Source organism: Clostridium sp. AM42-4, from assembly GCF_003480105.1.
In the GTDB taxonomy this organism is placed as follows: Bacteria; Bacillota; Clostridia; order Lachnospirales; family Lachnospiraceae; genus Brotaphodocola.
Genome location: NZ_QUIK01000013.1, coordinates 1 through 57,671, shown reverse-complemented (window position 1 = coordinate 57,671; position 57,671 = coordinate 1). Strand labels below are relative to the sequence as shown.

General features: G+C 48.3%; 54 protein-coding genes, 4 tRNA genes and 1 riboswitch. Of the genes, 10 read left to right on the top strand and 48 right to left on the bottom strand.

All coding sequences use genetic code 11. The annotated features are described in order from the left end of the window. Positions 1-42 precede the first annotated feature (42 nt). From DW922_RS11445 to DW922_RS17485, 6 genes are all read right to left on the bottom strand, one after another. Entirely contained in the window at positions 43-321 is a 279-nt protein-coding gene (locus DW922_RS11445; RefSeq protein ID WP_118726615.1) for a hypothetical protein, read from the bottom strand. A 115-nt stretch (positions 322-436) separates the two neighbouring features. Next, positions 437-811, bottom strand: a complete 375-nt coding sequence (locus tag DW922_RS11440; protein WP_118726614.1) for an RNase H family protein — start codon at positions 809-811, stop codon at positions 437-439. Between the two features lie 228 nt (positions 812-1,039). Continuing rightward, positions 1,040-1,318 (bottom strand): hypothetical protein, encoded by a 279-nt coding sequence (locus DW922_RS11435; protein ID WP_147353378.1) that lies wholly within the window; start codon positions 1,316-1,318, stop codon positions 1,040-1,042. 10 nt (positions 1,319-1,328) lie between these two features. Continuing rightward, positions 1,329-1,559 (bottom strand): DNA-binding protein, encoded by a 231-nt coding sequence (locus DW922_RS11430; RefSeq protein WP_118726613.1) that lies wholly within the window; start codon positions 1,557-1,559, stop codon positions 1,329-1,331. Further along, entirely contained in the window at positions 1,546-1,809 is a 264-nt protein-coding gene (locus DW922_RS11425; protein ID WP_118726612.1) for a hypothetical protein, read from the bottom strand. The genes DW922_RS11430 and DW922_RS11425 overlap by 14 nt, the downstream gene beginning before the upstream one ends. Beyond that, positions 1,809-1,973 (bottom strand): hypothetical protein, encoded by a 165-nt coding sequence (locus DW922_RS17485; protein WP_154106748.1) that lies wholly within the window; start codon positions 1,971-1,973, stop codon positions 1,809-1,811. The genes DW922_RS11425 and DW922_RS17485 overlap by 1 nt, the downstream gene beginning before the upstream one ends. Positions 1,974-2,138: 165 nt before the next feature. Here DW922_RS17485 and DW922_RS11420 point away from each other — a divergent pair, with 165 nt between their 5' ends. The 3 genes from DW922_RS11420 to DW922_RS11410 all read left to right on the top strand — a co-directional run bounded on the left by DW922_RS11420 (position 2,139) and on the right by DW922_RS11410 (position 5,177). Continuing rightward, entirely contained in the window at positions 2,139-2,585 is a 447-nt protein-coding gene (locus tag DW922_RS11420; RefSeq protein ID WP_118726611.1) for a helix-turn-helix transcriptional regulator, read from the top strand. Between the two features lie 245 nt (positions 2,586-2,830). After that, on the top strand, positions 2,831-3,658 hold the full coding sequence (locus tag DW922_RS11415; RefSeq protein ID WP_118726610.1) for a hypothetical protein: 828 nt from the start codon (positions 2,831-2,833) through the stop codon (positions 3,656-3,658). Between the two features lie 175 nt (positions 3,659-3,833). After that, the gene (locus DW922_RS11410) at positions 3,834-5,177 is read left to right on the top strand and encodes a tyrosine-type recombinase/integrase (protein ID WP_118542978.1); all 1,344 of its coding nucleotides are present in this window, start codon (positions 3,834-3,836) and stop codon (positions 5,175-5,177) included. Between the two features lie 134 nt (positions 5,178-5,311). Here the strand turns inward: DW922_RS11410 and DW922_RS11405 are convergent. From DW922_RS11405 to DW922_RS11345, 13 genes are all read right to left on the bottom strand, one after another. Further along, positions 5,312-5,384: transfer RNA gene (locus DW922_RS11405), tRNA-Thr, on the bottom strand. A gap of 39 nt (positions 5,385-5,423) precedes the next feature. Then, positions 5,424-5,495: transfer RNA gene (locus DW922_RS11400), tRNA-Glu, on the bottom strand. A gap of 27 nt (positions 5,496-5,522) precedes the next feature. After that, a tRNA-Pro gene (locus DW922_RS11395) sits at positions 5,523-5,596 on the bottom strand. A 77-nt stretch (positions 5,597-5,673) separates the two neighbouring features. Next, positions 5,674-7,680 carry a bifunctional diguanylate cyclase/phosphodiesterase gene (locus tag DW922_RS11390; protein WP_118726609.1) on the bottom strand — a complete coding sequence of 669 codons (2,007 nt, stop codon included), beginning with the start codon at positions 7,678-7,680 and terminating at the stop codon, positions 5,674-5,676. A 67-nt stretch (positions 7,681-7,747) separates the two neighbouring features. Further along, positions 7,748-9,235, bottom strand: coding sequence for an AAA family ATPase (locus DW922_RS11385; RefSeq protein WP_118726608.1), 1,488 nt, complete (start codon positions 9,233-9,235; stop codon positions 7,748-7,750). Between the two features lie 118 nt (positions 9,236-9,353). After that, positions 9,354-10,214 (bottom strand): DMT family transporter, encoded by an 861-nt coding sequence (locus tag DW922_RS11380; protein WP_195715054.1) that lies wholly within the window; start codon positions 10,212-10,214, stop codon positions 9,354-9,356. A gap of 2 nt (positions 10,215-10,216) precedes the next feature. Then, on the bottom strand, positions 10,217-10,759 hold the full coding sequence (locus tag DW922_RS11375; protein WP_118726606.1) for a DUF3877 family protein: 543 nt from the start codon (positions 10,757-10,759) through the stop codon (positions 10,217-10,219). Between the two features lie 121 nt (positions 10,760-10,880). Then, positions 10,881-11,291 (bottom strand): ACT domain-containing protein, encoded by a 411-nt coding sequence (locus tag DW922_RS11370; RefSeq protein ID WP_118708816.1) that lies wholly within the window; start codon positions 11,289-11,291, stop codon positions 10,881-10,883. Between the two features lie 153 nt (positions 11,292-11,444). After that, positions 11,445-11,912 carry a 6,7-dimethyl-8-ribityllumazine synthase gene (ribE, locus tag DW922_RS11365; protein ID WP_118542984.1) on the bottom strand — a complete coding sequence of 156 codons (468 nt, stop codon included), beginning with the start codon at positions 11,910-11,912 and terminating at the stop codon, positions 11,445-11,447. A gap of 61 nt (positions 11,913-11,973) precedes the next feature. Beyond that, complete coding sequence (locus tag DW922_RS11360) at positions 11,974-13,176, bottom strand: bifunctional 3,4-dihydroxy-2-butanone-4-phosphate synthase/GTP cyclohydrolase II (RefSeq protein WP_118726605.1); 1,203 nt, start codon at positions 13,174-13,176, stop codon at positions 11,974-11,976. Between the two features lie 27 nt (positions 13,177-13,203). Further along, positions 13,204-13,887: a riboflavin synthase gene (locus tag DW922_RS11355; protein WP_118726604.1), complete on the bottom strand. Its 684-nt coding sequence runs from the start codon at positions 13,885-13,887 to the stop codon at positions 13,204-13,206. Continuing rightward, positions 13,868-14,971 carry a bifunctional diaminohydroxyphosphoribosylaminopyrimidine deaminase/5-amino-6-(5-phosphoribosylamino)uracil reductase RibD gene (gene ribD, locus DW922_RS11350; RefSeq protein WP_118726649.1) on the bottom strand — a complete coding sequence of 368 codons (1,104 nt, stop codon included), beginning with the start codon at positions 14,969-14,971 and terminating at the stop codon, positions 13,868-13,870. Before ribD ends, DW922_RS11355 begins: the two co-directional genes overlap by 20 nt. Before the next feature lie 372 nt (positions 14,972-15,343). Then, positions 15,344-15,458, bottom strand: a riboswitch (FMN riboswitch). A 95-nt stretch (positions 15,459-15,553) separates the two neighbouring features. After that, positions 15,554-16,951: a DNA/RNA helicase domain-containing protein gene (locus DW922_RS11345; protein WP_118726603.1), complete on the bottom strand. Its 1,398-nt coding sequence runs from the start codon at positions 16,949-16,951 to the stop codon at positions 15,554-15,556. A gap of 265 nt (positions 16,952-17,216) precedes the next feature. On the opposite strand from DW922_RS11345, the gene DW922_RS11340 reads away from it, so the two are divergent. Next, complete coding sequence (locus tag DW922_RS11340; RefSeq protein ID WP_118726602.1) at positions 17,217-19,340, top strand: M28 family peptidase; 2,124 nt, start codon at positions 17,217-17,219, stop codon at positions 19,338-19,340. A gap of 88 nt (positions 19,341-19,428) precedes the next feature. After that, positions 19,429-20,064, top strand: a complete 636-nt coding sequence (locus DW922_RS11335; protein WP_118542989.1) for an N-acetyltransferase — start codon at positions 19,429-19,431, stop codon at positions 20,062-20,064. A gap of 68 nt (positions 20,065-20,132) precedes the next feature. Here DW922_RS11335 and DW922_RS11330 read toward each other — a convergent pair whose 3' ends face one another. From DW922_RS11330 to DW922_RS11310, 5 genes are all read right to left on the bottom strand, one after another. Continuing rightward, the gene (locus DW922_RS11330) at positions 20,133-20,852 is read right to left on the bottom strand and encodes a biosynthetic peptidoglycan transglycosylase (protein ID WP_347560310.1); all 720 of its coding nucleotides are present in this window, start codon (positions 20,850-20,852) and stop codon (positions 20,133-20,135) included. 200 nt (positions 20,853-21,052) lie between these two features. After that, positions 21,053-21,619, bottom strand: a complete 567-nt coding sequence (locus DW922_RS11325) for a chromate transporter (protein WP_118726601.1) — start codon at positions 21,617-21,619, stop codon at positions 21,053-21,055. Continuing rightward, on the bottom strand, positions 21,616-22,182 hold the full coding sequence (locus tag DW922_RS11320) for a chromate transporter (RefSeq protein WP_118726600.1): 567 nt from the start codon (positions 22,180-22,182) through the stop codon (positions 21,616-21,618). Before DW922_RS11320 ends, DW922_RS11325 begins: the two co-directional genes overlap by 4 nt. Before the next feature lie 14 nt (positions 22,183-22,196). Continuing rightward, positions 22,197-23,951 carry an ABC transporter ATP-binding protein gene (locus tag DW922_RS11315; protein ID WP_243032192.1) on the bottom strand — a complete coding sequence of 585 codons (1,755 nt, stop codon included), beginning with the start codon at positions 23,949-23,951 and terminating at the stop codon, positions 22,197-22,199. 1 nt (position 23,952) lies between these two features. Continuing rightward, a complete protein-coding gene (locus DW922_RS11310) occupies positions 23,953-25,704 on the bottom strand; it encodes an ABC transporter ATP-binding protein (protein WP_118726599.1) in 1,752 nt (583 codons plus the stop codon). Positions 25,705-25,962: 258 nt separating this feature from the next. On the opposite strand from DW922_RS11310, the gene DW922_RS11305 reads away from it, so the two are divergent. Further along, positions 25,963-26,787: a YihY/virulence factor BrkB family protein gene (locus DW922_RS11305; protein WP_118719713.1), complete on the top strand. Its 825-nt coding sequence runs from the start codon at positions 25,963-25,965 to the stop codon at positions 26,785-26,787. Positions 26,788-27,078: 291 nt separating this feature from the next. After that, complete coding sequence (locus tag DW922_RS11300) at positions 27,079-27,954, top strand: LysR family transcriptional regulator (RefSeq protein ID WP_118719712.1); 876 nt, start codon at positions 27,079-27,081, stop codon at positions 27,952-27,954. On the opposite strand, the gene DW922_RS11295 is transcribed toward DW922_RS11300, so the two are convergent. The 16 genes from DW922_RS11295 to DW922_RS11220 all read right to left on the bottom strand — a co-directional run bounded on the left by DW922_RS11295 (position 27,938) and on the right by DW922_RS11220 (position 48,526). Continuing rightward, positions 27,938-30,322, bottom strand: a complete 2,385-nt coding sequence (locus tag DW922_RS11295) for an ATP-dependent DNA helicase (RefSeq protein ID WP_118726598.1) — start codon at positions 30,320-30,322, stop codon at positions 27,938-27,940. The two genes, DW922_RS11300 and DW922_RS11295, sit on opposite strands and share 17 nt — an antisense overlap. An 85-nt stretch (positions 30,323-30,407) precedes the next feature. Beyond that, positions 30,408-30,478: transfer RNA gene (locus tag DW922_RS11290), tRNA-Trp, on the bottom strand. A 277-nt stretch (positions 30,479-30,755) separates the two neighbouring features. Then, positions 30,756-32,123, bottom strand: a complete 1,368-nt coding sequence (gene radA, locus DW922_RS11285) for a DNA repair protein RadA (RefSeq protein ID WP_118726597.1) — start codon at positions 32,121-32,123, stop codon at positions 30,756-30,758. 28 nt (positions 32,124-32,151) lie between these two features. Continuing rightward, on the bottom strand, positions 32,152-32,565 hold the full coding sequence (locus DW922_RS11280; RefSeq protein WP_118719708.1) for an endosialidase: 414 nt from the start codon (positions 32,563-32,565) through the stop codon (positions 32,152-32,154). Positions 32,566-32,788: 223 nt separating this feature from the next. Continuing rightward, positions 32,789-35,257 carry an ATP-dependent Clp protease ATP-binding subunit gene (locus DW922_RS11275; protein ID WP_118726596.1) on the bottom strand — a complete coding sequence of 823 codons (2,469 nt, stop codon included), beginning with the start codon at positions 35,255-35,257 and terminating at the stop codon, positions 32,789-32,791. A 34-nt stretch (positions 35,258-35,291) separates the two neighbouring features. Continuing rightward, positions 35,292-36,326, bottom strand: coding sequence for an ATP--guanido phosphotransferase (locus DW922_RS11270; RefSeq protein ID WP_118726595.1), 1,035 nt, complete (start codon positions 36,324-36,326; stop codon positions 35,292-35,294). Beyond that, positions 36,323-36,943 carry a UvrB/UvrC motif-containing protein gene (locus tag DW922_RS11265; RefSeq protein WP_118726594.1) on the bottom strand — a complete coding sequence of 207 codons (621 nt, stop codon included), beginning with the start codon at positions 36,941-36,943 and terminating at the stop codon, positions 36,323-36,325. The genes DW922_RS11270 and DW922_RS11265 overlap by 4 nt, the downstream gene beginning before the upstream one ends. A gap of 55 nt (positions 36,944-36,998) precedes the next feature. Beyond that, positions 36,999-37,382, bottom strand: a complete 384-nt coding sequence (locus DW922_RS11260; RefSeq protein WP_118719704.1) for a GntR family transcriptional regulator — start codon at positions 37,380-37,382, stop codon at positions 36,999-37,001. A gap of 194 nt (positions 37,383-37,576) precedes the next feature. Then, entirely contained in the window at positions 37,577-39,205 is a 1,629-nt protein-coding gene (locus tag DW922_RS11255; protein ID WP_118726593.1) for a cadherin-like beta sandwich domain-containing protein, read from the bottom strand. Between the two features lie 85 nt (positions 39,206-39,290). Then, entirely contained in the window at positions 39,291-41,546 is a 2,256-nt protein-coding gene (locus tag DW922_RS11250) for a cadherin-like beta sandwich domain-containing protein (protein ID WP_118726592.1), read from the bottom strand. Between the two features lie 248 nt (positions 41,547-41,794). After that, a complete protein-coding gene (locus DW922_RS11245) occupies positions 41,795-43,207 on the bottom strand; it encodes an oxaloacetate decarboxylase subunit alpha (RefSeq protein ID WP_118719694.1) in 1,413 nt (470 codons plus the stop codon). A gap of 67 nt (positions 43,208-43,274) precedes the next feature. Further along, a complete protein-coding gene (locus DW922_RS11240; protein ID WP_118543006.1) occupies positions 43,275-44,423 on the bottom strand; it encodes a sodium ion-translocating decarboxylase subunit beta in 1,149 nt (382 codons plus the stop codon). Positions 44,424-44,462: 39 nt separating this feature from the next. Further along, complete coding sequence (locus DW922_RS11235) at positions 44,463-44,828, bottom strand: biotin/lipoyl-containing protein (protein WP_118543007.1); 366 nt, start codon at positions 44,826-44,828, stop codon at positions 44,463-44,465. 21 nt (positions 44,829-44,849) lie between these two features. After that, positions 44,850-45,626 (bottom strand): OadG family protein, encoded by a 777-nt coding sequence (locus DW922_RS11230; protein ID WP_118719692.1) that lies wholly within the window; start codon positions 45,624-45,626, stop codon positions 44,850-44,852. 17 nt (positions 45,627-45,643) lie between these two features. Continuing rightward, entirely contained in the window at positions 45,644-47,092 is a 1,449-nt protein-coding gene (locus tag DW922_RS11225; protein WP_118726591.1) for a carboxyl transferase domain-containing protein, read from the bottom strand. A 162-nt stretch (positions 47,093-47,254) separates the two neighbouring features. Further along, on the bottom strand, positions 47,255-48,526 hold the full coding sequence (locus DW922_RS11220) for a D-alanyl-D-alanine carboxypeptidase (RefSeq protein ID WP_243032191.1): 1,272 nt from the start codon (positions 48,524-48,526) through the stop codon (positions 47,255-47,257). Positions 48,527-48,644: 118 nt separating this feature from the next. Between DW922_RS11220 and DW922_RS11215 the strand changes: the two genes are divergently transcribed. From DW922_RS11215 to DW922_RS11205, 3 genes are all read left to right on the top strand, one after another. Then, entirely contained in the window at positions 48,645-48,908 is a 264-nt protein-coding gene (locus DW922_RS11215; RefSeq protein WP_118726590.1) for a hypothetical protein, read from the top strand. Positions 48,909-48,912: 4 nt separating this feature from the next. Further along, positions 48,913-49,845, top strand: coding sequence for an RluA family pseudouridine synthase (locus DW922_RS11210; protein ID WP_118726589.1), 933 nt, complete (start codon positions 48,913-48,915; stop codon positions 49,843-49,845). A 123-nt stretch (positions 49,846-49,968) separates the two neighbouring features. Then, complete coding sequence (locus DW922_RS11205; protein ID WP_195715053.1) at positions 49,969-51,405, top strand: DUF1576 domain-containing protein; 1,437 nt, start codon at positions 49,969-49,971, stop codon at positions 51,403-51,405. 189 nt (positions 51,406-51,594) lie between these two features. Here the strand turns inward: DW922_RS11205 and DW922_RS11200 are convergent, their stop codons facing one another. The 8 genes from DW922_RS11200 to DW922_RS11160 all read right to left on the bottom strand — a co-directional run. Beyond that, complete coding sequence (locus tag DW922_RS11200) at positions 51,595-53,031, bottom strand: RsmF rRNA methyltransferase first C-terminal domain-containing protein (protein ID WP_118726587.1); 1,437 nt, start codon at positions 53,029-53,031, stop codon at positions 51,595-51,597. 180 nt (positions 53,032-53,211) lie between these two features. Beyond that, positions 53,212-53,613: a DUF6465 family protein gene (locus DW922_RS11195; RefSeq protein ID WP_118719681.1), complete on the bottom strand. Its 402-nt coding sequence runs from the start codon at positions 53,611-53,613 to the stop codon at positions 53,212-53,214. 147 nt (positions 53,614-53,760) lie between these two features. Beyond that, positions 53,761-54,069: an AzlD domain-containing protein gene (locus DW922_RS11190; RefSeq protein ID WP_118726586.1), complete on the bottom strand. Its 309-nt coding sequence runs from the start codon at positions 54,067-54,069 to the stop codon at positions 53,761-53,763. Beyond that, positions 54,059-54,790, bottom strand: coding sequence for an AzlC family ABC transporter permease (locus DW922_RS11185; protein WP_118726585.1), 732 nt, complete (start codon positions 54,788-54,790; stop codon positions 54,059-54,061). The genes DW922_RS11190 and DW922_RS11185 overlap by 11 nt, the downstream gene beginning before the upstream one ends. Next, a complete protein-coding gene (locus DW922_RS11180; protein ID WP_118726584.1) occupies positions 54,790-55,881 on the bottom strand; it encodes a M20/M25/M40 family metallo-hydrolase in 1,092 nt (363 codons plus the stop codon). Before DW922_RS11180 ends, DW922_RS11185 begins: the two co-directional genes overlap by 1 nt. Positions 55,882-55,907: 26 nt before the next feature. Then, positions 55,908-56,720, bottom strand: a complete 813-nt coding sequence (locus DW922_RS11175) for a M55 family metallopeptidase (RefSeq protein WP_118726583.1) — start codon at positions 56,718-56,720, stop codon at positions 55,908-55,910. Between the two features lie 123 nt (positions 56,721-56,843). Beyond that, positions 56,844-57,161: a hypothetical protein gene (locus tag DW922_RS18085; protein ID WP_118726582.1), complete on the bottom strand. Its 318-nt coding sequence runs from the start codon at positions 57,159-57,161 to the stop codon at positions 56,844-56,846. A 226-nt stretch (positions 57,162-57,387) separates the two neighbouring features. Continuing rightward, positions 57,388-57,671, bottom strand: a 284-nt coding sequence (locus DW922_RS11160) for an ATP-binding protein (protein ID WP_147353377.1), incomplete at its 5' end; no start/stop codon positions are given.

The following is a 57,671-nucleotide window of genomic DNA, read 5'->3' as shown; positions in this document are numbered from 1 at the left end:
CCGCATACAAATACATCTATGTAATGCCTAATGGCGCATTACCTATAAATAATTCCTGCCAAATATTTTCATAAAATCTTCTCTGGTGTGGGTCTTCTCAAATGCCTGCTGCCCGGTCCGGTGCATGATCTCCATGATTTCTTTATTTCCATGGACCCCCTGTTTCTGGTCCCGGTGGCAGCGCGGACAAAGCCATACCTTCAAACCATATTTCTCGGACCACTTTCTATTCGCACCACCGAAAATATGATGCTGTTCTAGATTCTGCAGACTCGGGCAGAGGAAACACTCTTTATCCTTCTGTAAAACGCTTTTTGCCATGTCAGCCCTCCCACGCCACGCTCCTCTACTATTCTCAGCGCCATTGCCATTCCGTCCATACGGAATCTATGGGCTTTCTGATCGGCCATCCCATTCGACCGTTTCATATTCATTTTCACTGTTTTCCCTCCATCTTTATAAATCTTTTCGAATGACCAGCTAAAAGTTCTTGCACCTCCTGCCACTGATCGGCATTCTGCACACGCCGCCCCTTTGCATTGGTCCAACCGCTTTTCTCCCAATTATTGATCCAACCCTGTTTAAATGGCTCTATGATCTTATCCATTTTTGTGTATACATCAATCATACAGGGACGGGTCATACGTTTCAGGCATTCAATCAGGGCCTGCAGCGTGTTGCTCTTCACACTGCCCTCCCGTTTCCCGAATACCTGGCGCTCATATTCTTTTCCATTTTTATCCTTAAACCGCAGGCAGCCCCAGTACTGTTCCCGGTTCCCATGGATTTCTATTCTCACACTACTTTTCATGTTGCACCTCGCTTGATGCTGTGATATACTTACATCAGTCTTGATAAATAAGAAGACACACCTCTTAAATCCGATGTTCTGGTCGCTATGAACATCGGATTTTTTTATGGAGTAACGGGATCCCGTGCTTCTCTTCGTATGTTCTGATTTTCTGACAGTCGCACTTCTCTCCCGGATCCAGAATTGCTCCGCAGTGCTCACACACTGTGTAGTATCTTCTTTTCTTTGTCATTCTCTCACTTCCTCCAGTATGCTATAAACAAATACCCATAACAGCATCGACAACAAGGTTTCCATTTTTAAATCTAAATACCCTCTCCAACAAAAGCCCAGGCACACGATAAACAGCCAGAAGCCAAAGGTTACAGCCGTAGCTATCAGCCGGTTACTCAGCCTTTTCTTGCCCACCTTAAGCGCAAGCGACACTTCGGGCATATGTACTCCGCCTTGTACTCGCACAAGGTAGAGACGTTCCACTTTAAGCCGCACATTTTGCACTTTATCCACTCTCCTTTCATCATACGATCATCCTACGGATTTTTACCCGTTTCTCCGGTTTTGGTTCCGGTTTCTCTTCCACTCCTGAAAAGTATTCAATCAGTTTATCCAGGTTAACCAGATATTTATTTCCACAGACAACATGAGGGATCTTATTTTCCAGGACCATAGTTCTGATGTAGGTCTTGGTCACCTTCGTGTCCGGATCCTGCTGTTTAAACAGCTCAGCGCATTGATCAATCGTTCTCATTCTCGGTACCAAGTTTTCTCACCCTCTCTTCCATAGCCAACTCATACTCTCTATCCTTGATTGATTTATTCATCTGATCAGCTTCGTAGTCTTCCAGCAGTCCCAAATACTGCAGCACATCAATCTGGCCGCGATACTCATTGCATACGCTCAGGCAACTGCAGCGCGGAATGTTTTTGTTCAGCAGCTTAATCAAAACCTCCGCTCTCTCTCTTTCCACCAGAACCATCTCAATACCATTTCTTTTCATTATGATTCTCCTTTCTTCATGCTTCCTGCTGCCACGCCCTGCGCAAAATAGTAAGACGCCATTACCACGTCACCACGTTGTTCCTCTGGCAGACTTGTCAGGTATCTCATCAGTTTCTCTGCATCCTTCACTCGGATGTCTTTTCCTACGGTTCTGTTCTCCATAAGCCCTCTCCTTTCTCATTGAATACGCTGTTTTTGTTGGTATATTGCAATTATATGTTGGTTAATGGCTTTTGTCAATATGTTTCTTGTTATTTGCCAACATTTTTGTTGACATGCAACATTTTGATGCTTATAATAAAGGCTGAAAGGAAGGAGGTGACGACCATGCACGAACGATTAAAATCACTAAGGAAGCAGCTACGTCTTACCCAGCAGGAATTTGCAGATAAACTCGGTATTTCTCGTGGCAATATTGCAGCATACGAAGTTGCAAAAAACGCTCCTAGTGATGCAGTCATTTTACTGATTTGCAGATATTTTAATGTAAGCGAAGAATGGCTTCGAAATGGTGTTGGGGATATGTTCGTTCCTGAACCCGGAACGGAGTTAGATGCACTAAAAGAACGATACAGCCTTTCGCAGGCAGAATGTTCTCTGATTGACTTTTTCGTGAATATGAATGAAAAAGATCGGAATACGGTATTAGACTTTGTTGTACACGCTGCGGATGCCATCCGCGAAAATGATCTATTCTTCGGTGTTCCGGAAAACCCGGAAGAACTGGAGACAAAATATCCACCAGTAAGAACCATAAAAAAAGACGTCGGATAATATATGCACCCCGCCGTCGATCAGTTTAAGAGTAAATAGATTTGAGTATGTCCTCGAAAATTGAGATTTATGTATAGTGTTCTGACAGATCTATAATACAAAGCATAGATTCTGTTTGATCCATAGTAGATGTACTCCTTTCTCATTGGCCTCTTCGGCTGGGTGCTATGTTATTATAACGTATTATTCAATCAATTTTTTGTGGTAATTATTGGTAACACCGCATGAGAGGTGCACTCTATACTATGAAGAGAAATAATAAATACTCGTTTGCTGTTTTTATTTTCATTTTCATGCAGGTTATCGGTTTTTTCTGTCAAAAATATTATTTTTTAGAACAAGAATCCGAAATATCATCCAGCTCCTATTCTAACGGTTATGATGATGCCCTTAAAAAGTCCGGTCTCAATGCCTTAATTGAAGACGCAGAACGGCGCGGATATAATAATGCCCGATTATCCATTGAAAATTCAGGATATGATGCTGGATATCAAGACGGATATGATGCTGGGCATGATGATTTTGTTCTCGAATTAGGTGAAAACGATGGTTATGATTTAGGTTATGACAATGGCTATTCCGATGGCTACGATGATGGTCGAGAAAATGTAAGCGCAATGAATTGGATCAGTAGAATTATTGATCTGCTAATCGCAGTATTGCTTCCGGGTATAATATGTGTTGGAATACTGTATATTATCTGCGAATGCATTATTGAATTTGTTTTAGGTAGATGCTTACTTATACATAAAAGTAAGTCACCAACCTCCGATAGTGAAGCACTGGGATCCATTAATAAAAAAATTCCTTTGTGGGGCTATTGCTGTATTATTTTAATCATTATTATCCTTTTGTTTCCACTTTATGACCAATTTAACAATTACCGGCATTCAGAAACAGCAGACTCGCAACAAGAATTATACCGTACATCAGATTCCGTTTACGCTTGGGTTTCCTCCAACGGGAAGCATTATCACTCTGTATCAACATGCTCTGGAATGAAATCCCCCATTAAAATCAGCATCGAAGAAGCTAAGCGCAAAGGTTATACAGCTTGTCAAAAATGTTATTAAATTCGAAAACAAAAGCCGCCCGATGTTGGCGCACCGAACGGCTTTTTACATAGATAATCTCTTACCGGGTGTACCCAGGAAAGATATAATACCTACGAGCAATAGAATTATATCATTCCTGGTGCACCTGTGCAAGAGGTGTATTTTTTGTACCCATTTTTAAGGAGGGATGATTATGGCATCCATAGAGAAACGTGGAAACACTTATAAGATCACGGTGTCCTGCGGTTATGACTCATACGGCAAGAAGATCCGGGAAACCGATACTTTTGTTCCTGATCCGAAGTGGTCCGAAGACCGCGCCCAGAAAGAAGCCGAAAAATATGCCGTACGATTTGAGGACCGGATCCGGGCCGGAGGCAGCACATCCGGAGATAAAACAACCTTCGAAAAGTTCTCCCGGATATTTCTGGCAGACATGAAAGAATCTAAGGATCTGGCAGAGTCCACGCTTGCTGATTACGAGCAGCGTCTCAGAGATCGCATTATCCCGGCTATAGGGCAGATGAAGCTGACGCAGATTACCAATCATGTTGTCAAGGAATTTTTGAAGGAACTTCGAAAAGATAATTCCCGGCTGGATGGTAAAAAAGGTGCTTTGTCTGAAGGTACTGTGACCAAATACCGCGCAGCCATCAGCACGATTTTGTCCTACGCGGTCGAGGAAGGCTATCTTTCTATCAACCCACTGATCTATGCCGGGAAGCAGCGTGGCCGCGGCAGGGTCAAGCGGGAATACAAAACCAAGCAGCTCACGATTGATCAGGCGAAACGTTTTTTGTGGATTCTGGATCATCCTGTTACTATCCGGCGTAAGGCGCATTCAGTGAAACGCGCAGGAAAAACAGTGCAGATCAAAGAATATGATCAGCTGTGGTCCCTGGATTTGAAATGGCAGCTGTTTTTCTACATCGCGCTTTTCACTGGCGCCAGGCGTGGAGAAATTGTTTCGCTTCTGTGGAGTGATATTGATTTTTCGAAGAATACGATTCACTTTTCCAAATCCACGGCCGTTGTAAAAGGGGAGATCATACACAAAGAAACCAAAACCTACGCAACCAGACAGTGTTCTGTTCCGGACATTGTAATCAGTGCTGCCAAAAGGCTGATGAATGAACAGAAACAGATCTGCCTTCAGCTTGGTGACTACTGGAAAGGTTCCCGCGGCAAGCAGTTCCGGGATAATTTTGTTTTCATCCGCGACGATGGCGCTCAGATGCATGTGGACAGTCCGCGGACGGAGTTTAAGCGAGTGATCCGAATTTACAACAGCAATGTCGCAAAGGACGAAACCGAAATGATACCAGATAACTTAACGCTGCATGATCTCCGGCACACCACCGCTTCCATCTTGATCAACAAAAAACTGGACCCAAGGTCTGTATCCGGTGTCCTGGGACACGCCAATACCAGCACAACATTAAACATCTACGCATATTTCTTTCACCAGAGCAGCACAGAAGCTGCGGATATCATGAGTAGTGCTCTCTTGTCTGAGCCTGTGGCAAACCACGCATAATAGTAATTTTGGGGACTACTTTTTCGATAGTCCCCAAATAGTCCCCAAACACCATATTTTTATAGTTTTTCAGTTCTTAAAACATAACCCACAAAACGCCGAAAACCCTTGATTTCTCAAGGGTTTTCTTCATAAGCTCCTGGCCGGACTCGAACCGGCGACCCACGCATTACGAATGCGTTGCGCTACCAACTGCGCTACAGAAGCGTCCTAACAAAAATGCTTTGGACAAAAATCCAAAGCATATGACCTCATCGGGAATCGAACCCGAGTTTACGCCGTGAGAGGGCGTCGTCTTAACCGCTTGACCATGAGGCCATTCCTTCAGGTAAAACCTGAAGTGAGTCGAGGCGACAAGATTCGAACTTGCGACCTCTGCGTCCCGAACGCAGCGCTCTACCAAACTGAGCCACGCCTCGCTACGTTCAGTAGTATAATATAAATTGTGTTAATTGTCAACAACAATTTGAATCTTTTTTTATTTTATGATTTAAATTTATAATTCCTGGTCCAGCATCGCTTCAAACTCATCCTGCGACATTGGCTTTGCGTAATAAAAGCCCTGAAAATAATCGCAGCCGTTCTTTTTCAAAAACTCCGTCTGCTCCTTCGTTTCCACACCTTCTGCGATCACCTTCATATCGAGACTATGCGCCAGGTCGATCAGCGCAATGAGGATGTTGTCCGTTTTCTTGCTGGTGCCAACTTTCTGTACAAATCCCATATCCAGCTTAATGATATCGAATTCATAGTCGCGCACGGTGCTGAATGAAGAAATTCCGCTTCCAAAATCGTCGATCAGGATCTTCGCTCCCTTTTTCTGCAACCCGGTCAAAAATTTACTTCCGCTTTCGGTAATATCTGCATAAGCAGACTCTGTGAGTTCATAATGGAACATACTGACCGGAATTTTCTTGTCATTTACATTTTCCCAGATGCGTCCCATGATGTCTTTGTCCATCAGGTCCATACGGGAAAGGTTTACCGCAACCGGAAGGACCTTTTTTCCCTCCTGTTTTCGTTTCCGGATCATTTCCCTTACCGTTCTGTTTACAAATGTATCCAGCTTGGTAATATGGCCGCTGTTTTCCAGCACTGGGATGAACCGCCCCGGAAGGACCGGATTTTTCTTATCCGGGATCCAACGGACCAGAGCCTCCGCAGAAACGATTTCTTCGGTTTTCGCATCATAGACCGGCTGATAATAGACACAGAACTCATTCTTTTCAATGGCCTGTTCCAGATTGATCATCACACGGCTATTATCATCGTATTCCATTTTCATGCTTTCATCGTAAATGGCATACGGCTGCACATACTGGTTAGAAATATAATTCTTTGCCAGCTTTGCCCGGTCGCACATATCCGATACGCTTAACGTACACTGTTTCGGGACATAATAAATGCCGCAACGCCCATGGAGTTCAATGTCTGTCTTTCCGTCATGATAAGAATAATGCAAAAGCTGGTTCATCTGATCTAACTTTAAGTTAGCGGTATCCACGAACGCCACAAAACGGTCTGCCTCCATACGAGCCGTTACGAGTGGTTTCAGGAAGCTTTTTTCCAGAGCATCCACGATTTTCTTTAAAATACGGTCTCCCTTCTCGTAACCAAACAGATCATTAATGGCTTTAAAGCGCTGGATATTAAAAAACAAAATTGCATACTGGGCATCGGACTGTTTTCGCAGGATTTCACCCACCTGCCGGAGAAATCCTGCACGGTTTGGAAGTCCTGTAAGCGGATCTGTTTCCAGTTCTTTTGTCATATCGTCCGCAACCAGCAACAGCATATTTTCAGATTTGTCAAACCAGTAATAAGTATAACGTTCCGTCAGCTTATCAGTTGTCTGCACGGCAAACGAATGCATTCCCTTCTCTTCCATTGTTTTTCTTAAAAATGTAAGATTGGTTTTGGAAAGGAAACGTTCCCTGTCATTTGGATGAATATGATGCCCGCAAACCAGCTCTGCTGCTTTTTTATATGGGATATTTTTACGTTTCTTTATGTCGATGTCTTCCAAATGGCAACTGCGGAAATTTATGATTTCCCGGTCCAGGCTGAGCAGGCTGAGCAGCTTATAATCTTTCTGGTAAAGCACTTCGTTGGTAACATTATCCAGATATTCCTGTGTGATATCTTCGATAAACATTTGGGCTTCCACATGGCCGGTGACCGTGTTTTCAAATAGATAAATAGTCACCTTATCTACCAGCATCATATCTCTATTTACAAGATGACACCGGTATACCAGAAACCGTTTTCCATGTTTATATTCACGTAAAAGTGAGGAAACACTGAATTCTTTTTTCATGGTTTCCAATACTTTCGGCGTGGATGCATATACAAAAACATGACGTTCCATCCATGCTTCCATGGTTTCTTTCGTGTCATTTTCCTGTCGTCTTCCCTGGCGCATAACTGCAAGAATGATTCCATCTGTTATGTCAATGTGCAGTGCTTTTCTTAATCGCTCTGTTTGTTCTGTCTGTAAAACCACAATCACACCTCATTCAAATAAATACTCGTAATGATTTTCGTATCGTCAGCGTTATCGGCACTGCTTTTTATGCTTCAAGCAGCTTCATGACCATCTCACGGTCAAATGTCACTTCTGCAACATGATTCACTTCGATCTGGTATAATGCATTTGCCGCAATATGCTCTGCTGCCTGCTCCAGATCACGGATCCCGCTGGTCCCAGCAAAGAATTCTACCACCGCATCCAGGCCATCCGATGCCACATTGCACTCTCCGTCTTTTAATCCCATACGTTTTAATACCTTCGGCAGTGCAAATCTGGAAAAGATGATTTTCTTTTCCTCTGCCGTATAATCCGGGATATCGATCACCGCAAAACGTGACATGAGCGGCGCGCTGATCTGGGATTTATCGTTGGCTGTTGCAATCGGATAAACACCGACGGTTGGAATCATACATTCCATGTAGTTGTCAGTAAAACCAAGATTATCGAGCAGTGTCAGCAGTACATCGGCCGGATTTCCGTTTCCTTTTCCGGAAGCTGCCTTATCCAGCTCATTGATGATAAATACCAGGTTGGACTCCCCTGCCATGGAAAAGGCATCCATGATAATGCCCGGCTTTGCGTTCGCGTAGATACGGGAGCTGCCGGTCAGCTGCTCCGGATCGTTGATGGAGCTCATATCCAGGGTGGTCCATGGAAGCTTTAAGATACGGGCTACTGCGTAGGCAATCTGGGACTTTCCGGTTCCGGCAGGTCCTACTAATAAAAGTCCATAGGCAGGAAGAGTGTGCGTACGGTTGATCTGGATAATGGTCTCAATGATACGCTGTTTTACGCGTTCCATTCCGTACAATTCTTCATCCAGGATCCGGCGTGCTTCCTTCGGATCGATCGATTCAAAGTAATTGCTCTTCCACTGGACATTCATCATAATAGAAAGTGCGCGCTGCGCATGGCGGCGTTCCTCCGGGGATACCTCATGGGAACGCGCTACTGCCAGGTTTCTCCGCGCCCAGAGACGGATGTTGTCTGGAAGGGTTCTTCCAGCACAATTCATGAAATCCGTGATACTCTGAATGCTGGTCAGTTTCATGTCGTCGCCAGCTTCTTCCAGGCTTTCATCGACTACGTTCTCGCCCGGCGCATTGCTCGCAAACAGCCGCTCGATCATAAACTGTAAAAAGCCGTCTTCTGCCGAAAGCTTGGTGCCGCCGCCAAACGCCGTCTCCCGGATTTTGTAAACAGCATACCCTTCCGGACGGTTTTCGCCTGACAGACGGACGCTGATATGATTTTCCCCAAGCCATTTTAACAAGCTGACAAAGCGGGCATCAATTTTTAAAATATCAGCGCTTACCGTGCCATCCTTCTCCTGAAATTCGAAGGTGGTACGTTTTACCGGATTCGTAAACATTCCGCAGGAATGATGCTGCCATTTCCGTTTTTTGTTATCGAGGACAAGGATCGGTTTTTCCGGAGATGCCTCCAGCTCACTCGACTGAAATGTGGTATACGTGCACTCGCCCGGATTCTTTGCGTCCGGAGCATCGCTGAAATCAAATACTGGCATACGGTTTTCCCCTTTTATCTCAAGTATCGTCTAATATCATATGATCTGATGTCAATCACAATATTCTGAATCACCATATTCTGAATCACCATATTCAATGTAACATATTTCTTTTCTGTCAACAAGTCTTTCGATTATTATAAAGAAACATAACTACAGCCATCACACAGATCGTCAGATAGCCGATCACACTCAAGAAATCCGGCATCTGGCTGAACAAAAGAAATCCTAACAGGGCAGAAAAGATGATCTGTGAATAATCGTACACCGAAATCTCGCGCGCCGGAGCATTGCAGTAAGCCGCAGTAATGCTGAACTGACCACCGGATGCCGCAAGTCCTGCAAGCAGAAGAAATCCAAGCTGGGACGCACTCATCGGATGGTAATGCAAAAGCAGGTACGGCAAAGAAACCAGGCAGGAAAAACCGGAAAAGAAAAAGACGATAAAAGGTCCTTTTTCTCCCCGCTCTCCCAAAAGCCGTACAAAGGTATACGCAACACCTGCAAACAGACCGCCGCAAAGTCCGATCAGTGACGGTACCAGTGCCATGTTGGCAAAGGTCGGTTTTAAAATGAACAAGCTTCCGATAAAAGCACCGACTACGCAAAATGCCTGTGTTGGCTTTACTTTTTCGCCAAGGATCAGAAAGCTGAATACAATGGCGAAAAACGGCGACATCTTATTTAACATGGAAGCATCTGCCAAAACTAGGTGGTCGACCGCATAAAAGTTGCAGAAAATTCCCAGCGTTCCAAACGTAGAACGCAGGATCAGATACCCGAGATTTTTCTTTGCATCAGTCAGCCAGATCTTATTTTTGATCAGAAGGATCACGGCAAAGAAAAATGCGATCAGATTTCGGAAAAAACTCTTCTGCACAGACGGGATATCTCCGGCGAGACGTACAAACACACTCATCAGGGCAAAGCAGAATGAGGACAATACAATATAAAGGATTGCTTTATGTTTCCGGTTCATGCTCAAGCCTCCTCAAAACCAAAATCCGCATAATCTTCCGGCAGGAAACGGTGATAAATGATGTGGCAGCCTTCATCCTTAAAGCAATAATAATAAGAATCTTTTGCGCCTTCTGCGAACCGGATTAAAAGATCAAATTCATCACCCTTTACCGGCTTCACAATAACCGGCCATGGCTGTTTTTCAAACAATGCTTTGATTTCTTCCATGGTACAGTCATGGCGTCCGACCAGTTCGACCAGCTCTTTGATAAATTCGTTTGGAAGCGTGTTTTCCTTCACATATACAACGCCTTCCTCCGGAATCAGGAAGCAAAAGCGTTCCTTCTTTGCAGAAACCGTGATCTTTCCCAGGTGTGGTTCTGCCTCCCTGCAAAAGTCAGAAAGCAGCGTGAGCATTTCCTGCTCCCCGCATGATTTTCCAGTCAGGTGCATAAGGGAGCTCAGCGGATAGTACAGACGGATACACTCCTTCCGGTAACCAAGCTTGGCCTGTTCCTCTTTGACCAGATCGATGATATTTTGTTCCAGTTTTTCAAATTGCATTTGTTGTTAGTCTCCTTATTACATTCCATTTTCCTTGCTGTAGTCTTCATTTTCCATATACAGCAAAAATAGGGATGCCGGCCTTTTTTGCCTGAACATCCCTCATTTTTTGATCACTTTTTTAAACTTCGGTCATCTGAAAGCCCTTTGCGGCCAGACATTTTTCTACGAACTCACAATCGTCTGTGTGAAGAACCATGACCGGCTTTCCAGACTGACGGTTGAAAGACAGGTACTGGTAATTGACATTGATATTGCTCTCTAAGAATGCTGCCAGAACCCGGTTTAAGCTTCCCACCTCATCCTCTACTTCGATGCCGAGTACATTGGTGAGACGGCATAAGTAACCGGCCTCAGTCAGGATTTTCTGTGCCTTTTCCGGATCAGTAACCACCATGCGGATGATTCCGTATTCCGCACTGTCATTTGTGACAGAACCAAGAATATTGATGTCGGCCTCCGTCAAAATGCCAGTCACTACCTTAAGTGCCCCCTTTTTATTTTCTGCGTATACAGATACCTGCTTTAACATGCTCTATTTCCTCACTTTCCATTTTCCAACGATTTATCTATTTACATACAGATTTTTAGTTTTCTTCTTTTATTTTAAACGAAAAATAAGATTCGTCAACATGTTATTCTTTTAGAGTGCAAAAGTTTTCAGTATTTTATCGGTGCTTTTTATCTATGCTTCCAATGCACGGATCAGATTCACCATCTCGATGGCACCGGTCGCGCACTCATACCCTTTATTTCCTGCCTTACTGCCTGCACGCTCGATTGCCTGCTCAATGTTATCGGTGGTCAACACACCAAACATCACCGGAATGTCACTGTTTAAAGAGACATTTGCAATCCCCTTGGAGACTTCACTGCATACATAATCATAGTGGCTTGTGCTTCCACGGATCACGGCACCCACACAGATTACCGCATCATACTTTTTACTTTTCGCCATCTTCGACGCGATCAGGGGGATTTCAAAGGCACCTGGCACCCACGCGATATCGATATCTTCCTCTTTGACATCGTGGCGTTTTAAACCATCCAGTGCCCCGCCAACCAGCTTTGACGTAATAAATTCATTAAATCTTGCTGCCACAATTCCTACACGGATTCCTTTTGCTACTACATTTCCTTCCAGTACTCTCATATGTTTGTCCTCTTTCTTCATAATATATTATAAAATGATATTGCAACAGATTTTTTACCCTCTAATACCGCAGCAGATGCCCCATACGCTGCTGCTTGGTCCGCAGGTAAAACAGATCGTATTTCGTCGCGCTCATCTGGATCGGCACACGCTCTTTGATGGTCATGCCAAACTCCGAAAGCTGGTATACTTTATCCGGATTGTTGGTGAGCAGGCGCATGCTCTTTACTCCAAGATCCCGCAGGATCTGTGCACCGATGTAATATTCCCGCTCATCCCCGGCAAAACCAAGTGCCAGATTAGCCTCCAGGGTATCCATGCCCTTTTCCTGCAGTTCATAGGCCTTCAGCTTGTTGATCAGACCGATGCCGCGTCCTTCCTGCCGCATGTAAAGGAGAATACCACGTCCTTCTTTTTCAATCTGGGTCATGGCTGCCGCAAACTGCTGGCCACAGTCACAGCGCAGGGAACCAAACGTATCGCCGGTCAGACATTCCGAATGAATCCGGCAAAGGACATCTTCCCCATCTCCAATCTCACCTTTTACCAGTGCGACATGATGTTCGCCATTTAATCGGTTTACATAGCCGTAAGCCACAAATTCTCCGTATTTGGTCGGCATTTTCGTCACAGTCACCCGGTCAATCAGTTGATCCTGGGATTTCCGGTAATTTTTCAGGTCCTGGATCGTGATGAATTTTAAGTCCCATGTTTTTGCCAGTTCCTGCAGTTCGCTGGTGCGCATCATGGTTCCGTCCTCTCGCATGATCTCACAGCAAAGCCCGCATTCCTTTAATCCGGCCAGGCGGCACAGATCCACGGTAGCTTCCGTGTGTCCTTCCCGTTCCAGAACACCATTCTTTTTTGCCAGCAGCGGGAACATGTGTCCCGGTCTGCGAAAGTCCTCCGGCTTTGCATCCTCTGCCACACAGCGCATGGCCGTGACGGAGCGCTCCGCTGCGGAAATTCCGGTCGTCGTATCGACACAATCAATCGAAACCGTAAACGCTGTCTCATGGTTGTCTGTATTATTGGTCACCATCTGAGGAATCTGCAGTTTCTTTACATATTCCTCGGACATCGGCATGCAGATCAGTCCTTTTCCATGGGTTGCCATGAAATTGATATTTTCCGTCGTGGCAAACTCTGCCGCACAGATGAAATCTCCCTCATTTTCCCGGTCCGGATCATCGGTCACCAGAATGATATGTCCTTTGCGAAGTTCTTCTAACGCTTCTTCTACGGTATTGTATTGAAATGCCATAATTTTTCCCTCCTGCCTTGCGTTTTATTAAAATCCATATTGGGTCAGAAATTCTTTTGTAATTTTGCTTTCTGTCTGTTTTTGTCTGGAATCTGGTTGTTCTGGACATTTGCACTCTGTCATTCCCCCACCCAGCAGCCGCTCCACGTATTTCCCGATGATATCATTCTCCAGGTTCACTTTATCTCCTTCTTTCCGCTCTCCCAAAGTTGTCACGGCATTGGTGTGCGGTATCGTGGAAACGGAAAAAGATTTCTCCGTCACCGATGCCACAGTCAGGCTGATCCCATCGATCGTAACGGATCCCTTTTCCACAATATAGCGAAGAATTGCCGGGCTGGCTTCCACAGTATACCAAATTGCATTATCATCCCGCGAAATCTTCCGGATCGTTCCGGTTCCATCCACATGGCCACTTACGATATGACCGCCAAACCGCCCTCCTGCTGCCATTGCCCGCTCCAGGTTCACGTGCATGCCCGGTTTTGCACCTTTTAAGGAAGAACGGTTTAATGTTTCATGCATTACGTCTGCCGTAAACCCGGAAGTGTCCAGATTCGTTACCGTCAGGCAAATCCCATTGACTGCAATGCTGTCGCCCACTTTGGTACCGGCAAGCACCTGTTTTGCCTGAATGGTCAGCGCCGCCGAATGTGCACCCCAGGTAATCCGTTTTAACATTCCAATCTCTTCAACGATCCCCGTAAACATCCTGCACCTCGCTTTCCACTAGGAAATCCTCGCCCAGCTTTCGGATTTCTCTGACCTTCAGCCGGACCGCTTCCGAAGGATCTGCCACACCAGGCCCCTCCACCGGCGTTTTGGCTTTTGCACCGCCAAACAGCTTCGGTGCAAGATAAGCATGTACTTCTTTGACAATCCCGCTTTTTAACGCGGACCAGTTTAAGGTACCGCCTCCCTCCAGCAAAATACTGTCGATCTGTTTTTCGCCAAGCAGCTTCATCAGGTCCTTGAGATTCACATGCCCCTCTTCCTCTGAAACCGGCAAAATCTGGCAGCCCGCCTGTTCATAGGGAAGATATCGTTTTTTGTCCGTCTCGCAGACAGCCAGAATTGTAGGAATTTCCCTCGCGGTCTTTACGATTCTGGATTCCATCGGAGTTTTTAAGTGTGTATCACAGATGATCCGGACCGGATTTCTTCCTCCCGGCATGCGGCAGTTCAGCAATGGATCATCTGCCAGTACGGTATTGACACCCACCATGATGCCACGATAACGGCTGCGCTCCCGCTGCACCCAGGCCCTTGCCTCCTCACCGGTAACCCATTTGGATACCCCGGTGTATGCCGCAATTTTCCCATCCATGGTCATGGCATATTTCAAAACCACATAGGGAGTTTTTCTGCGGATGTAATGGAAAAATACCGGATTTAGAGCATCGCATTCCTCTTTCAGCACATGGGTTTCTACCAGAATGCCGCGTTCCCGCAAATACTGGATTCCCTTTCCGGCAACCAGTGGATTCGGATCATCCGATCCCACAAAAACCCGCTTGATCCCCGCCTGCACAATTGCCTCTACGCAGGGAGGCTGTTTTCCATAGTGGCAGCATGGCTCTAACGTGACATAGAGGTCTGCCCCCTCCGTCGGCTCCATACAGGCACGGAGCGCATTGCGCTCTGCATGAAGTTCCCCATACCGCGCATGGTATCCTTCCCCGATGATTCTCCCGTCTTTTACCACCACGGCACCTACCATCGGATTCGGACTGGTCCAGCCTTCGCCTTTTTTCGCCAGTTCCACTGCCCGGCGCATATAATCCTGTTTTGTCAAAGACTCCTTCCTCCATTTCCTGTTCGCATAAGTATCAAGCAGAAGGATGGTTAACGTCAGATGCACCACAGATACTTCTGAGTTATGCAATACAGAAAAAAGCAGATCCAAAGAATCAATATTCTTCAGAATTTGCTTTTCTTTTTGTACTGTTTTTCCGTTATTTTTGAATTTTCCGTATCCTGTAGACCATTTTCCAAATCATGAAAAAGAACTTTCTTTGTTCCTGCTCACGAAATCACGAAAAATGCGATCTGCATGTTCCATTTGTTTCATAAAACACAATTCCTATGAAATAAAAGAAGCTCTGGAATTTTCATTCCAGAGCGGTTATCACAAATACGGTATTTTCAAAAATATAAGAAATACACGATCATTCTTCTTTCATCCAGACTATACTGTCGGCTTCGGAATTGCACCGAATCATGCCTTGCGGCTCGTGGGCTTTACCACCGGTGGGGACTCGCACCCCGCCCTGAAGACTTTATGCTTTTTACAAGGGGTATTATGGCACATTTCTATAGGAAAGTCAAGATATGGTTTAAAATTGGTGTAATCCTGTGTGAATCCAGATTCATGAAACTATAACAGGTCCAAAAGCACATCATACAACGGAACATTATTTTTTACAATCAGCATCAGTTTTTCTTTTGCACCGTTCAGCTGATGAAACAGCTTCCGCACAGTATGATTTTCAGAACGCAAATATTGATTTTTATCATAGAAATACTGCTCATCCAGCATCACCGCCAGACAATCCGGTGTTTTTCCTGTTACCATATGTTCTGACAAAAGCTGATATCCCTGTTCTTTTGCATCCTGAATCAAATTTTCTGCTTCCTGGTTATCGTTGGCATAAAACACAATAACATTTGGAAAATGTCTGGTAACTTTCCGTTCTGGAAGATGCATCATATTTTGAATAAAAGTTGAAAGTTCCGCATTGGTCCGTATCCGGTTTGTCAGGCGAAACATCCAAACCTCAGCAAGATTTTCCAACTCCTGTTTTATGCTTTGATCCGCTTCTTCCGGTGAAACCGGGCTCTCATCGTCACTGGAAAAAACAACCGGACGTCTTCCAGCCAGGTTTACAATCCTATGTAATACATCCTGACTCAGTAAATGTGCTTCATCAACCAGAACGGCACTGTACTCATCTAATTTTGTTTCTTCTGTAATTTGCGAATCCGAAATCCAGATAATACGCAGCAGGCGTTCATGAAGTTTTTTCCATTCCTGCCCGGAAGTTCCACAGTGAATCATGCATACCTTTTGCCGGGCAGAAAGTTTCATGGCAATGTCATACAAAAGCAAGGTTTTTCCTGTTCCGGGAAGCCCCAAAAACCAGTAATACCCACTTCGTTCTGTCCTGATTCTTCTTAGAATCTGCCGTTCGATATCTTTCTGCTGCGCTGTCAGAAAATATTCCTTTCTCAGGAAACGTTCCGGCTGTGTCAGCGGCGAGATCAGATACCATTCCGCCTGGAACAATGTTTCCAGATTTCCAGTGTAATCTGGGCTTTTCTCCTGCAATTCCTCGCACAACTGTTTCCAGTCTGTGTCGGCAATGTGGTCATGATTCGTCAGACGCACCAACCGGTTCTGACTACTGATGTAAGTGTAAGACTTGATCGGTTTTCCAAGTACAGACAAATAATAGCAGTTCTGTATCAGCTGCCTGCGTATGGCATCTTCGGAAACCGCACCGCTTTTCAGTTCAATGTTTACGATCTGGTTTTCTTTCACCTGGAGCAGGTCAAATTCCTTTCCAAGCCGTGGAATCTGAAAGGAGTAGAAAAAGCGCAGACGGTATACATGCTCCATATGAGCTTCCAGCTGATCTACCAGGGCTTTCATGCTATTCAGTTCCCATGTACGAAACTTCAGTGGCTTTTCTCGTTCAGATAAATGATACTCCAGTTTGGTAAGATTGGTCAGCTTCTGTTCTCTTGTCAGTGCATAAATTGATATTGACTTCATTGTTTCCTTACTCTCTCCGCTATATTCTTCCAGTTTTGATTCATCTGCGCTTTGCCTCTGGCTTTACTGCCCCAATAGCCAGAATGCCTTTCATAGCTTCATCATACCACACAAACAAATCCCGAACAATCTGCCATTCTAATTTGATCTGATTCTTTTTTCTCCATTTTCCTTTTCTCCTCCGCTATTCAGTGCTATAATGAAACGGCAAAGCAGTCACGTGACTTCGTCACGGAATCGACTGCACAAACGGAGGTTAACCCACATGAATTTACAACAATCAATCCTAGAAAACCTTGATATAAATTACTCTTATCAGCTGGCGAAGCGCATGGAACAGTTCCGCTCCAACCCGGTGCTTGGTTACCGGCCGGCCGGTTCCAAGGCAGAATTCGAGACCGGCGAGATGCTGAAACAGGAAATGGTAGCCATCGGCCTTTCCAACGTCACAAAAGATGCCGTAAAGGTAGACGGCTGGGAATTTAAAAAGGCGCTGCTTTCTTACACCGATGAAAACGGAACACGTCATGAGATTCAGCTCGGTGCTTACCAGACCACCTTTGTGACCGATGGCCCGAAGGACTTTTCCCTGATGTATCTTGGAAAAGGAACTGCTGCCGACTACGAAGGCAAAGACGTTACCGGGAAGCTGGTTCTGGTCGACATCAACCAGCGAGACGAATGGTGGATCAATTATCCGGTCTATCAGGCTCATTTAAAAGGTGCTGCTGCGCTGATTGCTGTACAGAGCGGCGGCTATGGCGAGATTGACGATGAGGCGCTGAATGCGCAGGATATCGCCGGACCGGAAAATGCACCTGCGTTTTCTATCTCCAGAAAAGATGCAGACCCGTTAAAGAGTCTGCTCCTTGCAAAAGAAGCTGCTTCTAACACACACATAGATGCGGATGCCCCTGCAGGCGATACCGCGCTTACTTCCGAGATTACCGTAACCCTGGATGCAGACAGCCGCGTAACCCGTGACTGCACTACTTACAATATCGTGGGATCGATTCCGGGAAAGCATGCAGACCGCATGATCCTGTTATCTGCCCACTATGACTCTTACTTCAGTGGTTTCCAGGACGATAACACCGCGGTTGCGCTGATGTTTGGAATCGCGAAAGCACTTTTAAAAAGCGGCATGAAGCCAAACAACACCATTGTGATCTGTGCGATGGCTGCGGAGGAATGGGGGGTTGTAGACTCCAACTTCGACTGGTCGACCGGCGCTTACGAGCAGGTGTTTACCGCGCATCCGGAGTGGGTTGGAAAGGTCATCGCTGATTTAAACTTCGAGCTTCCGGCGCTTGCACACGGCACCCGTGCCCGCATCCGCAGCTGCTACGAATATACACGCTTTTTGGAGGAGTATCTTTCCGAGCTTCCAGACCTGACCCAGGCATACCCGGAGGAGACCCGCATTACTTCCCCGATTGAGACCTGGTCGGATGATTTTTCCATGGCGATTGCCGGAATCCCATCCATGGTCAATGATTTTACCGGCGGCAGCTTTATGGAAACCCATTATCATTCCCAGTTCGACAATGACGCATTTTATGACGAGCAGGTCTACCGGCTTCACCACGAGCTGTTTGCCCTTCTTGTGGCTGCTCTGGACGAGACCTGCGTGATCCCGTTATGCTCTGCCCCAGTTATGAAACGTGCACTGGACGGATATGCTGCATCCAAAGAGGTGCTCCGCCCATTTGTTGCCATGGATCTCATCAGCCCTATGACACTGGCTTCTCTCGTGGAAAAGATTGCAAACCTGGAAGATATGTTACAGCACGCACAGGAGGTTGCAGAAAGCCGCTATGAATCCCGCATGCATACCAACAGCCGTTACCAGGCACTTCTGGCAGAAGGAAAAGCAGAGGAAGCGGAGGCTTTATTTATGGAATCAAGGGAAGCCGAGCAGGAAGCACTGAGACGCTTCAAGTGTGCGCAGGATGAGCTGGTCCGCATTGACTGGTATGGAAATGTGCATTATCCACACGAAATCCTGCTTCAGAATATCCGCCTCATCGGAGGAGCGATCGCAAACTTAAAAGAGCAGAAGCTCTCTTCTGCCCTTCGCAAACTCTACCAGGTCGACAACAATGCTTACGCATTCATGTTTGACCAGGAAGTCTATGACCATTTTACGGATTACGTATTAAACCAGCCGCAGGACCGCCTGAAATGGGGATACAAACGCCTGATGCCGCATGAGAACCTGTATGCTCTGGTGAAGACACTGCTGGCACAAAAAGAGACTGCCCAGGAGGAGCTTCAGCTTTCTGCACAGATCAGTCATCTGGAACGGATCTTCCAGGACCAGTGCCGTCTGCTGATCCAGACGACAGACCGGATCCAGTGCCTGGTGCATGACCAGTTTTTAATCTGACGATACCAGAAGCAAAACAGACGAAATCCGATATACCACAAATTACCAAACAAAAGAAAGGACAGACGGTCTCCCGTCTGAACACATTATGGAAAGCGATAAACTATACCGCGTACAGCGTGAAGACCTGCCGAAACTGGAAAAGCTTTTATATACCTGTTTTAAACATGACCCGCTCTATGAGACCCTGATCCCGGATCCGGAAATCCGGGAACGCCTCATGCCGGAGCTTTTCCACTGCGATATGGACGAATTTTATGAAACCTGTGAGATTTTTTCTGACAGTGCCGATTTAAACGGAATCCTGGTGGTTTCCGACGAAGCGGAGCCTTACAACATCTTTCAGTTTTACTTTGCAGAAGCGCGCGCAACCCTTCAGACCGATACCTACCTGATCAAAGAGGATCCATCGTTAAAAACCTTCCATAACTTTTTAAAGGGTGGCGATTACTTAAACTCCAGCTGGACGGACCAGCTTCATCAGAAGCAGCGGCTTCACATCATCTATCTGGCTGTCGATCCAAATATGCAGCACCACGGCATTGCCGCGCACCTCATGCAGGAAGCCATCGATTATGCCGATGAGCACCGCATGATGATCTCGCTGGAAACACACAACGAGCATAACGTGGAATTCTACAAAAATCTCGGTTTTAAGGTTTATGGGATTATGAAGCAGAATTTCCCATTAAAGCAGTATTGCATGATCCGTGAGATCCAATAAAAGAAAAAGGCATAGACAAAACCCCAGGGAGCATATCATATCACACTGCCCCTGGGGGTTTCATTTTATCATTTCAAAGCCAGTAGTTCTGCACTCATCACACTGGCTGCCTGGTCATTCAGGTATCCACATGCTTCCATGCGGCTGATTACCTTCTGCTGGCGTTTTTCAGCCAGTGCCAGGTTTTTGCTTGGCGCATATCTGGACGGTGCATTTGGCACGCCTGCTAAAAGTGTCGCTTCGTAATCATTCATCTGGGAAGCTGGTTTCCCGAAATATCCTTCACTGGCTTCCCCGATGCTGTAATAGCCATCTCCAAAATAGATGCTGTTTACATAGAGTTCTAAAATCTCATCTTTTGTATACTTCTGTTCCAGTTCAAATGCCAGAAACACTTCTGCCGCTTTGCGGTTCATGGTTTTTTCCTGGGAAAAGTAAAGATTCTTTGCAAGCTGCTGGGTAATGGTACTTCCACCTTCCACGTAACGTCCTGCCTTTAAGTCGTTGACCAAAGCCCGTCCAATAGCGATCGGATCAAGTGCCCCATGCTCATAAAAGCGGTGATCTTCTACCGATATCACAGCCTGGACGTAAGTCTCCGGCAATTCCTCTATGGAAGTAAAATTCTCCTGGCTGCGGATTTTTGCGACCTTTTCCTCCAGACTTACTTCTTCTACTGCATTTTTGTATAAGCCATAGCCCTCTCCGGCTAAGCTAAATCCACATCCTGCAACGATCGTGCAGGCAAATGCAAACATCCATTTCGCAATTTTCATTCTGCTCATCATAAAAAAGCCCCCTCATCTGTGCTGTCTGAATTCTGTCTTGTTTTCTTATGACATCATTCTAGCACAATGAGGGGGTTTAAGACTTTACCGTTCCCTTAGCGATTCTGACACTATTCCTACAATTCTGACGGGAATTGGAAAATTCTGACAAAAATCTTACATCCCGTCAAGAGAATCTTATACTTGTAAACACCAAATGATCACAAACCTGTGGCCACGGATACAACCACCTTCATAACACCTGCCAATACCATGACCCAGATAGGATTCATCTTCCCCTTCTGCAAAAGGATAAGACAGACCACAAAGATTCCGGCCATAACCCAGTTGGTATTTGCAAGTGCGATCTTGGCATTGCTGCCCCAGAACGCATTGACCAGGATCGCGATTCCGGCAGAGCCGATCAGCGCTACCACGGCTGGTCTGAGCGATGTAAGAATTCCCTGCAGCATTGCCATGTTCCGGTATTTTAAATACAGCTTCGCGATCAGCGTCACAATGATGCAGGATGGAAGGATGCAGCCCAGCGTTGCCGCGAGCGCACCCGGCACTCCTGCGACCTTCATTCCTACAAACGTGGCCGAATTGACTGCGATCGGTCCCGGCGTCATCTGTGAGATCGTGATCAGATCAGTAAATTCTGCCATGGAAAGCCATTTGTGCCCAGTCACTACCTGTCCCTGGATCAGAGGCATGGCTGCATAACCGCCTCCAAAGCTGAACATGCCGATCTGAAGAAAGCTGATAAATAACTGAAGATAGATCATCCTGCATTCTCCTTTCGCGAAAGCAACGTCCGTGCCACACCAAGAAGTCCGCATGCGATCACGACAAAAATGACATTGACCTTGAAGATGCAGGATGCAGCAAAGGCACAAACCATGATCAGGATGGAAGCCTTCTGCTTTCCGTGGATAATCCCGGCGCCCATTTCATAAGTAACCGAAGCGATCACTGCACCTACCCCCGACTGCATGCCCTGCAGCATCTGGCTCACAATAAAATTATCGCGGAACGCATTGTAGCAGACCGAGATCAGGGAAATGATCAAAAATGGCGGAATGACCGTGCCAAGGATCGCTGTCGCAGTTCCCACAAGACCAGCTAACTTATAGCCCACCACAATGGCACCATTTACCGCAATGGCGCCCGGGGAAGACTGGGCGATCGCCACCAGGTCCAGCATCTCTTCTTCCTCGATCCAGTGGTATTCATCTACAAACTTTTTCTTTAGCAGCGTTACAATGACATAACCACCGCCAAAGGTAAAGGCACTTAAGTAAAACGTTGAAACAAACAACTTCCAAAGCATCTGTTTTTTCTTTTCCATAATGACGCGCTCCATCAACCGGCAAACTGGCTGTTATAGAGGTTTGCATAGAAGCCATTCTGTGCAAGCAGAGATTCGTGCGTGCCCTGCTCAATGATATGACCGTCCTTCATGACCAGGATCACATCGGCCTCACGGATCGTGGAAAGACGGTGCGCTACAATAAAGCTGGTACGTCCTTTCATCATGGTAGCAAAGGCCTTCTGGATCCGGATCTCGGTACGGGTATCGATGGAGGAGGTCGCCTCATCCAGAATCAGCATCGGCGGCAGGCACAGCATAACACGGGCAATGCACAGAAGCTGTTTCTGACCCTGGGATAAGTTTCCACCGTCTTCAGAAATAACCGTATCGTAGCCCTGTGGCATACGCTTGATAAAGCTGTGGGCATGTGCCTCTTTTGCTGCCTGGATGATCTCTTCCTCAGTCGCATCCGGTTTTCCGTAAGCAATGTTCTCCCGGATGGTTCCTGCCTTTAACCAGGTTTCCTGCAGCACCATACCATAATTGGTGCGTAGGCTCTTTCTGGTGACATGACGGATATCCTCGCCAGACACTTTGATAGAACCACTGACCACATCATAGAAGCGCATCAGCAGGTTAATCATGGTTGTCTTTCCGCAGCCGGTCGGTCCTACGATCGCGATGCGCTGTCCCGGCTTTACATCGAGGTTTAAGTCCTCGATCAGGGAAGTTTCCGGATTGTAGGAAAAATTAACATGCTCCAGCTTCACGCTTCCATCGACATTCCGGAGCGTCACTGCATCTGCATCCTCCGGGGTAAACGGCGGCTCATCGATCAGTTCAAACACACGGGCCGCGCAGGCAAGTGCGTTCTGCAGCTCTGTTACCACACCGGAAATCTCGTTGAACGGCTTGGTGTACTGGTTTGCGTAGCTTAAGAACGCAGAGAGCTGTCCGACAGACAAAAGACCGCGGATCGCTGCAAATGCGCCTGCCACACCAACACTGGCATAAACCATGCTGTTGACAAAACGGGTTGCCGGGTTTGTGATGGAGGAGAAGAAAATCGCCCGGAGGCTGTAACCCTGAAGGCGGCTATTGATCTCCTCAAACCGTTTCTGTGCCTCCTCCTGATATCCAAATGCCTGCACAACCTTTTCGTTTCCAACCATCTCGTCTACCAGGGAGGTCAGTTCTCCTCTGGTTTTTGACTGCAGCTGGAACATAGAGTAGGTTTTCTTCGCAATAAAGCTTGCCACACACAAAGAAAGCGGTGTCACGCAGACAACAACTACCGTGATAAACGGATTTACCAGAAGCATAAAGCCAAGCGTTCCGAGAATCGTCAGAACACCGGTAAAAAGCTGGGTAAAGCCCATCAGAAGTCCCTCTGAAAACTGGTCGATATCTGCGATGATCCGGCTGATGACATCGCCATACTGGTGCGAATCGATGTACTTGAGCGGCAGGACCTCCAGATGATTAAATGCTTTCGTACGGATATCTTTTACGACCCGGTAGGTGATCTGGTTATTGATATGGTTCATCAGCCACTGGGCCAGAGCCGTAACGGCGATCACAACTGCGATTTTTCCAAGGATTGTAAACAATCCTGCGAAATCTACATTGCCGGGGCCCAGGATCAGGTCTACGCCCTCTCCCACCAGGATCGGAGCATACAGCGTGGTTGCTACCGTCACGGCTGCCAATACCAGAGACAGGACTACCAGCCACTTATAGCTGCCAATGTAATCCAGGATCCGTTTTAAGGTTGATTTGTGTTTTCCGATTTCAAGCTTTGCCACCTTACTGCACCTCCTCTTTGGAAAGCTGGGACAGACAGATCTCACGGTATACCTCACAGCTTTCAAACAGTTCTTCGTGCGTACCGATTCCCACTGCTGCTCCATCGTCCAGAACAACGATCTGGTCCGCATGGCGGATCGTAGTCGCACGCTGGGAGACGATAAATACTGTCATGTCCTTTGTGTCCTTCTGGATCGCCATACGAAGCTTTGCGTCGGTTGCAAAATCCAGGGCTGAAGCGCTGTCATCCATAATTAAAATTTCCGGATCACGCACCAAAGCGCGGGCAATGGTCAGACGCTGCTTCTGACCACCGGATAAGTTCTTTCCGGCCTGGTCAATATAAAGATCCAGTCCTTTTTCCTTGCTGTCTACAAACTCGCGGGCCTGGGCGATATCCAGTGCATGGTAGATTTCCTCGTCCGTAGCATCTTTCTTGCCCCATTTCATATTTTCACGCAGCGTCCCCTTAAACAGGATCGCTTTCTGAGGAACGACGCCGATCTTTTCACGTAAGGTCTCCAGCTGGTAATCCTTGACGTTCACGCCATCTACCAGGACTGCGCCTTCCCGTACGTCGTAAAAACGCGGAATCAGGTTGACCAGAGAAGATTTTCCGGAACCGGTACCACCGATGATACCGATCGTCTGGCCTTTTTTCACAGTCAAGCTGATATCAGTCAGGGAATCCGCCTTTGCGCCTTTGTAAGCAAAGTTCACATGGTCAAAGCAAACCTTTGCCGGTGCCTGCGCCGGATCTTCAGACAGCTCTGGCTTTTTCTCCATACCTTCTGCCGGACTTACAATGCTGCTCTTCTCATCCAGAACCGTGCTGATACGGTTTGCGCAAGCCAGGGCCTTGGAGATAGAAACGATCAGGTTTGCCATCTTGATCAGCTCAACCAGAATCTGGGACATGTAGTTTACAAGCGCTACAGTCTCACCCTGGGTGATGATGCCTGCATCTACCTGCTTACCGGAGATCCAGACTACTGCAATGATTGCAAGGTTAACGACCACATAAGTCAGCGGATTCATCAGCGCGGAAATCTTTCCGACAAAAACCTGGAATTTTACCAGCAGGCTGTTGGACTCGTCAAAGCTTTTGATCTCATCCTCCTGGCGGTTGAATGCACGGATGACTCTCGCACCTGTTAAGTTTTCACGGGTTGCCTGGGTTACATGATCCAGCTGCTTTTGTACTTTTTTATAAAGCGGCATACTGATTGCCATAATGCCGAATACAATAATAGAAAGAACCGGAATTGCCACAACAAAAACCATAGCTGCCTTCGCATTTACCGTAAAGGCCATGATCATGGCACCAAACACGATGAATGGGGAACGCAAAAGCAGACGAAGCGTTAAGTTTACGCCTGACTGGACCTGGTTGATGTCGCTGGTCATACGGGTGATCAGCGCAGAGGTTCCGATCGTATCCTGCTCACTGTAGGATAAGCTTCCAATGTGGGCAAACAGATCGTTTCTCAGGCCTGTTGCAAATCCGACAGCTGCCTTCGCTGCAAAAAACTGAGCGGTAATGGAACAGGTCAGGCCAATGACGGCTAAAAGAAGCAGCAGACCTCCCATTTTCAGGATATACCCCGTATCCTGGTTTTTAATTCCCACATCAACAATCTGTGCCACAACTAGCGGCACAAACAGTTCAAAACTGGCTTCTAACATTTTAAAGAGCGGGGCCAGCACCGACTCTTTTTTGTAGTTGTCTAGGTAACGCAACAACCTCTTCATGGGACCCCTCCTGTTATCTTAGGTTTTCGTTTTGCATCCCGCAAAACAGGATTCCGTTATTATACCACCTTTTTTTAGTCCAGACAAGAAGCGATTGCTGTTTACCCGCTGCGCAAACAGCAACAAAAAAATCCTGCCCACGTACAATAACAAGAAGCTCTCCTTGCCATATTTTTGTATGCATGATACTATGATGATACCAAAAGCAAAATCCAAAAAGTCTGTTATTCCAGACAAAACGAAAGGATAACTCCTGCTATGATTTCTTTGATTTTTCGCTGTAAGCATATATGGGACCGGTGCGTAAAGGATGAGATTACCGTGTACGCGTCACAGGCATCCTTTTTTATTGTAACCGCCTTTTTCCCTTTTATCATGCTGCTTTTAACCCTGATCCAGTGTCTGCCGAATGTCGGCAAATCCGATCTGCTTTCCGTCATGGTCCGGATCATGCCGCAGATGCTGCATTCCCTGATTGTGAGCATTGTCGATGATCTGTATATCAAATCTCCCGGTACAATCTTGTCTGTAACTGCCCTGACTGCCCTCTGGTCTGCTTCTAAGGGAATGCTTGGCATTGAGCGCGGGCTAAACCGGATCTACGGGGATTTCAAGCGCCGCAACTATGTGCTCCAGCGGCTGTTTTGTTCCATTTACACGCTCATTTTTATGCTGGTGTGCGTGATGTCCCTGGTCCTTCTGATTTTCGGAAAAAATATTGAACGGCTCCTGTTTCGTTATCTTCCGATCCTGGCGCCGGCAGCCCGCCTGGTGATCAGCCTGCGTATCCTGTTTGCTTTGGCTGTATTCCTTTTTACCTTCGTCGGGCTTTACACCATTGTTCCGGCGAAAAAGCAAAAACCGCGGCAGCAGCTCCCGGGAGCTGTTTTCACCGCGGTCGGATGGTTAATTTTTTCCTATGCTTTTTCCATTTATTTTACGCACTTCAGCAATTTTTCCTATATGTATGGTAGCCTGACAGCCGTTGTCCTTCTGATGCTGTGGCTTTATATCTGTATCTGTATCCTGTTCGTCGGAGCAGAATTAAACGGATTTCTGGAAAAATCACACTATCATATCTAACCTTTGGAAGTCTCCCCCGGTTCCAATGCCGGTGGATATGTCACGGACAATTCCGTGACATCTTATAAAATCTCCACATCGGGATCACCCCGGTGATGTCTGCGATCAGCCAGCCGATCGGAATGGACGCCCAGATTCCCTCCACTCCGATTGCCGGGATCGCTCAGATCCTGTTTCATAGTAAAAAAATCCCCCATCTCTATTTTTATACACTTTTCTCTGTCCATTTTCCTCTTTACAACCCATCAGCTACGTGATAAAATAACGGTGGTTTTATAAGGAGGGCTAATATTGGATATCAATTATGAACTTTATAAAGTGTTTTATCATGTAGCAAATACCTTAAGCTTCTCAGAAGCCTCCAAGCAGCTGTTTATTTCCCAGTCTGCAGTCAGCCAGTCCATTAAGGTGCTGGAAAAAAAGCTGAACCAGCCGCTTTTCATCCGCAGCACCAAACGGGTACAGCTGACACCAGAGGGCGAAATCCTCTTAAAGCATATCGAACCAGCCATGAACCTGATCCGCCAGGGCGAAAACCAGCTTCTGGAGGCCAACACCTTAAATGGCGGCCAGCTGCGTATCGGCGCCAGTGACACCATCTGCCGCTATTATCTGGTTCCATACTTAAAGGAATTTCACCGCCGCTATCCAAACGTGCATATTAAAGTTACCAACCAGACGTCCATCGCCTGCGCAAAGCTTCTGGAATCCGGACAGGTTGACTTCGCCATTACCAACTACCCGAACTCCGGTCTTTCCAACACACAAAACGTACGGATCATCCGGGAATTTAAAGATGTCTTCGTTGCAAATGACGAATATAAGGAATTAAAAGGGAAAACCGTCAGTCTGAAGGACTTAAAGCAATTCCCGATCCTCATGCTGGACCGCAAGAGCACAACCAGTGAATTCCTTCACAGCATGTTCCAGCGCCACCAGCTGGATCTGGTACCGGAGATCGAGCTTTCCAGCAACGATCTGCTGATCGATCTGGCACGTATCGGTCTCGGCGTTGCCTTTGTCCCGGATTACTGTATTCCGGAAAATGAACACAATCTTTTCCGCGTCCAGACCGAGGAAGATCTTCCTGCCCGCCAGCTTGTTGTTGCAAGCAATGAAAGCCTTCCGATTTCCCAGGCCGCAAAACAGTTTATGGAGATGCTGTAGCATCTCCTTTTTTGACCTTCTCCCAGAAATTCCGCAGCCATCCATCTACCGTTTCCCGGGCCACAAGACCATATTCTGTCCATTCCCGCGGAAACAGCTCCTGAATCTCCCTGCGCAAAAACCGGTCATCCAGAAGCAGGATCACGCCCCGGTCCTCTGCTGTCCGGATCACGCGGCCTGCGGCCTGCAGTACCTTGTTCATCCCAGGATACTGGTAGGCGTAATCGTATCCGTTCTTCCCATGGTCATCAAAATACTGCATCAGGATTTCCTGTTCACTGCACACCATAGGAAGGCCGGTCCCTACGATGATTGTTCCTTCCAGGCGTTCTGCCTTTAAGTCAATCCCTTCTGAAAAGATACCGCCCAGTACACAAAGCCCTACAAACGATTCTTGCTTTTTCCCCTCGAACTGTTCCAGAAACCCTTCCCGTTCTTCTTCCGTCATGTGGTTCGTCTGCATCTGCCAGCGGAATGTTCCATCGTAGTGTTCGTCTAAGATCCGCTTTACCGCTTCCATATAACTATAGGAAGGAAAGAACACCATATAATTTCCGGTATGGCTGTGCGCCAGTTTCGTGATATAATCCGCCACCTTGCCAAATTCCGCACGGTTTCTTCTCGTATAGCGGCTGCTGACATCTTTCGCGATTAGGATCTGGCGTTTTCTGCTGTCAAAAGGAGAATTGGCATAGATTGCAAAATCCTCTGTATTTCCGCTGAGCAGCCTTTTGTAATACATCACAGGGATCATGGTTGCAGAAAAGAAAATGCCGGCAACTCCCTGCTTAAGACACGCATTCAGGCAGCGTGACGGATCGATGCAAAACAGATACAGGCAAAATTTTCCATCTGTCCCCAGCTCCGTATAGATCCGGTAATGGTCATCCAGACCGTCATACATATTCAGGAAATGGCGCAGGCCAAAATAAAACTGCAGAACAATCTCACGTTCCGAAAACTCTCGGTGTTCATCCAGAAACGGCTCAAATTCCCCCATTACAGTCAGAAGATTCGATACCAATAGATTCGCCTCTGGTAAGATCCGATACCCGGCCGACTCCCGTTTCCACTCCAGAAGATTACGGTTACAGCGTTCCAGTGCACGCTCCAGACGTGGAGCTTTCCCCTTTATGATCCGCTTCACCTGTAAAATATCTTCCTTTACCAGACAAGCACTATACATCCCCCTGGCGCGGTTTACCAGGTTATGGGCCTCATCGACCAGAAACAGATAATCTCCCTGGTTTCCATCTGCAAAATACCGCTTCAGCTTCGCATTCGGGTCAAATACATAGTTATAATCACAGATGATCCCGTCCGCCCAGCTGCTGATATCCAGACAGAATTCAAATGGGCAGACCCGGTAGTTTTTTGCGTATTCCAGAATGATATCCCGTGTGATCCCCTGTTGCTCATGAATGATATCATAAACCGCATCATTCACCCGGTCAAAATGTCCTTTTGCATAAGGACATGCATCCGGATTGCACTCTGCCTTTTCCAATGGACAGAGTTTTTCTTTCGCCGTAATCGTGACCGTTGTAAAACACATGCCCTGTCCCCGGAGCAGGGAAAAACAATTTTCTGCCACGCTGCGGGTGATCGTCTTGGCTGTTAGGTAAAACAGCTTTTCCCCGTTCCCACTTCCCATGGATTTTAATGCCGGATATACCACGGACAGCGTTTTTCCGATTCCAGTCGGTGCCTGAATGAACAGGTTGCGTTTTCTTGCCAGTGCACGGTACACCGACACTGCCAGCTCTTTCTGTCCAGGCCGGTATTCATACGGAAATTCCAGATCCCGCAGGGATTCGTTCCGGCGCACGGTATGACGGTATAAATATTCTGCCCATTTCACGTATTCATGGATCAATCCTTCAAACCACTCTGTAAGTTCTTCCCTGCTCTTGTCCTGCCGGAAGCGGCGGATCTCCTCTGTTTCCAGATTGCAGTAGGTGATCTGGACTGTGACCGAATTCAGGCTCTCATGGTCGCAGCAATACATGTGCGCATAGCAAAAAGCCTGGGCCAGATGGACCTGGGCCGCTTCCTCCAGCAAATGAAGATCCATGTAAACACATTTGATCTCGTCGATGGTCACACCAGAAGCCTCTTCGATCACACCATCGGCGCGGCCCTCCACCAAAATCCGGTAGTCCTCCTGCTCCATGATATGTTTCATTGCAACCTCTGCGTGGTAGCTGGCACCCTGCCGCTTCTGGATCTTCCGGTGCATGCGGCTTCCGGCCTGCATGGCATCCTTTTCTGCTGAGGAAGTATGGCGGTTGTCGATATCACCACTGCGCATGACGAATTCTACAAGATTGCGCACGGATATGCGTATCGTTTTCCAGTCAGTGCTCATACCAGACCCTCCTATTGCTTTCTTGAAACCTTTCTATGCAACGAAAAAAGCGATAAAGCCCTAAGACTTTATCGCTCTTATTTAGCAGGGGATGAGGGGCTCGAACCCCCATCGACGGTTTTGGAGACCGGTGCTCTACCATTGAACTAATCCCCTATGTTGTTTCCGTTGAGTTCTTTGTTTTTTTCGTTTCCCTCAACGCTCATTTATAATAACACGGATCTATTCATCTGTCAACAAATTTTTAAAGTTTTTTGAAAAAAATATATTTTTGGTACGAAACCCTGATTTTATGCGAAAAACAGGACGCCAGAAACTTACATTCCTGGCGCTCTGCTCTCCGGCATATGATGATAAATCATAACGATTCAGCAGGCCTTGCGCATCCACTATGCTGGCCGTAAGAAGCCATGGACTGGCAGGCAAAAATTCATCAGATCAGCCGGATCGCCTCCCGCACGTTGCTGACTCCGTACAGAGCGATCTTGTCGGTCTTTTTCATTTTATCCAGAGATACCTGTGGAAGAATGCAGGCTTCAAAGCCCAGCTTGATGGCTTCGTGCACACGCTGCTCTGCCTGGGATACCGCACGCACCTCGCCCGCCAGTCCTACCTCACCGAATATGATGCATTTGGGATTCACTGGCTTGTCTTTCATGCTGGAAACCAAAGCCAGGATAATAGCCAGGTCCAGAGCCGGCTCGTTCATCCGCATTCCGCCTGCAATATTCACATATGCATCGTAACGTGACATTTCATAGCGGCAGCGTTTTTCCAGAACTGCCATCAGCAGGTTGACACGGTTAAAGTCCGTTCCTGCAGCTGTCCGCCTCGGCATTCCGAAGTTTGTCTGGGTCACAAGCGCCTGGACCTCTAAAAGGATCGGCCGGGTTCCTTCGATCGAACAGGCGACCACAGCACCTGATGCCTCCTCGGGTCTTCCGCTGAGCAGATACTCCGAAGGATTCTCAACCTCTTCCAGACCATTCTCCTGCATTTCAAAAACCCCGATCTCGTTGGTAGAACCAAAACGGTTTTTCACACCGCGCAAAATACGGTACGATGCATTGCGTTCTCCCTCAAAATACAATACCGTATCCACCATATGCTCCAGCACACGGGGACCGGCTACTACACCTTCTTTTGTCACATGGCCCACGATAAACACGGAAATCCCCATACCCTTTGCAATCTGCATCAGGACATTCGTGGATTCACGCACCTGGCTGACACTGCCCGGCGCCGATGCCACATCCTCCCGGAACATGGTCTGGATGGAGTCGATGATAACGGTTTCCGGCTTTGTCTCCCGGATTGCCTCCTCAATGGTATCCAGATTGGTTTCGCAAAGGAATAGCAGCTCCCCGCTTATGGTGCCGATGCGGCTTGCACGCATTTTGATCTGTTTTAAGGATTCCTCTCCGGAAATATAGAGTACCCTGTGACCGTCCCGCGCCAGATTCCGGCACATTTGAAGAAGCAGGGTCGATTTTCCGATGCCGGGATCGCCTCCAACTAAAACCAGGGAGCCGGCTACAATGCCGCTCCCCAGTACACGGTCCAGTTCCGGATACCCGGTAGATATCCGGTCCTGTTCTTCTATGGACACTTCCTCCAGCTTCACCGGCTTTGCTATGCTGTGGTGGGCAGCACTCCCCGCACGGCCTGCCGGTGTCTTTTTTGCCACCGGCTCCTCCACAAGGGTATTCCACTCCTTGCAGGCAGGACACTGTCCCAGCCACTTGCTGGATTCGAAACCGCATTCTTTACAGAAAAACACGGTTGTCTTTGCTTTTGCCATACATGTAATTTCCTTTCGCCGCCAGGTCTTAGCGTTTTACAACCTTTACCTGACAGGTAACACCTTCATTTAATTCTACACTGACAACCAGCTTGCCGCTCATGTTGGTCTTCATGCCGCCAACTGCAACGCCATCTACATATACCTCGTATTCTGCATCATCCTCCAGCTGGATCGTGATCTGTGCGTCCTTGTCTCCAGATACGGTAAACTCTACGCCATCATGCTTTGCAGAGAAATGCTCTACTGCGGTTCCCGGTACAGACTCATAAACGAAAGAACCGTTGCGCTCTAATTTTGTGATCTCGTAAAAGGTTTTGATCTTATATAAATCTCCCGCATGCTCGAAATTGTCAAGCTTGCTCTTGCTGTCTAATTTGTAGTTGCCGAAGCTGATGGTCCCATCTGCCTCAGAGCGGATTAAAGATTCGATTACTGGCATGTGTTTGCCCTCCTGGTATTTTCATTTTGCATTTTTTGCTGCTGTAAGAAGGAATGTGGCTTGGAACATTCCCGCGCCGGCACGTGGCAGCTTTGGCAGCCATCTGCCCTTGCTCCTGATGTACACATTGCAGCTGCCTGGCCTGCATAGCAGGCCAGGCAATACACGGCACTTCTGGCTATGCCGCTTCTCATAGGATTATACAACAATGGGGAAAATTAATCTAGTTTTTTATCACTTCTGACGGCAAAAATTTCAATCCGTCTTCCCCTTTTGTAACAGTTACAGCTTCACCGGCTTTTACCTGGCCATCCAGCACGGCCTCTGCAAGGCCGTCCTCAAGAAGATTCTGAATCGCACGGCGCAGCGGGCGTGCACCGTATTTTTCATCATAGCCCTTTTCCACCAGATATGCCTTTGCAGCATCGTCTACCGTAAGCTTTAAGTTCATCTGGGTCAGGGTCCGTCTGCAGATATCCTTTAACATGATATCCACGATTTCCTTCATATGATCCTGGGACAGCTGGTGGAACACGATGATCTCGTCGATACGGTTTAAAAACTCCGGCTTGAACATCCGCTTTACCTCTTCCATAACGCGTTCCTTCATAAAACGGTAGCGTTCCTTTGCATCATCATGGGAAGCAAAGCCCAGACGCTTCGGAGCAATGATGTTCTCCGCACCTGCGTTGGAGGTCATGATCAGCACCGTATTTTTAAAGTCGATCTTTCTTCCCTGTGCATCCGTAATATGGCCATCGTCCAGAACCTGCAGCAAAATGTTGAACACGTCCGGATGGGCTTTTTCGATCTCGTCGAACAGGATCACAGAATAAGGATTTCTGCGTACCTTCTCACTGAGCTGGCCGCCCTCCTCATATCCGACATATCCTGGCGGGGATCCGATCATCTTGGAGACGCTGTGCTTCTCCATATACTCCGACATATCAACCCGGATCAGGGCATTTTCCGTACCAAACATCGCCTCAGCCAGCGCCTTGCAAAGCTCTGTTTTTCCAACACCGGTAGGTCCTAAGAATAAGAAGGAGCCGATTGGACGCTTCGGGTCCTTTAAGCCGACTCTTCCGCGGCGGATCGCTTTGGCAACCGCAGTAACTGCTTCCTCCTGGCCAACCACTCTCTCATGCAGGATGGATTCCAGCTTCCGAAGCCGTTCCGATTCCTCCTCAGCCAGCTTTCGCACCGGGATCTTTGTCCATCCGGAGACCACATCGGCGATCTCTCCCTCTCCGACCACCAGCTTTCTGGATGTCTTTTCCTTCTGCCATTTTTCGCGGATCTTTTCGATCTTTTCGCGTTTTTTCTGCTGGCGTTTTTTGATCTCACCGGCCTTCTCATATGCCTCTGTCTTAATCGCCTGCTCCTTCTGGTTCTCCAGCTTTTCAATCTCTTCTGTCAGACTCTTGATCTGTGCAGGCTCCTCGTAGGCAGTCAGGCGGATCTTTGAGGCTGCCTCATCGATCAGGTCAATGGCTTTATCCGGCAGAAAACGGTCGTTGATGTAACGGGCAGAAAGGCGTACTGCTGCCGTTAAGGCATCGTCTGTGATCGTCACCTTGTGATGTTCTTCATATTTAGGTCTTAATCCCTTTAAAATCGCAATGGACTGCTCCTCCGTCGGCTCCTCTACTACGACCGGCTGGAAACGGCGCTCCAGAGCTGCATCTTTCTCAATATATTTGCGGTATTCTTCCCGTGTTGTAGCACCGATCAGCTGGATCTCGCCACGTGCCAGGGACGGTTTTAAGATGTTGGAAGCGTCAATCGCTCCTTCTGCCCCGCCCGCACCAATGATCGTGTGGATCTCATCCAGGAACAAAAGTACATTTCCATCCTCCGTTACCTCGGAGATCACCTTTTTAATACGCTCTTCAAATTCACCACGGTACTTGGATCCAGCCACCATGCCGGAAAGATCCAGCGTCATGACACGCTTGTCCGCGATCGTTTCCGGGACACTGCCACCAGCAATCATCTGGGCCAGCCCCTCGACCACTGCAGTTTTTCCTACGCCCGGTTCTCCGATCAGGCACGGGTTATTCTTGGTCCGGCGGCTCAATATCTGGACAACCCGCTGGATCTCGTGTTCCCTGCCGATCACCGGGTCCAGCTTGCCTTCTCTTGCAAGCTTTGTCAGATCGCGGCTGAAGCTGTTTAACGTTGGCGTGGAAGCGCTGCTGTCTCTTCCGCTTCTTGAGGACTGCAGCTCCTCCTTCGCCTCTGCCCCATCTTCTCCCATGGCACTGCACAGGTCTATATATAGCTTTTGCAGGCTAACATCCATGGTATTAAGCAGGCGGACTGCAGCGCAGTCACTCTCCCGGATCATGGCGATCAGAAGATGCTCGGTGCCGATCAGCGGCGCTTTGAAGCGGACTGCCTCCCGGTAGCTCTGGTTTAACACCCGTACTGCACCAGGTGTATACACGGTTTCCCCGATCGTGGCAACATTCTGGTTTGGAAAGATCAGCTGCCTGATCAGCTCCTTTACCTTATCTGCCTTTACACCATTTGCGTCCAGAACCTTTGCTGCCACACCTTCCTCTTCCATTAAAAGACCAACCAGAAGATGCTCGGTCCCTACATAATTATGGCCCAGCTCCTCCGCTGCCTGGGTAGACAGCGCAATGGCATTCCAGGCCTGTTCTGTAAAGTGATTTCTATCTATCAAATTCAGGTCCTCCTTTATTGTCACATTTTAGATCTTAAGAAAGTAATGCCGGAAGCTCTGCCCTTAAGTAAGATGCCCTAGCTATCTCCAGCTCTTCCCGTCCCAACGGGCGGCTGGAAAGCTTCTGAAGATTTGCCGGCTGAATACCAAGCATCAGCCGGTATACCGCGCACGGCTCCTCCATGCGCAAAAGGCCATCTGCACAGCCGGCCATCAGGCGTGACAAAAGTGTCATTGCCTCCTTCATGGCCAGCTTTCTGGCATATTTTAAAATGCCATAGGCGCGGTAAGCGTCATCCTCCCTGGAGGAACGGTTTTTATCGAGCGCAAGCTTGCGCATCTGTTCCTCCTGGGCTGTCAGCTGAAGCGCCACCTTCGAGACCATATCCAGGATTTCTTTTTCAGTCATGCCCAGAGTTTTCTGGTTGCTGACCTCAAAAAGTGCGCCGCAGTTTTCCTCTCCTTCTCCGTACATGCCTTTTACAGACGCACCAAACCGCGTCATTTCCGTTACCATACCGTTAAAGCGCTTGCTTTGGGATAACAACGGGAGATGCAGCACTACGGAAGCCCTAAGGCCCGTCCCCACACTGGTCGGAAATGAAGTCAGATACCCGTATTTTTCATCAAAGGCGTAAGAAAAACGCTCATTTATATAATCATCGATTTGGCTTGCCTGATTCCACAAATCATCCAGATGAAGGCCGGAAGCAAATAACTGGATCCGGATATGGTCGGTTCCATTCAGAACGATTCCCACCTTTTCGTCATCTGATACCATGACTCCGGCAGGTTCCTTTTTCGAGGCAATCGTCGAATTGAATACCCTGCGCTCACGCAGCGCCCTGCGGTCCAGTTCGCTAAGCTCCCTAAGTCTCGCCTGTTCGTAATGACGGCCATCTAAAGCTCCCAGCTCTCTAAGACCTGTTTCCAGCTGTGTGATCATTTCACCGGCCTGTTTTTCTGTCAGACGGGAAGGGAAGGCATAGTCCTCAAGATTCCGCACCAGACGCACACGGCTGCAAATGACAGCCGGTCTGGCAAGATTTACTTCTTCAAACCATTTCATTGTGCCTGTGCCTCCTTTAATTCCCGGATCTGGTCACGGTACCGGGCCGCCGCTTCATATTCCTCATTGCGGACAGCCTCGTGCAGTCTTGCCTCCAGCTGGCGGATCTGCTTCTGGCGCTCCGCCACGCTATTTCCTGTCAGTTCACCCGGATTGTTTGCCTTATTTTCTGTGTCCGGTTCTACAGCTGTCTCTGGAGATTCTGTCGTTGCAAGATGGAACGGATCTGCCTTTATCTTCTGGAACTTCGGGTGTTTTCCAGTATGACAGGTATTGCCCTGCAGCTGTTTGATCTTATCATGGATCAGAAGATCAAAGACGCTGTAGCAATCCGCACATCCAAAACGGCTGTCCTTAACAAACTCTTCATAGCTGGTCCCGCAGGTAGGACATACGATCTGGCTGGTTTTTTCTTCCTCCTCAGCCTCTCCCGGAACACCTAAAAGGCCGGACAACAGCTTTCCAAGTGGGAATTCTCCCTCAAAGATCGCAGAATACGGGCCAAAATCCATTTCCTTTGCACACTGGGAACAGTAATTATGTTCCGTGCGGACTCCATTGGCAATTTCCGTATACTGGATATTTGCTTCTCTTATTTTACAACGCTCACATAACATGGCATTTCCTCCATATTCGCTTCCAGATTCAGACTCTTACTTGTCTGTTTGTGGTCTATACACCTCTGCCGCCTGTATAATAATCATAGATCTCGTCCACCAGATCATGCACTTCCTCTCTGGATATATTCTTACAGACGCTTCTTGCAAGGAGAACAGAAAGCTCTTCCCGCAAACGTTCGATTGACTGGATTTTGTCAATATCAAGAGCGATCACAGCCCCGCGCCGGCGGTCCAGCTTGATATAGCCCTCCTGCTTAAGCACTGTATACGCCTTATTTACTGTATGCATATTGATCCCGATATTTTCCGCAAGCTGGCGGACCGATGGCAGGGAGTCTCCTTCATGGATCCGGTCCGTGGCAATGCCCATGATGATCTGGTTCCGCAGCTGGATATAGATTGCCTCATCACTCTCAAAATCAATCTTAATGATCATGTTTTCACCATCTTTCGCATTCTCTGTTATAGAAATCATATAACAACATTATATCAAAAAAAGCGGCGAAGTCAATACACCGCTTTTTCCCTCTTTCTGTATATCAGTGGAGGCGCTTCTGTAACACCTCCACTGACTTGCTTATGATCTATAGGAACAATAAGCTAATGTTCCTTTTTCAGGATTCGGAATGATCAGGAAAGATCATCATCGTCCAGGTCGAACACTTCAAAATCATCATCAGCATCAGATTTGTTTTCTGGTGCAGCTTCTGTTTTTCTGTTCTCCTCTGGCTGGCCAGGCTCTCCTGACACGCTTGCTGCCAGCTGCTTTTTTACCTGGTCGAGCTGTGCATCTGCGTCATCTGCCGGGTCCGGCAAAAATTCTTCTGCATCGACAGGCTCCAGCTCATCGTCCTCCGGACCAGTTACCTCCAACCCGTCCTGAAACTCTCTGGAATCTTCTTCGGACTCATAATCCTCGTCATACTCATCCTCTTCGCCCATCATGTAACGTTCCTCTTTGCTAAGCTTGTTTCCGCCTTTACGGGCTTCCCGTCTGGATTTCTTATCTGCCTTCACCGGCTTTTCATCCAGTCCGGCGTAAGCAGCGTCCTCCCTGCGGGCATTTCCTTTCCGACTAATGATCAGAAGCACCAGGAGGATCACAGCTACTACAGCCACTGCGATCAGTGCGATTCTTGCAATGTTGTAATCGTCTACCAGGGCATTGTAGCGGTTGGTTACATCCTGCAGCTCCAGTGTCTGGGTATTGCCCTCGCTGCTCTGCTCGAAATAGCGCTGGATGGTCTTATCCGTCAGGTCATAACGGTAATAGCCTACGGTTCCGTTTTCGCCTACGCCATAGAAAATGCAGTATTCCGGCTGGCTTCCCTGGGTATCCGGTACCCATCCCTGAACCTTGGTTTCTCCGATGGTAATGGAGGTTTCCTTCATTCCGTACGGAACAGCTGCATCTGCCGGCAGGGCTGCGATGCCGATCTTAAGCGGGGTTCTGGATGCCTCAAGCTCTGCTAAAACCTCTACGTTCTCTGCAGCAGGCTCAGACTCACTGGTTTCCCCAAGGCTCTCGCCGCCTTCCACACGGTTTACTAAGATCGTATAGGTACGCACGGTAGAGCCATCTTCCGCTGTTACCGTACAGGTTACGGTATTTTCACCATCCTGAAGATCTGTGCCGCTTAAAGCAACGGTTGCCTTGTCACTTGCAGGAACCGCACTTACCGTAAGCTTTTCTGTATCAAGACTTACTGAAGCAGTATAACTGTCAACATCTGCACTAAAAGCTGGACTTAAGGTGCCAGGGGAAATCTGCATGGAAGCAAGGAAAGCATCCGAGGAAGCTGCCGCTGTAGTGCTTCCTGCCTGGATGGTGACAGAAGAGCTTCCAAGCTGGGTAATGTCAAGAAGCTGCTCATCTGCATCGTAGCCTTCATAATCGGTCACCTGGATCTTGCTGCTTCCTGCCTTCAGCGCCTTAAAATGCAGGGTGGATGCAGACTCACTGGTACCGCTTGCACTGCCGATCACACGGATTGCACCATTTCCACCGCTGACATCCGGTTCGCCGCTCACAAATTCCATGGCACTGGTATCGTAAGAAAGCATCACAACTGTCTTACCGATTTTTTCGCCTGTCGTACAGGTAAATTTTACATTGACGGTAAATTCACTTCCCACCTCTGCGGTAGGGTCAGAGAACGCAATCCGTGCGTTCCCTGCAAAGCTCTGGAATGGGATTGCCACAGCAAGCATCAGCACCATGGCAAAACGGATCCAGATCTGTTTCCATTTTCTGTTCATAATAATTTGTTATCTCCTGTTTCTTTCATAATTGTTTCGTAACTGTTTTGTACCTTCACAGCCAGTAATTTCAGAAAATCTGATATTAGTTTCCACCAGGGCTCGAGAACGTCACATTGCTTCCTCCCGATGAGGAGCCTGTGTTCGGGGTAGATGTGACAGAACCACCATTCGGCCCCGCTGTGATCACTCCCGAGGAAGAGCTTCCGGATGAAATTCCCGCTGAACTGCTTCCAGGACCTCCCATAGTAACACTGGATGAAGAACCATTAGAAGTACCGCCTCCGATTCCACCATTGTAGGTCGGGCCGCCAGCCTGACGTACCACATGGATCGTATAAGTCCGCTCCGTTCCGTTTTCTGCTCTTACGACCACAGAAATATCATTGATTCCGCTGGCCAGTGATACATTTCCGTTTCCACGGATCGATGCCTTGGAATCGATTGCAGAAGCACTGACTGTCACATTGGATACGGAATGGTCCACGATCAGATCGTAGGAATAGGTATCGCGGTTAAAGGTCGGTGTTAATGTAAAGCCATCTACACCAAGGCCCTTCAGCTTGTTGTTCGGGCTGCCGCTTAAGGTCGGCTGTGCACACGGAGTCTCCGGCATATTGTTGTATATCGGAATCTTAAAGTTTAATGCTGTATTTTTCTGCTGGCTTGTAAAGCCCTCTGCAAAGATAGAACCTTCCGAAGCCGCACCGTCTACATTTGTCATGTACTGGTGCTTATACATATTGCTTCCCTGTACGTTATACTTCTTCAAGTAAAGCGTATCCTGGCCGGCCTTCACATAATTCGTCCCGTAGAACTGGGCTCCGCCGGCAATAGAGAATTCCGGCGTTGTCCATGGCCTTCCATAGCTTCCACTCTGGGATGCATACCAGAGACCTCTCTGGACTGCTCCCATTCCGTCGGAGGCATATGCACCGACATTGAAATAGTTATAATAGCCGGTATAACCAGCGTAATTTCCGGAAATGGAATTGCCGGTTCCGTTTCGTCCCTGCTCCTGCAGAATCATGGCAGCGATCACATAAGGGCTTACGCCGGAGCTCTGTGCCGCACTCATAATGGCATCTGCATAATTGACACCAGACGAAGCATTTCCTGTGCTGGCAGAAGTGCCAGGAGTCTGGGAACCTCCCCCAGAGCTGCCTGACGGACTGGCAGAGCCGCTGCTTGTGCTATTGCCTGAGGTTGCCGATCCCGGACCTGCTCCGATCACAACACTGGATGCCAATAGTCCTGCCTGTTTTTTGCTGATCGATGCACTCGGTCCCTCCAGACGCACCTGATGGCTGCCGCCTGATGACGGGGTCTGGCTGGTGGTGCCTGATGACTGCCCGGATGAGCCTCCCGGACTTGAAAACGTGATGCCCGAATTAGCACCGCCCGAAGCCGATGATGAACTGCCCGAGCTTCCTGCACCCGGAGTTGCGGATGTACTTCCTGAGGAAGATCCACCGGAAACTCCCGGACCAGCCGTAATAACACCAGAAGATCCCGAAGAAGAACTGCTTCCTGAGGAGGAGCCAGAAGATGTACTGACCGACGCAGATGCCCCGGAACGGATACTTCCCTCCATAAAGGTTCCCTTCAGCATCGATTGAAGTCCCTCTTTCGTGTGAAGAGAGGAATTGTAGCTCTGGTCCAGAAACTGGAATACATTCACCTCATCCAAAAAGTTTCTAGGGTCCATATAATAACTGATGATTTCCGTAGAGGCAGCCACCCAGGTGCTTCCGTCAAACCCGGTCCAGGTGCCGGAATCCCAGTTATAGGCTCCATCTGCCAGTGATTTATAGGAAGAAATACTGTTGGTATGCACCAGATTTCGTCCCAGAACTCCTTCGTTCTGAATGACGTTATTCCAGTCAAGGCCGGTTTTTACTGCAGTAAAGGTCCAGTTTGGATACTGGGCATGGATCTGCCGCAGGCCTGTTTTATAAGACTCCGGGAACCCCTGTGCAGAAAGCTGGGATTCAAAGCTGGAATCATGGCTGTACGACACGGGGAATTTTACATAGGTACTCAGAACATAACCCGTCTGCGTGCTGCCGCCGCTCGTAAAACGGATCTGATACCAGGTCTTCCCGTCAGAAGCCGACTTTTCTCCTATTACTGTAACAGCAGTCCCGCGGCCAAGCTTTCCTACCGAGGAATAGGAGGTTCCTGCCCCGCTTCGGACATTTAAGCTGGACGCATTGATCGTAGCCGACCGTTCCTGTGCGTAAGCAGAAAGCTGTAACAGACTACCTGCCGAAGGAGTCTGCACACAAAGTGCAAGTCCCAGCACAGCAGCCAGACCTTTTTTCAAGGCATTATTTTTCATGGTATGATCTCCTTAGTATCACTTTTTGCCGGAGGGCTGGTGACCACATCCGGCAAATTTACGCTACGTTACATTATAATGACAAAATCCGCCCTAGTCAACGGAAAGCACAGAAACTTCAAAGAATCGCAAAAAATTGTAAGAATTAAAGACAAAGACAGACCCAAAAACCGTTTTCGCAGTTTCCGGGCCTGTCTGAAATCAATCATTACTGTTCATGTATCCATGTCCAGTAAATAAATATTATATTAAACCGGGTATGCTTTGCTCTCGGTATCTGCTACGGTAGCATCAACCTTGGTCTGCTGAGCCTCTCTGTACTTGAAGAACTCTTCTGCTACCTTCGGGAACAGAGCATAGGAAAGGACATCCTCATCCTGCTGCTTCCACTGAGCACACTCTTTCTCGAACTGCGGCAGCTGCGGAGGAATCAGATCTGCAGGTCTGCAGGTGATCGGGGTCTCGTCGCCGATGATCTTCTTCTGCACTTCTGCGTTGAACGGCTTTACAGTCTGGCCAAACTCGCCGAGCATGATCTTCTTGGACTCCTTCGGAACCAGTTTGTAGCGCTCGCCGGAGATAACATTCATAACAGCCTGGGTACCAACGATCTGGGAAGACGGGGTAACAAGCGGCGGCTCACCGAAGTCCTTACGAACGCGCGGGATCTCCTCCAGAACCTCCTGGTATTTATCTTCCTTACCAGCCTCTTTTAACTGACTAACCAGGTTGGACAGCATACCGCCCGGAACCTGATAACGAAGGGTCTTGATGTTAACGCCCAGTACCTTCGGGTTTAACAGACCAGTCTTCAGAGCTTCTTCACGGATCGGTGCAAAGTAATCAGTGATCTCAGCAAGCTTGTCCTGGGATAAGCCGGTATCGTACGGAGTTCCCTTGAAGGTCTCTACCATAACCTCGGTTGCCGGCTGGCTGGTACCAAGTGCCAGCGGAGACATTGCGGTATCGATGATGTCGCAGCCTGCCTCTACAGCCTTTAAGTAAGTCATGGAAGCTACACCGGAGGTGTAGTGGGTATGCAGGTCAATCGGCAGCTCGGTAGACTCTTTTAATGCGCCAACCAGCTCCTGTGCTGCATACGGGGTTAACAGACCAGCCATATCCTTGATACAAATGGAATCTGCACCCATATCTTCGATTCTCTTTGCGATGTCTTTCCAGTAATCCAGGGTGTAAGCATCACCCAGGGTGTAGCACAGTGCGATCTGAGCGTGTGCCTTCTCTTTGTTTGCTGCCTTTACAGCGGTCTGCAGGTTGCGCAGGTCGTTTAAGCAGTCGAAAATACGGATGATATCGATACCGTTTGCAACGGATTTCTGTACAAAGTACTCTACTACGTCATCTGCATAGTGGTTGTAACCCAGAATGTTCTGGCCACGGAACAGCATCTGTAATTTTGTGTTTTTAAATCCGGCTCTTAACTTTCTCAGTCTCTCCCACGGATCCTCTTTCAGGAAACGAAGGGAAGCATCGAAGGTAGCGCCGCCCCAGCACTCTACTGCATAATAGCCAATCTTATCCATTTTATCGATGATCGGAAGCATCTGCTCGGTGCTCATTCTGGTTGCGATCAGGGACTGATGAGCGTCACGCAGGACAGTCTCAACGATCTTAACCGGTTTTTTCTGAATCTCAGCCATGATTCTTTACCTCCAAATTTATATGTTGCGGCAACTTTATATTGCTGCAGCAAGAAATGATTGAATTTTAAACGCCGAAAATTGCCATGAATGTACCGGCTGCAACTGCAGTACCGATAACACCTGCTACGTTCGGGCCCATTGCATGCATCAGCAGGAAGTTCGTCGGGTCTGCCTCAGAACCAACCTTCTGGGATACACGGGCTGCCATCGGCACTGCAGATACACCTGCGGAACCGATTAACGGGTTTACCTTACCGCCTGTAAGCTTGCACATGATCTTACCGAAGATAACGCCGGCTGCGGTACCTACTGCAAATGCTACCAGACCCAGGGCAACGATCTTTAAGGTGGTTACCTTTAAGAAAGCCTCTGCACTGGTGGATGCGCCTACGGAAGTACCAAGCAGGATAACTACGATGTACATCAGGGCATTGCTTGCGGTCTCGGACAGCTGTTTTACAACGCCAGACTCACGGAACAGGTTACCAAGCATTAACATACCAACAAGCGGTGCGGTAGTCGGCAGAATCAGGCAGACTACTACGGTTACGATAACCGGGAACAGGATCTTCTCCAGCTTGGAAACCGGACGAAGCTGATCCATCTTGATCTTACGCTCTTCTTCTGTGGTCAGAGCCTTCATGATCGGCGGCTGGATGATCGGAACCAGCGCCATGTAGGAGTAAGCTGCTACTGCGATCGGTCCCATGAACTCAGACTGTCCAAGCTTACCTGCAAGGAAGATGGAAGTCGGGCCGTCTGCTCCACCAATGATGGAGATAGCTGCTGCTGCCTTATCATTGAAGCCCATGAAAATTGCAAGGAAATATGCACTGTAGATACCAAACTGAGCTGCTGCGCCAAGCAGGAAGCTCTTCGGGTTTGCGATCAGCGGGCCGAAATCGGTCATTGCGCCGACACCCATGAAAATCAGAGACGGAAGGATACTCCACTCATCCAGAATGAAGAAGTAGTGAAGAAGTCCGCCTACGCCATTGGACATATCTTCCGGGTTAGCCATAATATCCGGGTAGATATTAACTAACAGCATACCAAACGCAATCGGAACCAGTAAGAGCGGCTCGAATCCTTTTCTGATTGCCAGATACAGGAACACGAATGCCACCAGGATCATGATAAAGTTTCCAAAGGTCAGATTGAAGAATGCGGTCTGCTGAAGAAGATTGGCCAAAGTAGATCCAATATAATCCATTTTAATCCCTCCATGTGGAACTTGCTTTTTGGCAAGCTATTAGTTTAATGTAGCAAGAGTTGCGCCAGCTTCTACTGCGTCGCCTGCTGCTGCATTAATGCTTGCAACGGTTCCATCCTGAGGAGCTACGATATCGTTCTCCATCTTCATAGCCTCGAGAACCATGATAACGTCGCCTTTCTTTACAGCCTGTCCGGCGTTAGCCTTTACTGCCAGAATCTTACCCGGCATCGGAGCGGTTACAACTACAGAACCCTGAGCGCCAGCCGGAGCTGCTGCCTTCGGTGCTGCAGAAGCTGCCTTCGGTGCTGCTGCAACCGGTGCCTGAACTACGCCTGCAGTGGTTCCTTCTTCAACAGTTACATTGTATACATTGCCATTCACAGTAATTGTGTAATTTTTCATGATAAGAATCCTCCTATTCGCTTATGCTCTTTTCCATTTTGCGCCCGGTGCACGTTTGATGGAGCGTACTACCAGGGAGTCGGTTGATGAGTTGGTTGATGCTGCGATAGCCGCAGTGATGACAGCCACCAGTTCCAGATCATCCACAAGCTCTTCCTCTTCTGCTGCCGGTGCTGCCACAGGAGCTGCTGCCGGTGCCGGAGCTGCGTTCTTTGCTTTCACCTTGTTTTCAAAAACGCTGATGAACTTGAAGCAGCTGATCAGGATGCTGATGAAGATCAGTACCAGGAATACAGTACCCATACCAAGTAAAGTATTCATGCCTGCTTTTGCCATGTTCTCGCCTACGGTGTATTCCGGGCTGAAGGTCAGGCTGACCGGGTTTAAGTTCTGGCTCTGCGGATCCATGGTGTAGAATGCTTTGAACTCTACATTGCGGTTCTCAAACTGTGCCTGAACCACACATACATACTGGTCATCCTCACCAAGCTCGGTGTCAGAGGAAAGGATGCTTACGAATGCGCCGGTGTCTTTCATAACACCGATCCAGGAAGTCAGGCCGCTCGCAAGGCCGTCCTCACCCTGTTTGATCAGGCCGGTCTCAGACTCCTCTGCTGTGGCCTCGTCCATCTCGGCAATGGTCTGGAGCAGGTTTTCCGAGATCTGAGAAATGTAGGAAGCTGTCTGCGGATCCATAGTTTCTGCCTCAGCAGCATTCTTGTTGGAGCATGCGGACAGAGCAAAGAGGCTGACTACCATGCTTAACACTAACAAAACTCGTTTCATATACTGTTTCATATATTTGTCACCTCATTCTAAACCGTTCCATGTTTTCTGTCCGGACGATCCTCTCTTTTGGTAAACAGCATCTCGAATGCTGCGATCACACGTTTTCTGGTGTCACATGCCTCGACGATATCGTCTACATATCCTCTCTTTGCCGCTGCCAGTGCGCTGGACTGCATCTCGCGGTATTCAGCCGCCTTCTCATTGATGAGAGCAACGGAATCATCTGCCTTTGCGATTTCGTCTGCGTACATGATCTTGGCTGCGGCGGAAGCATCCATCATGCCGATGGTTGCGTTCGGCCATGCATATACCACATCTGCACCGATAGACTTGGAGTTCATGGTCAGGTATGCGGTGCCATAAGCCTCGCCAACAACAACGGTTACCTTCGGAACGCTTGCGTTTGCAAAAGCGTAGGTCAGACGTCCTGCGTTCTTTGCGATGCGGCGCTCAGTGCATTTGCATGCCTTGTAGCCCTTTACGTTCACCAGGGTCAGTAACGGAATGTTGAATGCGTCACAGAAAGAAACAAACTTTGCTGCCTTCTCTGCGCCGTTAGCGGAGAGAACTGCATCGAACTCGTCTTCCTTCACGCCGTCTGCCGCGTAAACAGCAGTGCGGTTTGCCACGCAGCCCACGGTGGTTCCGTTCAGACGGATAAAGCCAGTTACCATGGACTTGTCATAGTTCTTCTTCACCTCTAAGAAGAAGTTGTCATCGGAGATCTGTGCCAGTGCCAGATCGGTTGCTCCTGCATAATTTTCAAGATCGGAGCATACACGGTTTAAATCGTCGGTGCACTCGCTGTAGGACATGTCATCCTCGTTGTTGGCCGGAAGGATGGTTACCAGGGAGCGGATCTGGGATAAGATATCCTCTTCGCTTCCGGTGAAGTCCACAAGTCCGGTTTCCTCACTCTGGAATGCAGCGCTGGAAGTATCGCACTTCTCAACACGGTTTCCGTCGATCGCGTTCGGAGAATTTACAAATAATTTTGCGTTTTTCTCTTCCATAAAGATAAAGTCAGCCATAGCGGAAGCTACTGCCATACCGCCGCCGCAGGTACCAAAGATAGCGGAGATCTGCGGAACCACGCCGGATGCCATGGTCTGGCTTAAATACATCTCACCAAAACCGTTTAATGCGTCCGTTGCTTCCTGCAGACGAAGACCTGCGCAGTCTACCAGGCCGATGACCGGTGCGCCCATCTTTACTGCCATGGAATAGATGTTGGAAATTTTCTTTGCGTGCATCTCACCTAAGGAGCCGCCCAGTACGGAAGCGTCCTGGCTGTACACATACACAAGGTTTCCTTCGATGGTACCATAACCGGTGATTACGCCATCTGCCGGAGTCTCCTTGGCAGCCATGTTAAAATCGGTGCTTCTTGCAGTGATGTAAGCGCCAACTTCAACGAAGCTGTTCTCATCAAGTAATGCATTGATTCTGTTACTTGCTGATGTTTGATTACTCATTTTGCAATCCTCCATTTTGAAATATTTGACGATCGCTTTTCCTCCTCTTTGGTATTGTTAAGAGAAAGACAAACTATCGTTTAGTAAATCCAATTTCTGCCGATTATAATAATATAATGTCAGCGGATAAAATTCAAGTATTTTTGAAATATTTTTACAATTTCAAAATATCCAGAAATCGAGGATCCGCTGCAGACAGTACGACAGCCCCCAGGCCGCTGCATCTTCCTCTGAGCAGTAGTGGCTCTGGCCGATTTCCTCCTGTCCGAGCCGGTAACGGACCACTCCGACTTCATCCCCTGCCTTCACCGGAGCATCCAGGATCGTTTTCATATCGTACTCTGCCACAGGCCGCTCCGTTTCCGATACCAGAAGATGAAAACTCCTCTTCTGTCCCGGACTTTCAGAAACTGCGTAAATCCAGTCTTTATACGCTCCTCCCAGCAGAGGGATCCGAAGTCTGTTTTCTTCAAAAGCAAAATCGCAATAGAAATAATTCTGTTTGCCATAGCTGTACAGTTTCTGTACATCCTCCCATTTCCAGGTTTTATGCGGAGGCCAGCCGCATCCTAAAAGTGTGAGGATAAAGCTCCTTTCACCGTCGGACAGTTCAGCCGCATAACAGTAGCCGGCGCCTCCGGTAAATCCGGTCTTTCCGGTCACAGCCTCCTGTGTCATATCCAGGAGAGCGTTATGATTCTGACAGCTGTAGGTATTATATCCCTCAGAGTCAGAAAAAGAATAACTTCGGCAGCGCGTTATCGTTAAAAATTCATCATGTTTTGGAGACATTTTCGTACAATAATGCAGGATTTTTGCCAGCTCAGCGGCTGTTGTACCATGACGGATCACCTCTCCATCTGCGTTTTGCTTCTCCGCATCCAGTCCGTTCGGCGTCAGGAACGTGGTATCCACACAGCCAATATCCTGTGCCTTGCGATTCATTTTTTCCGTGAAAACCTCGACGCTGCCGCTGATATGCTCCGCAATTGCCACTGCCGAGTCATTGTGGGACTCAAGCATCAGGGAATACAAAAGATCCTTAAGCCTGATACGGCTCCCGGTCGGCGCGCCAAGTTTCACCCTTGGCTGTCCTGCCGCTTTTTCTGAAATCTCACAAAAATCCTCCGGATTCCCAAGCTCCAGTGCAAGAATGCAGGTCATGATCTTTGTAGTGCTGGCCATAGGCCGTACCTGATGCTCGTCCTTTCCATACAAAATACGCCCACTGTCTGCATCCATCAGCACGGCACTCAGGGAATGCAGGGATAACTGCGGTTTCGCCTCTGATACCGGCCGACTGCTCTCAATTGCTATACTTTCCGTACCCTGCCACAGATCCTGCTCCGGGCATACGCTTCCCCACACCGCAAACCCGATGCTGATCCCTGCCATCAGTCCGATGATCCTGTTGTTCTTTCCTGTTCTGTTCAATTCACATGCCCCACGATTATCGCATTGTCTTTCTATCCTATTCTGGTAAAAATCCGGATATTCTGCTATGATAGGAAACATATCAGGCTCACCATGCAGCAACAGGAGGAATAGAATTGTGGAATCCAGAAAACGGCTGATCGGACTGCGCACTTCACAGATCCAGGAGGATCCGTTTGAACAGATGAGCCTGTTTGAAGATGAGCGGCAGAAGAAAATGCGGGCTATGGAAAAAGCTGTGGACCATATCCGCGGCCGCTACGGCATCGACAGCGTACAGCGGGCCAGATTTCTTAAGGAAAACAGCCCGACTCCCCACGCCGTAAGCCGTAAGAAACATTTAAATCAGGCATCGCAGCATAACACCGGAAAGGAATTCTGACAACATGGACCATATCATCCGCCACTCCTACACTGCTTCCATAAACGGACAGTCCGTAGAAGCACTGCTTCGCTCCCATGGATATTCCAAAAATCTGATCAACCGTATCAAACTGACTGAAGACGGACTGATGATCCGCGGGGCAAAGGTTTATACCACCTTCCGCATGAAAGCCGGTGACCGGCTGGATGTCACATTTGCAGAAGAGACTTCTTCGGAAAATATTGTTCCTGTGCGCATGCCGCTGTCCATTCTTTACGAAGATGAGGATCTGATGGTCATAAACAAAGCCGCGAATGTTCCCATCCACCCATCCCAGGGCAATTTCTCCAACTCTCTGGCAAATGGACTTGCCTGGTATTTTAAACAGAAACAAAAACCCTTTGTTTTCCGTGCCGTCAACCGCCTGGACCGTGATACCACCGGGCTTCTGATCGTCGCAAAAAATGCACTGAGCAGCTGTATCCTTTCTGATATGGTGAGGAACCGCCAGATTCACCGCACCTATCTGGCCGCAGTCAGCGGGAACCTCTTAGGACAGCCGGAAGGAACGATTGACGTTCCCATTGCGAGACTCCCGGGCTCCACGATCGAGCGTGTCCCGGACCCGGTCCACGGAGAAGCTGCGCTGACCCATTATGAGCTGCTCTTCTACCAGCCGCAAACCGACACCTCTCTCCTTAAAATTCACCTGGAAACAGGACGTACCCACCAGATCCGGGTCCATATGAAGCATATCGGCCATCCCCTCTACGGTGATTTCCTTTATAATCCGGATTACCGTTTTTTACAGCGTCAGAGCCTGCACTCCTGGAAGCTGTCCTTTTCACATCCGGTTTCCGGAATCCCCATGGAATTTACAGCCCCTGTCCCGGCGGATATGCAGCAGTTTTTACCAGATGCCCGAACAAATGCCTGCCCTGCAGTCACACAGTAACTTTGCACTAAATTCCGTACAAGTTTCGTTACGAAATTACCTTGAAATGAAATACCCGCTGCTCTATAATTGAAAGTCAGAACACTACTCAGAATGAAAAATATTGCTACAGGGGATTTATGCATGGAAGGTAAAAAAATATCCAACAGTACTATCATCAACGGGATAGCTCTCGGCTTCTCCGTTTCTTTTCTGATTTCTTCGCTGGTCGCAGCCATCTACACAGGAGAACTTGGCAGCATACTCCACGGCTGGTATCTTATCATGACATCACCAAGCCCGCTGGTTACAGACTATCTGGAGATCGGCGGTCTGCCGAGCGCCATGTTAAACGCCGGCGCCTGCGGCATGGCCTGCTGGCTTTTTATGGTCGGTTTAAAAGGAGATTCCCGTCCCAGCACACTGGCCGGTTATTTTCTTGTAGTAGCACACTGCTTTTACGGACTGAACTTTTTGACCATGTGGCCATGCTTTCTGGCCCCGTTTCTCTATCTTCGATTAAAGAAGCTGAATTTTAAAAACAACCTGCACGTCTGCATGTTCACAACTTCATTCAGCCCATTTATCGGTGAACTTTTATTCCGCTACACCCAGGATACCTTTGTGTTCGGGCATCCGACACTAACGGTCAGCGGCGTGCTTTTGACCATCGCTTTTTCGATCATGCTGGGCTTTATCGTACCGGCCATTCTCCCCGGGGCCCACGCATGGCACAAAGGTTACAACTTGTATAATGGCGGACTGGCATTCGGCGTGTTCGGTTTTTTCCTGTTTAACCTTTTTTACAACACCATGGGAATTGATCCATCTTCCAAGCTGACCCGCTTCAATCCGGTTTACGAACAGTTTGGCCGCTCCTTTCAGCTGTATGCCAACTGTTTTTTCCTGCTTGTTTTTATTATCTGCATTCTGACCGGATTTTTCTTAAACGGCAAAAGCTTTCTTGGATATGAAGAGCTGACCCGGGACACCGGACATCAGAGTGATTTTGCCTCTCAATACGGTATGCCGCTCTGCCTCATTAACATTGGCACAGTGGGAATATTCTTCCTGTTCTACCTGGATATCATCATGGTCTATACGGAAGGTGCCGGTTTTACCGGTGCCACCATCGGTGTGATCCTGGCAGCTCTGACTTTTACCTGCATGGGGCAGCATCCGAAAAATATCTGGCCGATTCTTGCGGGATATCAGCTTCTGTATCTATTCACACTGACGATCTGCTATCTCAACGGCAGAGAAATCAGCTGGACCATTACCACGCAGGGATACATCAACGGTGTGGCATTTGCCACCGGCCTGTGCCCGATTTCCGGGCGCTACGGCAGACGCGCCGGCATTGCCGCCGGCTTCATGTGCGCATCCATGTGTACCGCAACCTCTGCCCTGCACGGCGGCCTGGTGCTGTACAACGGCGGCTTCACCGCAGGTATCACAGCGCTTATACTGCTACCGATCCTGGAACATTACATTCCGGAAACCAGAAACTTTATGAACAATAAAAAGCTGAACAAAGAAGATATGATCGCAATTGTTGAAATGTTCCGAACCCATGACTGAGCAGCACATCGGCAATGCATCTGTTTTCCATGATACAAAAAAGAATGTGCCTTGGCACATTCTCGCGCCGAGGCGCGGTTGCTTCAGCAACCATCTACCTTTGCGCCGAGTGCGCATCCTCGCGGAGCGTTTTTATATGATAGGACGCAATTTCCTATCATATAAAAAAGGGCTTCGCACATCAGGGATCTAACCCTGTATGCGAAGCCCTTTTGGATAATGATTTTTTACCACACCGGAAACTGCCTTTCCCCATCCAAGAGGATACTCCCCAATGCAGACCAGCGTCCACCCAGAGAGACCGGCCTCCCCACGGACTGTGTTTCCCTTCAGATAATCCAGTACCTGGGGATCTTCCGGATCCAGACGGCACACAGATACTGCATGCTGAGGCTTCAGAAAATGAGAAAGCGCATGGGACGGCTCAAAACGTTTTGTTTTGAATTTCCCAAGATGCAGTCCGGGACGAAGCACTCTCAGACGGTCCAGTGCCGGCATGCCATCCGGCAGCATATATAGCTGATCTCCAAACAGGATCAGCTGGTCCATACCATCCTTTAACAGCGCATATCCTTCTTCCGTCAGGGACTTTTTGAAAAATTCCCAGAGATAGGCTCTGCCTGCTTTGTCATTCCAGTATTTTGGCTGTTTTCGCTTCCGGCTGTCTTCCGACGCCCAGGCTCCGTCCTTTTTAAGCAGGGCCAGATAATGTCCCTCTCCCTCCGACTCATGGGGCCAGATGCGGAAGGTGTACTTAAGATCTGTATTTTGATCCTGACTCCATTCCGGGTGCCCGCAGGACAGACCCTCAGGATATTCGCCCGGCTCCAGGCGCACTACCGAAAACTCCGGATGTCGTTTCAAAAAGTCAGAGATTCCGGCTTCATCTTCCTCCGGTGCGAACGTGCAGGTAGAATACACCATTCTGCCGCCCGGCTTTAACATCTCTGCCGCATTGTCCAGAATCTCCTGTTGGCGCTCTGCGCAAAGTTTTACATTTGCCTCACTCCACTCATTTCTGGCCTGTTCATCTTTCCGGAACATGCCCTCTCCGGAGCACGGCGCATCCACGACCATACAGTCAAAAAACTCCGGAAAAAATGAAGCCAGGGTTCCCGAATCCTCATTTGTCACGACAGCGTTGCCAATGCCCATACGCTCCACATTCTGGGAAAGGATCTTTGCCCGCGCCGGATGGATTTCATTGCTGACCAGAAGTCCGCGTCCTTCCAGACATGACGCGATGTGTGTTGTCTTGCCCCCCGGAGCCGCGCACAGATCCAGCACACGTTCACCCGGCTTTGGACCAAGCAAAGCCACAACTGCCATGGCACTGGGTTCCTGAATGTAATATACTCCTGCTTCATGGTAAGGATGGCGTCCCGGACGGCTCTCCCGGTCATAATAAAAGCCTTCCCGGCACCAGGATACCGGGCGCAGGGAAAACAAAGCCTGATTTTGACCGGCAAACTCCGCTGCCGGAACTTTCATGGTATTTACTCTGAGTCCCAGAGCCCGCTCTTTTTCATAGCTTGCAAGAAATGTATCGCATGCGTCTCCCAGCATTGCTTTCATTCTTGCCACAAATGCCTCTGGAAGTTTCCAGGTCTCCTGCTGCTGTTCCATCCGTTTCTCTCCTTTATCCGTTTATCCGGCAGCGATTCCTGCTCCCGGTTCTTATTTCCCGTAATTTATAACAAACAAATGAAGGGTTGTCACAACATGGAATCCAGGACATTCTGGAACCTGTCTGCAACAGCCCCTCCACTCTTTACAAAGTATACAGATACAACTGAGAATCCTGAACTATAAGGTTACCTTATAATCGTCAGAACCTTCTCCGTTTACAACATAGTAAGCAACATTTTCTTCCGGTTTTACATAAACTTCAATGGTTTTGATCTCTGCGCCCTTGTGGTTTGCTTCATATGCTTTCACTGCCTTGTCCAGAACATCTTTTGCAACGATCTGTTTGCCTGAGAACTCAATAACTACGCAAGCCTTCGGGTCTGCCTTCTTTGCAGGAGCTTTCTTTGCTGGTGCTTTTTTGGTGGTCTCGACTGGCTTTGCTGCCGGTGCTTCAACAACTGCTTTTACCGGAGTCTCTGCTTTAACCTCTGCAGCAGCTGTCTTAACTTCTGCTTTTGCGGTCTCGGTCTTCGGTGCTGCTTTTGCTGCTGCCTTAGCTGCGTTTCTTCTTGTTGCCATAGTTCTTATCCTCCTCATTCGATTCCAATTATGAATTGCTCCCCATCACCTGTTTTTGACAGACGATGATGGCATTATAAATCGGTTTCCTGTATTTGTCAATGTTTTCCAGTGGTTTCCAGGCCTCTGCGCACGTTTGTTCCGACTTTAATGCAAAATCATCTCCGCAATATAGACTGCCACACAGGCACCAATGGAAACACGGAACAGATTTCCGTCGATCCAGGCAAGAATCACCCCTGCCACAAATCCGACAATTCCCGTGATCCGGTTTCCTGTTGCAGAAAGGATGGACGGAAACGTCATAACCGAAAGACTCACATAAGGAACATAATATAAGAAAGACTGAATAAACGGATTCCTGATTTCCCTGCGGATCAGCGTCAGCGGTAAGGCACGCACGGTATAAATGGTCAGGAACATGACCAGAATGGAAGCGTAAATATTATGATGCATGCTGCTCCTCCTGTACCGGGAACAGAATTGCCGCTGCAGCCGAAATCAGCACGGTCAGCAGGATAATCTGAAACCCCGATGAGATATTTTTAAGTCCCGGAATGCTTTGGAATAAAAAGCTTACCGACATGGATATAACTACCACTACGGCAATGATCTTGTTCTTTCTTGCCGGCGGGATCACGACTGCAAGAAACATGCCGTATATGGCCACACTCATAGCGCTCATGACCGGGGCCGGAAGGACCATTCCTACAACCGTACCAAGAAAGGTTCCGATTACCCAGCCGGGGCCTGCCACACTGGCTGCACCGTATTGATAAAACGGATTCAGCTTTCCGGGAACTGTCATGGATATGCCAAAAATCTCATCTGTCACCGCATAAGACATGAAGATTCTGTGGAGAAATGGTCTGTTTGGCTGCACCTTCTGGGATAAAGCACTTGACATCAGCAGGTAGCGCATATTGATGACCACTGTAGTAACGATCATCTCCATAACCCCTGCTCCCGATCCGATCATGCTGATTGCCGCAAACTCCCCCGCCGATGCGAGCATCAACGCAGACATCAGAGAAGACTGCAGGGCATTCATCCCTGCCTTTCCGGCAGTAATGCCAAGCGTAAAAGCAACAGCAAAGTACCCAAGCGCGATGGGTACTCCATCGCGCATTCCCTTAAAAAAAGATATTTTGTCGTTTTGTTGTTCCATGGTCTGCATTATAACACATCCTGACGCATAATATGACGGATGCGCTCATCATTTAAACCGCGGATAACCTCAACAGCCATTTTGATGGTAGATTCGATATCTTCCTTTGCACAGAAGTTGTAGTGGGTATGCACATAACGGGACGGAATACCAAGAACCAGAACCGGAACAGCCTGATGGGTCAGATGGATTTTACCTGCATTGGTACTTCCTCCGCGTCTCACCGCATCCTGACATTTGATTCCGTATTTGTCAGCGATCTCATGTGCATAAGCCATAAATGCGTCATTTGCCACATAGCTGTTATCCATATGACGGATCTGCACACCTTTCTTTAAGCAGCCCTGTGCCACACCGGTGCGATAATAAAAATCATCCGCCGGTGAACCCTCAAACACAATCGCAAGATCCGGCTTTACCTGCTGCGCAGTCACGGTTGCACCACGCATACCAACCTCCTCCTGGGAAGCAAAGGCACCGACAACATCCACGGCCAGGTTCTCAGTCTCCTTCATCAGGGCTTTCATAGTCTCAATGATGCAGACGCATCCAAGACGGTTATCGAATGCTTTGCCTGAGCAGATGCCGTGCTTCTCGTCATAAGAAAAGGTCACATCCGGCATGATCGGATCACCGATGTGGATGCCGTAATCCTCTTCGATTTCCTGTCTGCTGCCTGCTCCAACATCCACCTTTAATTCCTCAATCGTCAGAGAATTGTCAGCCTTCTGGGCAGCCGTTAAGAAATGTACCGGCTTGGATGTAATGATTCCCTTGATTTTTTCGCCTTTGCTGTTGCGTACGATGACACTGTGGGCCGGAAGGCTGGTCATATGAAATCCGCCCAGGGTGATGATGCTGAGAAGTCCGTTATCCTCCACGTTCTGGACCATAAAGCCACATTCATCGGTATGCGCATCCAGCATAAACACCGGACGTTTTCCCTTTGCGTCCGGCATCGTCGCATATACATTATACATTGCGTCGTTTCTTAAATTCAGCCCCTCGCAATGCTTCTGTACCGCTTTCACAACCTCTTCTTCAAAACCGCTCGGGCCAAAAGCGTTGGTTAAATCCTCAATCGTCTTTAAATCTGCCATGATTCATATCCTCCCTGTATGTTCTTCTAATATACCACAAATGAATGCGCTGTCACAATATCCATCCAGTTTTTACTGGTAAAGCGGTTGGTGCGCGCGTCTACTGCCTTCATGCCCGGATAAAAGGACATCTGGTAAGCCTTTTTCAGATCCTTATAGTTTACCTCATAGGTAAACTGCTCCGGAAGCGTGACTTTGCATGCAGCAAGCTTTGCCTCTACATCACCGGAAAGCACCTCTGTGACAGAAGCCTTCAGATCTGCAATCACAGTCTTTGGTGATATGTTCCAGGCACTTCCGCCCACCCCCTTCTTGGAGGACACCGTCGTAATCTGCGGGACCAGCTCTTTTGACAGTTCACAGATTCGCTCATCACCGGATAAGAACAGCACCGGGACACCGTACATGGCCGCCGTATAAGTGTTCAGCATAAATTCACTCATACGCTTCCCGTTTAACTCAATAAAATTGCTGGCTCCCGTAGAGGTATGGCTCAGCGGACTTCCCGGATCGCCGGCCGGTGCATGATATCCAATATAAAACACAGCATCGAATGTCTCATCAAGACCATACATCATGTTGATGGGATGACCGCTCTTTCCTCGGATCAGAGTAACGTGCTCAGGCATGGCCATTACATCAATGTTGGTGGCATCTCCGTGTCCATCCTTTACTACGATCTCATCCACGCCGGCAGCCAGAGCGGCCTCGCAGACAGCCACGACCTCATTGGTCATCTGCTTTGCGTATTTCTGATAAGCCGGTTCTTCTTTGTGGGTTTCATAATTGAGGGTTGTTCCGGCACAGCCTTCAATATCCGCACTGATAAACAGTTTCATTGTTCGTGCCTCTCTTTTTATAAAAATTTCAATTGTATTTTTTCAAAAAACAGCAAAAGAGCCGGTTCATGGCATCTAGTCATCAACCGGCTCCTCTGCCATGTAATTGCTATTATGACTTTATTACTGATGGATCACCGCATTCTCCGCAGCTTTCGCGTTCCTCTTCGCTTCCTCGGTGTCGTACAGATGGCAATATACAAAATGATCGTCACCTGCCTGGTACTTCTGCGGAGCCTCCGTCTTACAGCGCTCCATACACATCGGACAGCGGGTGTGGAATTTGCATCCGGACTCTCCTACGATTCCGAATACCTCCCCGCGTCTTACCTCAAAATCTACATTATCGACTGCTTTCACATAGGACGGCTCTTTTCCAATTCCGCCCTTTACCGGGTAATACTGCTTAAGTCCCCAGACAACTAATAAATTGTCTGTCATCAGTCCTTACCCCCTTCTTTCACGCAGCGCCAGCAGCGGCTCTGGTGTCCGTCTCCGAGAAAGGTAGATGGTTGCTGAAGCAACCGCGCCATGTCCGACGCGCTGGAGCAGGACGTGTACCACTATCACCTTCATGTGGTCTACATTCCCGTCGTGGAAAAGCAAATCCTGTGGTCGAAACGCTGCATGGCGGCAAGCGAAGCGGCGAAAAACGAATAAAAGGGTTTTAGGGCTTCGTTGATTGTTGCGTTGGCAACCCCACCGCAATGGTAGTGCCCTTCTCCGAACTTTTCTCTACCCAAACGGAGCCGCCGTGGAGGTCGGCGATCTCCCATACCAGTGAGAGCCCCAGTCCTGCGCCACCGTATTCCCGGCTGCGAGACTTGTCCACCCGGAAGAAGGGCTGGAAGATACTGCGCTGATAGACCTCCGGGATGCCGCAGCCGGTGTCGGAGACGCAGAGCAGGAGCTTTTCCAACTCCTGAGTGACAGAAACCCGTACCGAGCCGC

Bases quoted from the DNA above. Each gene is read 5' to 3' on its own strand.
- DW922_RS11345 (WP_118726603.1), bottom strand. From the start codon at position 16,951: ATGAAGTCAATATCAATTTATGCACTGACAAGAGAACAGAAGCTGACC.
- DW922_RS11305 (WP_118719713.1), top strand. From the start codon at position 25,963: ATGATTTCTTTGATTTTTCGCTGTAAGCATATATGGGACCGGTGCGTA.
- DW922_RS11280 (WP_118719708.1), bottom strand. From the start codon at position 32,565: ATGCCAGTAATCGAATCTTTAATCCGCTCTGAGGCAGATGGGACCATC.
- DW922_RS11205 (WP_195715053.1), top strand. From the start codon at position 49,969: ATGGAAGGTAAAAAAATATCCAACAGTACTATCATCAACGGGATAGCT.
- ribE (WP_118542984.1), bottom strand. From the start codon at position 11,912: ATGAGAGTACTGGAAGGAAATGTAGTAGCAAAAGGAATCCGTGTAGGA.
- radA (WP_118726597.1), bottom strand. From the start codon at position 32,123: ATGGCAAAAGCAAAGACAACCGTGTTTTTCTGTAAAGAATGCGGTTTC.
- DW922_RS11310 (WP_118726599.1), bottom strand. From the start codon at position 25,704: ATGAAGAGGTTGTTGCGTTACCTAGACAACTACAAAAAAGAGTCGGTG.
- DW922_RS11200 (WP_118726587.1), bottom strand. From the start codon at position 53,031: ATGGAACAGCAGCAGGAGACCTGGAAACTTCCAGAGGCATTTGTGGCA.
- DW922_RS11265 (WP_118726594.1), bottom strand. From the start codon at position 36,943: ATGTTATGTGAGCGTTGTAAAATAAGAGAAGCAAATATCCAGTATACG.
- DW922_RS11260 (WP_118719704.1), bottom strand. From the start codon at position 37,382: ATGATCATTAAGATTGATTTTGAGAGTGATGAGGCAATCTATATCCAG.
- DW922_RS11380 (WP_195715054.1), bottom strand. From the start codon at position 10,214: ATGAACCGGAAACATAAAGCAATCCTTTATATTGTATTGTCCTCATTC.
- DW922_RS11330 (WP_347560310.1), bottom strand. From the start codon at position 20,852: ATGATGAGCAGAATGAAAATTGCGAAATGGATGTTTGCATTTGCCTGC.
- DW922_RS11190 (WP_118726586.1), bottom strand. From the start codon at position 54,069: ATGCATCATAATATTTACGCTTCCATTCTGGTCATGTTCCTGACCATT.
- DW922_RS11240 (WP_118543006.1), bottom strand. From the start codon at position 44,423: ATGGATTATATTGGATCTACTTTGGCCAATCTTCTTCAGCAGACCGCA.
- DW922_RS11370 (WP_118708816.1), bottom strand. From the start codon at position 11,291: ATGTTAAAGCAGGTATCTGTATACGCAGAAAATAAAAAGGGGGCACTT.
- DW922_RS11250 (WP_118726592.1), bottom strand. From the start codon at position 41,546: ATGAAAAATAATGCCTTGAAAAAAGGTCTGGCTGCTGTGCTGGGACTT.
- DW922_RS11235 (WP_118543007.1), bottom strand. From the start codon at position 44,828: ATGAAAAATTACACAATTACTGTGAATGGCAATGTATACAATGTAACT.
- DW922_RS11385 (WP_118726608.1), bottom strand. From the start codon at position 9,235: ATGCCAGTATTTGATTTCAGCGATGCTCCGGACGCAAAGAATCCGGGC.
- DW922_RS11340 (WP_118726602.1), top strand. From the start codon at position 17,217: ATGAATTTACAACAATCAATCCTAGAAAACCTTGATATAAATTACTCT.
- DW922_RS11335 (WP_118542989.1), top strand. From the start codon at position 19,429: ATGGAAAGCGATAAACTATACCGCGTACAGCGTGAAGACCTGCCGAAA.
- DW922_RS11440 (WP_118726614.1), bottom strand. From the start codon at position 811: ATGAAAAGTAGTGTGAGAATAGAAATCCATGGGAACCGGGAACAGTAC.
- DW922_RS18085 (WP_118726582.1), bottom strand. From the start codon at position 57,161: ATGACAGACAATTTATTAGTTGTCTGGGGACTTAAGCAGTATTACCCG.
- DW922_RS11295 (WP_118726598.1), bottom strand. From the start codon at position 30,322: ATGAGCACTGACTGGAAAACGATACGCATATCCGTGCGCAATCTTGTA.
- DW922_RS11420 (WP_118726611.1), top strand. From the start codon at position 2,139: ATGCACGAACGATTAAAATCACTAAGGAAGCAGCTACGTCTTACCCAG.
- DW922_RS17485 (WP_154106748.1), bottom strand. From the start codon at position 1,973: ATGGAGAACAGAACCGTAGGAAAAGACATCCGAGTGAAGGATGCAGAG.
- DW922_RS11360 (WP_118726605.1), bottom strand. From the start codon at position 13,176: ATGGCATTTCAATACAATACCGTAGAAGAAGCGTTAGAAGAACTTCGC.
- DW922_RS11185 (WP_118726585.1), bottom strand. From the start codon at position 54,790: ATGCAGACCATGGAACAACAAAACGACAAAATATCTTTTTTTAAGGGA.
- DW922_RS11225 (WP_118726591.1), bottom strand. From the start codon at position 47,092: ATGAGTAATCAAACATCAGCAAGTAACAGAATCAATGCATTACTTGAT.
- DW922_RS11415 (WP_118726610.1), top strand. From the start codon at position 2,831: ATGAAGAGAAATAATAAATACTCGTTTGCTGTTTTTATTTTCATTTTC.
- DW922_RS11180 (WP_118726584.1), bottom strand. From the start codon at position 55,881: ATGGCAGATTTAAAGACGATTGAGGATTTAACCAACGCTTTTGGCCCG.
- DW922_RS11230 (WP_118719692.1), bottom strand. From the start codon at position 45,626: ATGAAACAGTATATGAAACGAGTTTTGTTAGTGTTAAGCATGGTAGTC.
- DW922_RS11375 (WP_118726606.1), bottom strand. From the start codon at position 10,759: ATGCAATTTGAAAAACTGGAACAAAATATCATCGATCTGGTCAAAGAG.
- DW922_RS11425 (WP_118726612.1), bottom strand. From the start codon at position 1,809: ATGAAAAGAAATGGTATTGAGATGGTTCTGGTGGAAAGAGAGAGAGCG.
- DW922_RS11320 (WP_118726600.1), bottom strand. From the start codon at position 22,182: ATGGAAAAGAAAAAACAGATGCTTTGGAAGTTGTTTGTTTCAACGTTT.
- DW922_RS11210 (WP_118726589.1), top strand. From the start codon at position 48,913: ATGGACCATATCATCCGCCACTCCTACACTGCTTCCATAAACGGACAG.
- DW922_RS11355 (WP_118726604.1), bottom strand. From the start codon at position 13,887: ATGTTTACGGGGATCGTTGAAGAGATTGGAATGTTAAAACGGATTACC.
- DW922_RS11195 (WP_118719681.1), bottom strand. From the start codon at position 53,613: ATGGCAACAAGAAGAAACGCAGCTAAGGCAGCAGCAAAAGCAGCACCG.
- DW922_RS11255 (WP_118726593.1), bottom strand. From the start codon at position 39,205: ATGAACAGAAAATGGAAACAGATCTGGATCCGTTTTGCCATGGTGCTG.
- DW922_RS11270 (WP_118726595.1), bottom strand. From the start codon at position 36,326: ATGAAATGGTTTGAAGAAGTAAATCTTGCCAGACCGGCTGTCATTTGC.
- DW922_RS11445 (WP_118726615.1), bottom strand. From the start codon at position 321: ATGGCAAAAAGCGTTTTACAGAAGGATAAAGAGTGTTTCCTCTGCCCG.
- DW922_RS11410 (WP_118542978.1), top strand. From the start codon at position 3,834: ATGGCATCCATAGAGAAACGTGGAAACACTTATAAGATCACGGTGTCC.
- DW922_RS11245 (WP_118719694.1), bottom strand. From the start codon at position 43,207: ATGGCTGAGATTCAGAAAAAACCGGTTAAGATCGTTGAGACTGTCCTG.
- DW922_RS11325 (WP_118726601.1), bottom strand. From the start codon at position 21,619: ATGATCTATCTTCAGTTATTTATCAGCTTTCTTCAGATCGGCATGTTC.
- DW922_RS11430 (WP_118726613.1), bottom strand. From the start codon at position 1,559: ATGAGAACGATTGATCAATGCGCTGAGCTGTTTAAACAGCAGGATCCG.
- DW922_RS11175 (WP_118726583.1), bottom strand. From the start codon at position 56,720: ATGAAACTGTTTATCAGTGCGGATATTGAAGGCTGTGCCGGAACAACC.